Below are 44,344 nucleotides of genomic sequence, written 5' to 3' on the forward strand. Positions count from 1 at the left end.
CCATATAACTTGGCAAAGATTCCTTCATCTTCTGAAACAGCTCATCCTCTTGCATACTTAAATTGAAGCCATCATCATATTCTTTTAATAAAGAATCATATTTTTCAAGATCCTTTTCAATATTACCAATAATCCCCTCTTTATTTGTCCCCTCATTTGGTGACGCTGTAATTAATTCTAGTAAGTTATACTCTAGTGAATTTTGTGTACGAAGCATTCCTTCTAATAAAACTACAGAATGTTGATAATCATCTACTACAACCTCTGTATCATGCTTAATCTTATTAATAGAATTAATTGCTACGTAGCTCATAATTACCATGCTCAATACTGCTAATGAAATAAGCGATAATAATTTATATTTCACTTTTAAATTTTTTAAAAAATACATTTTTTCACCTTTATTCCTTTATATATAGATTTTTAGAATTTTATAGCTTATTATTCACAAAATCGCAATAAAAAGCAATGATAAATATTCCCAATATAAAACTTATATCTCTAAAAAAGAAGTAGCATAATCGCTACTTCTTTTTGCTTTGTTTCTCATATTGTTCAAACGTATGAATTCTTTCGAAAATTGGTGGATGTGTGTATAAGAAAAACTTCACTAACGCAGGCGGATTTACTTGGCTTAAACTCGTTTTTGATAAATATTGAAACGTTTTTACACCAGATTTCCCGTCTTTCGTCATGTCTAAAGCATATTGATCTGCCGCTCGCTCTTCTATACGAGAAACATAGTTTGTTGCTGGCTGTGATGCAAAAGAGAGTACAGAAGAAATTAAGAAAAATAAAGGTAAAATTGAAAAACATGCTGTTTTTGAAATTTGCAGCGTATTCCCCCATTTTCGAATACACATATTTATAATACGACTAATGAGATACATCCCTATAAACGATAGCAATACATAACTCGCAACGCCCCAATATATATGTTTCATAACATAATGCCCCATCTCGTGGGCCATTATAAATAAAATCTCTTTATCTTTTAATTGCTTAAGCGTTGTATCCCACATTACAATACGAAGATTTTTTCCAAGTCCTGTTACGTATGCATTTAACGCATTCGTTTTTTCTGACATATTCACTTCATATACGTGTTCAGATGGAATATCAGCTTTATCTGCAAGTGCTAAAATTTTTGTTTCTAATTCTTTATTTTGTAGCGTCGAGAAGTCATTATAAAGCGGGTCAATAACGACTGGCTGCACAAATGTTAAAAAGATTGTAAATGGAACAGAGAGCGCCCATCCTGCTAGCCACCATCGCTTCGGGAATTTACGAATAAGCCATAACAAAACAGTAACAATGAGTAACATCGTCGCATAATTCACCCAAAAATCGATAACGTGATCTTTTATCCAGCTTTGTGTACTTTGCGTTGAAATGCCGTAATCAACGGACACTTTTCTGCCAATCCATTGCATCGGCAGAGCAAGAACTGTTGTGAGTAGTGATAAATAAAAGAAATAAATCGCAACTTGCAGGACACTTATTTTCGTCGTTTCCTTCGACCATTTCTCAAACTTTCTTGAAACACCGAGCACAAGTACAAATAATAATATAATCCATTCTAGAGGCGTCGCTAAAAAGTAAAGTAAATTTTTCACGCGCGAATAATCTTGGCTTAGCGTAAGCTCTCTTGCATTCATAAACGTTTCTGGATCTGCACTCGTTCCTTTATACATGTCCGGAATCAGTTCATGATTCCATCCAAATAAATACCAATATATAAGCAACGCAAACCCAACGTACAAAAAAAGCGACCACCCAATAACCTTCCTCACGCTATTCCCTCCTCTATGCTGCCTGTCTATTATTATTGTAAGTTCGTACATGCTAAATTAGAACAAGCTTATTACGCGAATTGCTCGAGATCCTTTTATTTACATAAAAAAACTCTTCTACAAATAGAAGAGTTTTACCTACCTTTAGACACTTTCTTCGGTTCATACTCTGGGATAAGAAACGTACTTACAACCCAACATATTAAACAAGCGCCTTTTATATAGCGTATATATTCATAGTCCTGAAAAAATAAAGTCGTTACAATAAGCGTAAAAAATCCAATTAAAACTAGTACGTATCCTATTTGCTTCTTAGATAACATAACGTGTCCCCTTAAGGAAGTACATCCACTAATAAACTAAAATCTTGTAAAGAAAAAGAACTATATTTCATAATACCTTGTACAGCTAAAAGTAAAATAAGACCGGTCACACACATATAATTAATGCTTTCTTCACTCTTTTTTTCAGCAACTACTCCGCCACTTATACATAATATCCCTAACAAATGGAGCGCTAAATACATAAAGAAATAAGCTTCCTCCCAGCGAAGAATAACATTGACTGTCGTTATCAGCACAATACTAAGCAAAATCAAATAAAAAAACTTATTTGATGATATTGTTTCATTCATATAATTTTATACATCCCTTTCAAATTTCGAATTAATGATGTTTCAAAGCTATAAAGTAAATGATTGTTTTCATACTATAAAACAAAAGGAAAGCCACTATTACTTTCTCGAATACTTTATGAACCCACATATACTTCTCTTCATTTCTTCTGAAGATGCGCTTCATCATTTCTTCTACAATTAGACCAAATACTATTAAAACCCCTAACACAATAAGAAGAGAAATAATATTTTCTTTTAAATGAGTACTAGAAAATAAGTACTACTCTGGAAACACAATCGTATCTACTACAGGTTGCACCCAATGACAAACGCTTTTATCACACATATCTGTAATAGACGTAGCATCTATAATGTCTTTCAATATTTTTTCAATCGTCTTCTTCATCTCATTTGCTCCCCACTACGTCTGAAAAACTCTTTTCCTGCTCTACATATATAGCTGGCATTTCTTTACTCCAATATTTGCGGTTAACAAATAAAAAGATGAGTACTAAGTTTAATCCTGTTATAAAAATAATAAGTCCTGGAAAGAACGTCGTATAATTTGAGAAATCTGCAAGACTTATTATCTCTTCTTTATTTACTAGAAAAGAAACGCCGATTACAAATGCATTGTTTAACATGTGAATAGCAATTGGCATAAGTAAACTATTCGTACGAATATATACGATTGATAGTACAACACTAAATACAACTGCGCCTAGGAAATCAACGTGTAACAACGCAAACAACATCGCTACTACAATGATCGCTATACTCGTTCCCCATTTTGCGGCGAAACGTTGCAGTAAAAATCCGCGAAAAACAAATTCACCAATAATTGGTGCGATGAACACGACCATAATAATTTGATATACATATCCCCCTGTGCTATCAATAACCGGTTCACGTAACGCGTTCATAATAAATTCGGGTGTAATCCATGCAAAACTATACATGTACAAAATAAGATATCCATAACTAAACACGGCTAACATAAGTGCAATGTATAAAACTTGCACCAGGTTAAATGTTTCATTTTTATTAATAAATAATGAAAATGAAACACGGTGTTTTCTATACTCAAAAAAAATCCATGTAATCGGAAGGATATAGAATATAAGAATATTTATAAAAGTAGAATTTTGCATATGAAATGTATTTTCTATCAATTCATTACTGACCCTTGCAACTAAAGTTAATAGTGCAAATACAATTAAAAAATACCTAACTCGCATCGTTTGAAACGGATTCACACTCATCTCCTCCCCTATGTTACTTTTATCATATCATTTGATTCTTAATTTTTTGCGAAAGAAAACCTTAAAATTTCCTTAAAAATTCCATAAGTTACCGAAAAATGATATGATATTCGAGGAAATTAGGAGGGATTTTTATGTATGAAGCAAATATTTTGCTCGTTGATGATGAAACAGCAATTTTACAATTACTAACTACCATTCTTGAAAAAGAAGGTTTTTCTCATATTACAACTGCAACATCAGCTGAGATAGCGTTATCTCTCACGCAGCAAAACGATTACGATTTGATTATTTTAGATGTCATGCTTCCTGGACAATCTGGTTTTGATATTTGTCCAATCATTCGCCAAAAAACAGATTGCCCTATCTTCTTCCTCACAGCTAAAACATCTGATGTAGATAAAATATCTGGATTTTCACACGGTGCAGATGATTATATTACGAAGCCATTTAACCCACTTGAAGTAGTAGCTCGTATGAAAGCACAACTCCGAAGACATATGAAACAAGCAGTACCACACGAACAAAAAGCACACTCCAGTTCATTTGGTAGATTTGAAATTGATCGATATTCCGCAGAACTTACAGTAGGTGGACATGTTATCGAATGTTCCGCCCAGCTATTTCAGCTATTACTCTTCTTTTGCGAGAATCCGAACTACGTATTTTCGAAAGAAGAAATATACGAAAAAGTTTGGGGAGCACCTGCCTACAATGGCGATGACAATACCGTTATGGTCCACATTCGAAAACTACGTGAAAAAATTGAACAAGACCCAAGTAAACCAGAATATATAAAAACCGTTCGCGGACTTGGCTATAAGTTCATTACAAAGTAGGGTGAAGATATGAACTTTAATAAACGACTTATTATCCAGTTTATCATGCAACACGTATTTGTTTTAGTTACATTATTGATTGCTGTAGTAGCGGCTTTCACTTATTTATTTTTTCTAGTTACTAGTACTTCATACGAACCGAACATTCCAGATTCTGATAATTTTACGATTTCCAGATATATCTCTTCAGAAGATGGCGATATTTCGTTAAAGGCTGAAGTAAAAGACTTAATTAAAGAGAAAAATGATTGGATTCAAGTTGTAGAGGAAGACGGAAAAGTTCTCTATCACTTTAATACGCCTAGTGACGTGCCAACATCTTATACGGAAACATCATTATTCTCTTATATACAGAATCACATAGAAAGCCCTTATACGTTTACATATTGGGAAATTGAATTAGAAGAAAAGAACGTACTTGTTATTTACGGCGGTACGGTAAAAAGCAATCTATTACTGAAAACGATACAGAAAGAGCACCCTTCTGTATCTACGGATACGTTCACATTAACAGAAGAAGAAAAACAGTTACTTTCTAAAGAAAAAGCAACGCTTCAAATCTTTAATAGTGTCGGCGAAGAAGTATTCTCCTATCCAAATGAAAAGAAAAAAACGTTTTCTGCCATACAAGCTACTCTTAACGCAAAAGAACCGTGGAATCATAAAGAAAACACGTCTAGCTTTTACGATACAAATAGCAATCACCTTCTCGTTATAACTGCAAAAAATGAGCACTACTACCCAGATGATGAAATAGACGATGTATTTGCTAAAAAGTTTCTAATCGGATGCGGGTTAATCCTTCTTATCGTATTTGTTTATTTAGTCATTCTTTCTATTTGGTACGGTAATAAATTTGGAAAACCGTTACTCCATGCGATGCGCTGGCTTAAAAACATCGCTGGTGGAAAGTACGAAGAACCTGTTAGTAAAAAAGGGAAACCTGTCAGGTTCCGGCGATCTGGTAAAGAAAAATGGTCATTCCGCTTATTTAGTGATGTGACAAATTCACTAGAGCACCTTTCTATTACACTCAAAAAAAATGATGCGATGAGGCAAGTACTGCAGCAAACACGTGAAGAATGGATTACCGGTCTCACACATGATTTAAAAACGCCACTAAGTTCTATATATGGCTACGCATTATTACTAGAATCAAAGCAGTACAACTGGACTGATCGCGACATTCAACAATTCGGCAGCGTTATGAAAGAGAAATCTCAATATATGACGACATTAATCGATGACTTAAGCTTAACGTATCAATTAAAAAATAACAGTCTTCCTGCGCAGCACGTAAACATTGAAATGAATCAATTCGTCCAAAAAGTATTATTACAATTCATTAATAATCCGACACTTCAAAATCAAAATATTGAATTCGTACCGAGCTCAAATAAAATTCAATATTTCATTGAAGAAAAATGGTTCCAGCGTATTATCGAAAACTTACTCGTAAACGCTGTAAAACATAATAATGAAACGACAAATGTCAGCGTAAAACTTTCCCAAAACGCTACTTCATTTACACTCTCTATTTCAGATAATGGAAAAGGAATGGATGACAAAACGAAAGAGCTTCTCTTTGAGCGCTATTACAGAGGAACAAATACAGAAGAAAGCAACATCGGAACTGGACTTGGCCTCGCTATTACGAAACAGCTCGTTCATGCTCATAACGGAACGATTTCTATTGATAGCGAACTTGGAAAAGGAACGACGATTGTACTTGTGTTTCCGTTTCGTTCGTAGGAAGGGCGCTATGTGGCGTCTTTTCTTTTGGGGGAGTTCTTCGGTAAATGGAATTATGTTATTCGCCTTTTATTCTTGCTTATTGCGATAGTTCAACGGTACATGAAATTATATCAGCGATTTTCAAGATATATCGATTTGTCGACAAAAACCAACAATACCAGTCTACTTCTCCTACTATACAAAGTAAAAATAAAACTATTAACAAATACATTTCTAAACTGTTATACTATAAATAGAAGTATAAACTAACTAAGTTTTGCATAAAATGAAGTAGACGAGGTGCTTCCAACACCCCGTCACTGCAACTAATTACCGCAAGGTGGAAGGTTGCAACTAAAGCTTATTTGCGCTTAGAAGACTTCCCACGCTTCGCAGGCAGACGGGTGGTCTTCTTTTTGCGCCTTTTTGTCGTTAATTTCTTAAATCCCATAACTATACCTTCTCTAGCTATAGTTTTTGTGATTTCCAACAAAATTTGCAAAAGAAATTCCATACGATTACACCTCCTTTCTCCACAAAATGAAGAAAGGGCATAACCTTCCACCCGCAATATTTAATTGCTACTTTATTTTATCATTTTTAAATGTATTACAGATGAGGCAATACAAATTTAACAATCCACTCGTAAAAATAACCTTTCACAACTCACTATGAAAGGTCATCTCCATATTTTAGCTATTTCCCTACCAATACAAACACATTCTAATTTTTTGAACCTCTTTCCATTTCCCTCTTTATAAAAAAGCGAACCACTCAGTGGCTCGCTTTTCTTTCTATTACTTCTTCTTCACCGGTATCCAAAGTTCAATTTGAGCGAACTCACTTTTATCTGCATGGGAACGCTCATCGTATAGTTCAAACTCATTAACGCCGCAATGTTCATATCCTGAATGCGGGAACCATTCTGAGAACACTGCATTCCACGTTTGGTGAATAGACGATACCATTTCTTCATGAGGAACTTTCGGCGTTGTAAATACAGCATATGTCGCTGCTGGGAAAGTACGCTTCGCAACTTCATTTGGCACATTTTCAAACCCTGTAACTTCCATTCCGATAATATAAGTGAAGTCGCCTGTTTCTAAATTAAAATCAGTACATAATCCAAGCTCTACCCATTGGCTCGTATCCTTACGATTCGGAATCGTTGTTCCAAGATCTTTCTGTAAATATTCTTGCCAAAATGCTGGGATGTCTTGATGGTTTTTCCCTTCTTTACTTGTCGTCTTCAGTTCATAGCCCGCCATTAAAAATTCTGGTTTATTTACAATACGATATTCCATTTGTATGCCTCCTAAATACGGATTTAATTTTCTTTGTTTTACATTCACGCTGCAATACATTGGTGTTTCAATTTCTTGTTTTCGATATTCACTCGGTGTCATTTGAAATATTTTTTTAAAGGCTCTCGTGAACGTTTCGTGAGATTGAAAGCCATGCTCAAATGCGATATCAATAACTTTTTCATCCGTATGAGAAAGTTGATAAGCTGCCCGGGCTAACCTCCTCTTTCGAACATACTCCATTACTGTATCACCTACTAACGCCTGAAATACACGATGAAAATGCGACTCAGAAAAACCTGCAATGCGTGCTAAATTACGCAGCGTCTGTTTTTCCATTACATCTTCCTCAATATAATCAATTGACCTTTGAATTTGTGTTTCATAGCTTTCCATCTCTGTTCACCCGCCTTATATGTATTATGATAAAAGAGAATCCTATCCAATTCTTGACGTTTTTTACTATATTTTTAAAAACAAATGTAACTTTTTTATATGTATTTCGTTGTTATGTATGAAGGGAGGGAAATGTAGTGAAACGCAAACAATCATTAGAAGACATTTACTCCGAACATATGCAAGATTTATCCCACTTTAATGGGCAGTAAGACCCCCACCTCAAAATGCAGCGAAAGCAAAGAATTTAAGTGGGGATCAACTGCCCATAAAAGTCCGATTGGTTCAACTAATAATCAGTGGGGGATGAAGAAAACCCCCACTGATTAAAGTTTCACTTTATTTCGCTATCTTCTCTCCCTAACCGGAGATTCCCACTATGCGGAAGATCTCATTCAAGAAACGTTTTACCGAATGCTCGTCCATATTGACTATTATAAAGGAGAAGAAATTAGGCCTTGGTTATTTACAATTGCCTACAACGCCTTTATCGATTGGTATCGAAAAGAAAACAGATATAAAACAACGACAGTTGAAGAATTCCATTTACCAAATGTGCCAAGTACAGAGCACTCTTATTTTGTAAAACATGAGATTGCTCGTTGGTTAGACAGTTTATCTTCGCTTCCCCTTGAAAGACGAAATGTCCTACTACTACGAGATTACTACGGATTCTCATATAAGGAGATAGCCGAGATGACTGGTCTCTCACTAGCGAAGGTGAAAATTGAATTACACCGAGGACGAAAAGAAACGAAAAGCATAAAGGAGTGATAAGGATGGGTTGTACAGAATTTAAAAAACTATGGAAGAAGTACGAAAATGGAACGCTCACGCATGATGAACAGGAAGAGTTAGAAAGTCATATTGAAACATGTGAAGAGTGTGTCGCTTACTTAAATGAGTTGCTTTCAAAGAGTGAACCAATAAAGAAAAGGTTACCACCACAAAATCTGAAAGTCCCGTTTTGGAAAATAAAATGGAAACAGCGTTGGCAAACCTTTAGTTTTGTCCTTGCTGTTTGTATAGCAATCTATTTTGTTGGTCATTTTGCATCTTCCTTTTACTTCTATTCGAACGAAATGGAAAACTTCCGGAAAGTGGATGAGATTCCAGCACTCGCACTAGAAGCAACAATGCCGAATAGTCGTTCCGCTGGAGGAAATACGAAGGTTAAACCCTTCTTCCTTACAGAAACTGAAATGAATTTATATAAAACAATCGGCAAAAAAGGATTTCCAATTGGTACAGTAACAATGAGTAGTTTCTTATCATCTGTAACTGTCACAAATCAATCTTGGGCAAACAGAGCTTATTCAAAAAAACTTTCCTTTGTTCACCCAAAAATCACGCAAGATGATCAGTTGAAAAACTCATCTAAAAAAGTTTGGGATACACTTGGAAAGATTCATGAGGGAACCGTTGCAGAATTAGCGATATCCTTCGATAAAGTTTACACTTTACAAGAAGTCGAATCGATTCTATATAGCGCATTTGAAGCACAAGAAATGCCGCCAATTCCTGTATGGTACGCTTTAGACACAGGACAAGAAAGAATAAATGAAGAAGATTTTCTCTTGCATAGCGGAGAAATTATCGGATTTCGAGAACATATAAATCTTCCTGATAGTGAAGCAGAGCAACCGAAAACAAAAGAAGATGAAGTAATCGAAATGATGCGTATTCTTTCGATAAATAAAGAAACTGTAAGTAAAACGACTTGGACTCCTGAAAAAGATCTGAACTTAGATAAGCGCTATCAGTATGTAAAAGATAACGGTGTAAAAGTATACGGCATTGTCATTACTGGCCCGTCAAAAGAGTTATTAAAATTACAAAACTCACCGCACGTTCGTTATGCGACTCTTGGGGATATTGAGGTTTGGAATTGGTTTGATTATTAATGAGAAAAAGGAGAGCATCACTTCTGGATGCTCTCCTTTTTAATCCGAAATCACTTTCACATACATCCCTCTCACCGCTTTTTCATAAACGATCTCGCTCATCTGTTTTATGTTTTCTGACACGACAGACGCTGGAACAACTTCCCCTTCACGAAGTAATGGAGGATCAATAAGACGCACTTTATTTTTCTGATACAAATCATAATCGTTTCTATCTTCTTTTACTTTTACATTCGGATGAACTTTTCTTAATAAAGCATGTACTTCTGAATCATTACATTGCTGCAATTTCGAAATAAGCTCATCATCTTCAAGAAGAAAATCATCTGTATGAATAATCGTTTTATGAAGAGCTAACTTTAACGTTTTCGCTAACATATCATTTCCGTAAATATTCATTGGTTTCATAAAGAAATCGATTACTTCTTTGTAATACGTCTTTGTAAACCACTCTGCCATTTCGACACTTTGAAGAACCATTTTCCCATCTACAGCAATGACATCCTCTAAAAAACTGTGAACTTCTTCTAAAGAAATATACCCATATGTATACATATCTCGTAACGTATAATCCACTCTGTCTGCACATAATTCTGGTGCTGATCTTTCCAGTAATGTCCACTTCGAATCATCTAACAAAATGTCTTCATAGTTATAACCATACTTTGAAAGAATCGCTGGAATTTCTGAGTTTTTCACGACGGAACTAAATATCTCTTCATGATAACTTTCACCCTCATTATGAAAAACGTAATCAATCACGTGTGAAAAAGCAGTATGTGATACGTCATGCAGTAAACCTGCAATTTGTTCTTCTACTGAACCACCAAGTTTTTTCACTAATAACATAACGCCAACTGAATGATCAAAGCGTGTTACATTCCATTTCTCGTTCACTAAATAACTTGCGCCGGCTTGATGAATACCTTTCAGCCTTTGCACAGACTTACTTAAAATTAATTCTTCTAACACTTGATCCACTTTAAATTCACCGTATATAACATCTGATATAACCACTTATAATCCCCCTTTATTCCAGCAACGTCTTTTAATCGTACCTTTTTTATAAAATCGACATCAACATAAATATTAAATCCTAATATACTGATACAAAATTATCAGTATTGTATATTATACGTGTCTGTTATTTCTTTTTATTCATTTGTTTTTATTGAGCGCTCCTTATGTGGAGCCTTTTTTTATTTAAAAAAATAGAGAGCAATTCGCTCTCTATTTTATACACCTATTCAAACGTAACTTCCACCTGTACAATCTCTGATCTACTTCCAAGTCGAAGCGGTGGTCCCCAGAATCCGAAACCAGAAGAAACAATCGCGTGGAATGCACCTTTTTGTGCGTATCCCCAGTCTAGTTCGTACATTCTTCTCGTTACAATATGATTCGGCGCCATTTGTCCGCGGTGCGTGTGGCCGGATAGTAGTAAATCGACGCCAGCCTCCGCTGCTTGTTTCAACTCGAATGGTTGGTGATCCATTGCAATTACTGGCATAGATTTATTTACCGTACTCATTAGATTTTCAAAGCTTTGGCGATCTCGCTCTGTTTTATCTCTTCTTCCAACGAGATAAAAATGATCTTCAATTGTAATCACTTCATCTAACAGAATACGAATATCAATCTTATCCATCTCTTGTAAAAATTCAGGAACCGCTCGTCCGTAATATTCGTGGTTTCCTAACACACCATATACGCCTAATGGCGCTTTCATTTGTTTCATAATTGGTCCCATATTTTTTTGAATGAACACACCTGGATGATCATCGATAATATCACCTGGCAGTAAAATAATATCAGGCTCCATCTCATTTACATGACGGACAAGTCTTTTTAAATGCGAAACGCCAGATAATTTACCGAAATGCATATCAGAAGCCATCGCAATGCGTAAGCTTTTACGTCCCTCTACTTTTTTCGGTATGTGCACCTCGTACTTTCTAACTACTGGGCTATATGCGTTGAATACCCCATATGCAAAAATAAAGATAAACGCAAGTAACACGGCCGTTCCTGTCCAAATAATTGCCGCTTCTTTCTCCACTGAAAACTGTAAAAGAAAGACCGTAATATTTGCTAACGGCAACAGCATAAGCGCATATTGTATGACCGCAAACCAAATCGAACCTATCGTTCGTAGAAATGGCAGAAACTTAAACACTTGCACGAGAATGTACGCATATGAAATAAATCCGACTACGAAAGCGTAATATCCCCAAGATTCCCAGCCAAACAGCGCATGAAGCCAAACCCAACCGTTCCAGCCGATGTAAAACATGAGTAGTGTGTATACAATTAACATAGTAAATATATTGAAATAACGAAGATTTTTCACAGTCAGCCTCCTTCTTGATTTCTTCTATTATATCTTGTTATGCACGTTTAACGTAAATATTAAGCACAGCAATCTTCACAATAAAAACCTCTAACTGCTAGATGCAAATCTAACAATTAGAGGTGCAATTCAAAACAAAACTACTTTTACAGATTTTCATTATAGAAACTTATAAAACCACCCTTACTTTATTTTTAATTTACACTTGTGAGAGTTAATACTCACGTGTATATTTATAATAAAGCGAGCAACCACTTGTTTCAATGACCACATTTACGCATTTGGGTGATAATACACACATAACGAAATATATGTATCAATAATGGAGGAACATCATATGGAGAAAATCGATAGAAGAATTATAAAATCACAAAACGCCATTCAATCCGCATTTATTGAAATGTTAATTGAAGATGGCTTTGACGAAATTACAGTAAAAAACATTACAGAAAAAGCAAACATCGGAAGAAAAACTTTCTACCTACACTACCTAGATAAATACAATTTATTAGACAAAATTGTAGACGACCATTTAAACCAATTAAGAGCAATATGCGATATAAAACAAACAAAAGGCTATATAGAAGGAACTGTCATATGGTTTGAATACTTCAAAGAACATAAACCCTTTTTCGCATCGTTATTTAGAAGCAACAGCACATTATCATTTCAAAAGAAGTTCCTAACGTTCATCATGGGTGAACTAGAGAAAAAAGTAAACACAAATACGTCAGTAAATAAAAACATTGATACACACATCGTTTTAAAATTTTTAGGAACAGCTGTCATGGGCATTTTGGAATCTTACGTGTTGGATGAGATTGATAATGATGTTGAGTACGTTGCGATGCAGGTTGGGGAGTTGATGCGGAGGAATATATAAACAATACAGCGGCGATTCCCTTGATAAGGATTCATAAAATTTCATAATCCAAAACTCAACTATGCAATTCTGCATATGCATCCCTTCCGTTTTATTTTCATGTTACGATATAAACGAAATACGACATATATCGACAAAAAAATAAAAGGAAGTGATGGCATGAAACGTTCTAAAACATATTTAAAATGCTTAGCATTATCCGCTGTTTTTGCTAGTAGCGCTTTAACCCTTTCAACACCGGCTGCTTACGCTCAAACGACATCACAAGTTGTAACAGATATCGGGCAAAACGCAAAAACACATACGAGCTATAATACATTTAATAATGATCAAACTGATAATATGACAATGTCTTTAAAGGTAACTTTTATTGATGATCCAAGCGCTGATAAACAGATTGCTGTTATTAATACAACTGGTAGCTTTCTAAAAGCAAATCCTACTATAAGTAGTGCGCCTATTGATAACTACCTAATCCCTGGCGCTAGTGCAACATTACGCTATCCTTCACAGTATGATATTGCATTTAACCTTCAAGATAACAGCGCTCGTTTCTTTAACGTAGCACCTACAAACGCTGTAGAAGAAACGACTGTAACCTCTAGCGTATCTTATCAACTTGGTGGTTCTGTTAAAGCTTCTGCAACACCAAATGGGCCTAGCGCTGAAGCTGGCGCAACTGGTCAAGTAACTTGGTCTGACTCTGTAAGCTATAAACAAACAAGTTATAAAACAAACTTAATTGACCAAACAAATAAAAACGTAAAATGGAACGTATTCTTTAACGGATATAACAACCAAAACTGGGGTATTTACACACGTGATTCCTACCATTCTTTATATGGAAACCAACTGTTCATGTACTCCCGCACATACCTATACGAATCTGATGCAAAAGGTAATTTAATACCGATGGATCAACTTCCAGCACTAACAAATAGCGGTTTCTCACCTGGTATGATTGCTGTTGTTATCTCTGAAAAGAATACAGACCAATCTAACTTACAAGTCGCTTATACAAAACACGCTGACGACTACCAACTTCGTCCAGGCTTCACATTCGGAACTGCAAACTGGGTTGGAAACAACGTAAAAGACGTTGATCAAAAAACATTTAATAAATCATTCACACTAGATTGGAAGAATAAAAAGTTAGTAGAGAAAAAATAAAAAAACCGAACCGCTATTTAGATGGTGGTTCGGTTTTTTATGTGAACAGCAAACTTTTCATTTCTTTTAGGTAAAAATATACAATATTCATTTTTTCGTAACACAATCATCCTTATCCCCCGAATCAATATCTACTGATAAAATATATTATGTTATTGTACTGCTTCCGCGCGGCTTACCGCTTCATCTGGAACCCAGCCCTTATCTGCTCCAACTGAAATATTTTCTTGAATTAAACTATTAACATACTTCGCACCCCAATAATTTTTTTAAGCAGCACATTTTTTAGTAGTTTCATATTTTCATTTGTTTGCTCTTTATAAGTTTTAAAATTAACATCGTATGTATCAGCTGCTTCTATATGAATATACGCAACACAATCCCTTCATTGATAATAATTATCAATGAAGTGTAAAAAATATCATTTCTTGCACAAATACGCCTTTCGCTCATTTTTAAACAGTAAATAATGTGCCGTATGAACTTTCCGTTCTAAATAATCCATAGAATACGAGCTTGATGGATCCACTAAATCACCTATCGCACCTGAAAGATGATCGATTACTTGCTGCAGTATTTCTAAGTTTTTCTTCTCACTTTCAGCGTTCATTTCATCCATAATGTCACAAATAAGGTATTGAACTCTCCGTAAACGTAATTCCTTTTGCTCCACGTATATCTCCTCCTTATTAGTCATATTACGGTTTAAATATATGGTGTTATAGCTTAACCAATTCTAAAAAATACAAAGGCAACCATCTTCATAAAGATGGTTGCCCCTATTTTTATACTTGCATCGCTTTTTCTCTCAAAGCTCTTCTTAACAATTTACCCGTCGTATTCTTCGGCAATTCTGTTAAAAATTCGATACTCATTGGCACTTTATATTTTGCTAAATGTAACGTGCAATAATACATAAGTTCCTCTTCTGTTACGTTAGCTTGTTTCAAAACGACGTATGCTCGTACTGCTTCTCCTAAGTTTTCATCAGGAACGCCAATTACGACAACTTCTGCTACAGATTCGTGTGTATATAATACTTCCTCTACTTCACGAGGGTATACGTTATAACCGCCAACTAAGACGATATCTTTTTTACGATCAACGATATAGAAGTAACCTTCTTCATCCATTTTCGCTAAGTCACCTGTATACAGCCAACCATCTTTCAATGTCGCTGCTGTATCTTCTGGCGCGTTATAGTATCCTTTCATAACGTTAGGTCCGCGAACAATTAATTCACCGACTGCACCGACAGGTACTTCTTCCCCAAGTTCGTTCACAATTTTATTTTCTACATGCCAAATATTTGTACCGATTGACCCAGGTTTACGCGGACGATCTAGCGGGTTAAAACAAGTAACTGGTGATGCTTCTGATAAACCGTATCCTTCTGAAACGATTACGTCAAAACGTTTTTCAAAGTTTTGCAGAAGAGCAACTGGCATTGACGCACCACCTGAAATACAAAGACGAAGCGTCTTCACATCTTCTGCGCTTGCTTCTTCGAATAAATATAAATAATTGTACATCGTCGGTACACCAGCAAAAATCGTTGGCTCGTACGTGCGACAAATACGGAATACTTCTTTCGGACTAAATTTCGGTAACATTAAAATAGTTGCTCCGTTCACAATCGGTGCATTTACCGCCACTGTTAAGCAAAATACATGGAACATTGGCAAAGCCGCAACGACGCGATCATCAGCAGTATATTGTAAATACGACGCCACATCGCTCGCATTACTATATAAGTTTTTATGTGTTAACATCGCACCTTTCGGTTTTCCAGTTGTACCTGAAGTGTATAGAATAACCGCTACATCTTCTTCATCTAATTCTGGGCCTTCAAAAGTTAAATCTCCAGCCCCTATCATTCTCGTAAACGTTTTCATTTTTTCGGTTTCTGTATAGTTAAAATCTGATGAGGTTTCGCATATGATGATGTTTTCAAGTGAAGGAAGTCTTGTTGTAAGAGATTGTATAACAGGTAGAAGGACGTCGAGTACGATGATTGTTTTTACATCTCCATTTTGTAAAATATAATGCATTTCGTCTGCTGTATAAATTGGATTAACTGGAATAACAGTTGCTCCAGCTTTCATTGTTCCGTATAAACCGACCAAAAAATGTGGTGAATTTCCAACAACTAATGCGACATTGTCCCCTTTTCCAATGCCCATCGCTGCTAAATTGCTAGAAAACCTTGTGACCATTTTGTTTAATTGGTCATACGAGACCGACTGATCCATAAATATATAAGCCGGTTTATCCCCCTTCTTTTTCGCCGTTTCAGCCAAAGATTGAACGAGATTCACACAAACCCCACCTTTATAAAATTTAGAATATTTAAAAATTCTAAATTAATTATATTAAAAGAAAATTAAAGTAGCAAGTGATATTCCATTAACTGCATATACAAGGATCACCTCCTGTTGATTCACTTTAGAAAAATAAGGGAATTCTATTCGCCTACACATTATGAAACTAAGGCTAAAATCATTTCAGGATAATATGCACTCATCTTTTCACTAAGTTTTTCTAGTTCCTTTTTATTCAAGCTCGTATGCTCCCCATACAAGTTGATTGCATCCGCTCCGTTTTCATGAAAAAACAATGTTACATATAATGTCGGTAACCCGGTATTGGCCTCATCTATTGACAAGACAAGATCTGGCGTTTTATTCATCGTACTAAAAGCTTCATTTCTTTTCCATTTCTTATTTTGAAACATAGTTTGTATATCAGCTATCTTTCGTTTATTATCCGTATGCGTAAAATATATAACATTATCCTTCCCTGGCTTTCCAATCGATAAAAGTGTGCGACTTGAGGAAGTTTCATCGTTACAAGCTGTCATTCCGATGACGAAGCTGAGCAATAATACAACGTACATTACCCTTCTCATTTCAATTCGCCTCCTTTTGAATATATATATTCCTTTATAAGGGGCAAATGTCCTGTGATTTTATGGTGAATGAAATTATATCAGCGATTTTTAAAATATATCGACTTACCGATAAAACGTGACAATCTACGCAAAAAAGAGGCTGCCCGTTACGGCAGCCTCCCTTATTTTTAGAAGAATAAATGTAAGAAATCTTCTGTTGTTATATTACCGAAGTAGCGTACGATATCTACGCCTTCTAAAGCTGCAGTGAATGCATCTTTATCAAATTGTACGCCTGTTAGACGCTCTTCAATGTCATGGACATCTAGTGAACCGAAGAAGTCACCGTAAATTTTACATTCTGTTACTGTTCCTTTTTTCACTTCAAGACGAACGTCAACTTGTCCAACTGGGAAGCGGTGTGAATGTTGTAAGTTGAACTTCGGAGATTTTCCGTAGTTCCAGTCCCAATTTTGGTAACGTTCTTCAGAAAGTTTATGGATCTCTTTCCAATCATTTTCTGTTAATTCGTACGTCGGAATTTCTGTTTCCCCTTCGAAAATTGTTTCTAGAAGAAGTTGTCTAAACTCTTCTGTCGTCATTTTTTCGTTTAAGAACTCTGTAATGTTCGCAACGCGGCTACGGATTGATTTGATTCCTTTTGATTGGATCTTATCCATTTTTACTTTTAACGCTGATACGACGTGATCGATTTCAGAGTCAAATAGTAACGTACCGTGACTGAACATACGACCTTTCGTTGAGAACTGCGCGTTACCTGAAATTTTTCTGCCTTCAGCTAAAATGTCGTTACGACCACTTAGTTCTGCATTTACGCCTAATTTACCAAGCGCTTTCGTTACAGGTTCTGTAAATTTTTTGAAGTTGCTGAAACTGTCTCCATCATCTTTCGTAATAAAGCTGAAGTTTAAGTTTCCTAAATCATGATATACTGCACCTCCGCCTGATAGACGACGAACGACATGAATTCCTTGTTCTTTTACGTAATCTGCATTAATTTCTTCTACTGTGTTTTGGTTTTTACCAATGATAATGGAAGGTTCGTTAATGTAGAACAGTAAATATGTTTCGTTAATATCTAAATTCTTCACACAATATTCTTCAATTGCTAAGTTTATTCTAGGATCTGTAATCCCTTTATTATCAATAAATAACATCGTATCACCTCATGAGTTCCATACGTAGCCACTATGCGCTAGCGTAATATGGCCACTGAAAATTTGTTTTGCTTCTGTTACTAAATCAGATGTGTTGCCTGTATGTGGTAAGTGCGTTAATAAAAGTTCTTTTACATTCGCATCTTTCGCAATACTTGCTACTTCTGTACTATTCATATGTCCTGCTTTTGCAGCTTCTTGATGTGCATACATATTACACTCACAAATGAAAAGATCAGCATCTTTTGTGAATGGAATAAATTCAGGGATATAACTGGAATCAGCGCTATATACTACAGCGTCACTACCAGCTGTAATACGCATCGCAAAACATGTAACAGGATGAACAGTTTTTAAGAATGAAATCGAGAACGGTCCAACTTGAAGTGTTTCTTCTGGATTGTAGGCGATTCCTTTCGTATGCGGTTCATGCGTTAAAGAATGGAAGCCATTCTCGTCAAACGTATGACCGTATATTGGTAATTCCGGTAGTTGTCCCTTTGTCGCACTCGTAATTAATCTCGCATATTGCAATACCCCAATGTCTGCAACATGATCGTGATGATAGTGTGACAGTACAACTGCATCTATATCAGATGGTGTTATATATTTTTGAATCTGTGCTAGTACACCACTACCACAGTCTACAAGTAAACGAAAACCATCGTGTTCAAACAAATACCCCGACGTTGCTTCTCCCGCTTCTGGAAAGCCGCCCCAAAAGCCGACAACAGTCATTTTCATATGTATCCATCCTTTCTAAAACCGAGTAGGAATGCATGTTTCACTTACATTCTACATTGTTAACTATAATCCATTTCCTAAACTTTTTCATTAATTTTCAACTTTGTTATAAAACAGTTGTTGACTTTTGTTTTTTGTACTAATACAATGGTAGTAAGAAATGGAAATGGAGGGATTGACATGATCGATCAACCAATGGAGTTTTTCAGAAATTTACCGACGAAAACTTGTGCACATTGCGGGAAAGAAATTGATGAGCAGCACGAAGCATACCATAACAAATGTGATGACTGCGTTCACGAAGAATAGTAGTTTATGAACATAAAAAACCTAGCAGACATAGTCTACTAGGCTAATAACATCGTATCCTTCTTCATCGTCGAACCTTTCACCAAGAGCTCCAGTTCAAACTCATACAATTCTTTTTTTCGATAATTTTTCGTATGGATTTTATCCATCATCAGGTCGACAACTTTTCGGGCCATCTCATCGATTGGCTGTTCAATTGTCGTAATACCTGGCTCTGTAATCTGTGATAAAATTTGATTATCAAAACCGATAACAGCGAGATCATCTGGAATGCTCCAGTCATGGCGTTTCGCCTCTGAAATAATTCCAGCTGCTACCTCATCGCCTCCTGCCAAAATCGCGGTAGGATTTTTTTTGTCCTTTAATACTTCATGGAATATTCTCTTTCCATCATCCCAAGAGAAAGCGTTTTCAAGAAAATCGATCGCTTCTACTTGGCGGCTCTTCTCAGTTATTGCACGTAAAAAGCCCATTTTTCGCTGCTGGCTAACCACTTTGGTTTCGTTACCACGGCAAAAAATAAGATTACGATATCCTTGTTCTAACACATGCTTAGCAGCTATGTATGCTCCTTGCGCATGATCAAACTTCACTGTTGGAACATTTGCTTCCTCAATATATTCATTACATAACACGATTGGACCGTGCTGTAAGTATGGCTCTACATCTTCCCAAGGATTTTCTAGTGAACATAGAATAATTCCATCTACTTGTTTCGTAGATAATAATTGTAAATACTCCATCTCTTTTTCCGGTAAATATCTTGTTTGACAAATAATCAGTTTATATTTATGTTCAGAAGCAGCAATCTCGATTGCTTCAATAAATCTACTGAAGAAAGGATTTGTAATCCTTGGAACTAGCACCGCAATTGTTTCCGTCTTTTGTTTACGAAGCCTTCTCGCCGCAGAATTAGGCACGAAACCTAAATGCTTCATTGCTAATTGAACCCTTTTTTTCTTCTCATCTGAAACATATGGATGATTATTAATCACCCTAGAAACCGTTGTCCTTGATAACCCCGCTAATTTCGCCACGTCCTCTATAGTCGACACGAAATCCTCCCCCTTTGCATGAAAACGTTTTCTTAAACTGATTATATAGTATATTATTGGAAACTGCAATATGGGTTGTTATGATTTTACTATATTAATATTATACATAGGGAAAAGTATGTTAATAGGAGGAGAGTTTATACTGCTTTTAGAAGTTTACAGTAGGCGTATTTATAAAAGATACAGGGGGATATTTCATGAACCGGACGGATCGTTTATTAGCTATATTAATTGAATTACAAAGAAGACAAACTGTTACAGCACAAAGCTTAGCTGAAAAATTTGAGACAAGTATAAGAACGATTTACAGAGATATGGATGCACTTAGTGAATCTGGCGTCCCACTTTTCGCCATGCCTGGCCAAGGTTATTCATTAATGGATGGCTATTTCTTACCACCCATTCAGCTTACGTCTGAAGAGGCTGTTACTCTTTTATTAGGCGGTGATTATATCGAGAAAACTTTCACTTCTTCTTTTTCTGTACATGCAAAATCGGCAAAAGAGAAACTTGAGGTTGTCCTCCCTACTGATCAAAAAAAGAAAGCCCAGGAATTACGGGGAACTTTTCGTTTCCTTTCTCCTATATTTTCGCATCAGCAACCCGAGCGAGAAAATTTAGAAAAACAACTTTTTTTACTGCAAGAATCTATTCAGAAAGAGCAAGTGATCTCTTTTTCGTACCTTAAGCCACGTGAAACTATGAAGATAAAACGAACTGTTCATCCTTATGGCTTAGTCAACATTTCAGGAATTTGGTATATCGTTGCCCATTGTTTACTACGAAAACAAATACGTAATTTCCGCTTAGATCGAATCGAGGAATTACAGCGAGAACAAGAATTCTTTACAAAACCTGAAGACTTTTCTTTGCAGGAATATCAGCCTGAAAGCAACCGTACTGTGATGATTCATTTATTATTCCCAGCCCATATTGCACATAAAATTATTGAATCACGATACTTCTTTATAGATTCATACGAGCATAGAGAAAATGATTTTCACGTCTTTTTGAAATCAAGAAACATAGACGAAGTATTTCAATGGGTATTAAGCTGGGGAAGCCAAGTGCAAGTACTTGAACCAAACGTTCTATCTGAGAAAATCCGTGATGAAGCAAAGAAAATGTTAAAACTTTAATTGTTGCATTTCACTACTGACATAATGTTGTCAGCATTAGCTCTTTATAGTAGGTAGTAACAAATACATTTTCATAAAAAGGAGTTAGTGATATGAAGAAATTTGAAGAGTTAGCAACGTACTACATAGAGGAATTAGAAAAGTACTCTATAGAACAATTTAGGATGAAGCCTTCTAATGAGGAATGGTCTCTCGGTCAAATGTATAATCACTTAATTTCAGCTACACGCATGCAGTTAGATGCAATCGTGAAATGCAGAACTGAAGTGCCTTCTGTAACTAACAAGAAAACGGATATGGGAGAAAAGGTATATATGATGGGAGCTTTCCCAGACATAAAAATCAAATTACCAGATCATCCTGGATATACGCCTGAAAACCCAGCTAATAAAGAAGACGTACAGAAACAGCTTCTAGAATTAATTACAATTGTAAAAAAAATAGAGCCAACACTTCCTTCTATTCCAAATGATTGTAAGGTACAGCACCCTGGGCTTGGTTACTTACATGCAGCAGAATGGTTCCAGCTTATTTCTATGCATTTTGCACATCATCTTCGTCAGAAAGAGCGACTGGAACTTAAAGTTTACTAAATGTAAACATTTCCACTAAAAAGAGACTGCCAATATGCAATAATACATATCGAGAGTCTCTTTAGTTTTGATACAATATCTTTAAATCTATATAAAAGGAATGTGTAAAATGAATCCAATCTTAACAGCTGCAAAACAACTATTACATAAAGAAGAAAAAATTTTATCAACTTTAAATTGTTCACTTACTGGCTACATTATTACACATAATGTCCCGTATCCTGGTATGCTACTGGCTACTAATAGAAGGCTCCTCTTTTATAAACAATCTAAAAATACATTAATTGCCGAATTCGAGTATAAAAAAATTGAATCCATAGAAACGAAGCGAAGAATCTTTGATAAAAAAATAATATTTTACTATGAAGATGAATATATAACGCTTGGATACATTACAAGTTCAAATATTGAAGAGTTCATAGACTTACTACAAAGAAATTGCAAGACTAGTACAAGCTCATAATCAGCAGGGATTCCCCCTGCTGATTCATTATTTTAACTCCTCCCACTTCGTCCAAACTTCTCTCCCGTTTATATGGTACATATTATCCTCTCGATCCATAAACCCGTGCACAATAAACTCACGTCTAATCGTACAAAAATCATCGTGATATTGTTTTATAAATGTATTCATTTGTTTTTCCGTATATTGATTTTCAGCATTTAATTTGCTAATTAAATGCTCCAACAATACTAGTTTTTTCTTCTTTTGACCTGGAATCGATTTTAGGCGGTCCTCTTTATCGAAAAAGTTACGAATCGTCGTATCACGAAATTTCATTTCACTTTCAGTCATTTTGTTGTCCTCCATCGGTTTTTATGCCATAAAATTTATCGTTTGTCTTTACTATGCTTCTTCATTCTTTTACTTATAACATCTATAAGGTAATACCCGCTAATTAGCACATAGTAAACTAAAAGTATTCCTAGTGCATCTTTCATATTTATATATTTTTCTTTATGAAACAAGATAGGTGAAAGGGCGTAAACAAGAAAGATGATTAGCGGATTTAAGATAAAATAATAAGTAAGATTTCCTTTCATCATATCAACTCCTCTATTATAGTTTTTCTCTGTAAATTGTTGTAAATCCTTTTCTCTCGTCTCTATAGCTTTTAAAAAGGTTTATATATAAACTACAGAAAAGATACCCTACATTAAAATAAAAAAGCACCGAAAAGGTGCTTTTTTCTATGCTTCAATCGATTGGTTTTCCGCAATATTTCTAAATTGTCGTTTGTGCATCCAAGTTAAGGATGCGATTGTTCCAAGTGATAATACCACGATGAAAATCATGAGTATTCCTACGTTTTGCCACATGAAGTTAAAGTCTCCACTTGATACGACTGCTTTCAATCCTGATACAGAGTATGTCATCGGTAACCAAGCATTGAATGGTTGTAAAAACTTCGGAATCAATTCTAATGGGAATGTCCCAGCACTTGTTGTAAGCTGAATGATTAATGTGATGATGGCGATGAAACGCCCTGCATCACCGAATGCTGTTACTAAACATTGAATTAATGCGATAAACGCTAAACTTGTAACGATGCTAAAGAGTATGAAATACGGAATACTTTGTACTTCTACACCTAATCCGAATAGTAATATAATATCTGCTACAATCGCTTGGATAATACCAACTGATAGTAGTACACCGAACTTACTAATAAACCAACTAAATCCAGATTTCGGAACGCCCACTGTATCACGTAATGGATATACGATAGATAATAGTAGTGCCCCAACAAATAAACCGAGTGATAAGAAATACGGTGTAAATCCAGTTCCGTAGTTAGGAACTTCCGCCATTTTCTCCGTCTTCACTTTTACAGGACTTGCAAACATATCATACGTTTTATCCGTTCCTTTCACTTCACCAGTTTTCTCTGCCCCTTCGCCAAGTTTCTCAGCAAGTTCACCGGAACCATCATTTACTTTTACGAGGCCATCCGTTACTTTTCCTGATCCGTCTGCTAGTTTATTTACGCCGTCGATTAGCTGGGTTGAGCCGGTTGACATTTTATTTAGGCCACCATTTAGAGTACCTAAGCCAGTTGTTACTTGACCAGATCCATCTGCTAATTGATTTACGCCACCTGCCATTTGGTTTGCTCCTACAGATAATGTTCCTAATCCGCCTGTTACTTGACCAGATCCATCTGCTAATTTGGATACTCCTACCGATACTGTGCCTAAACCACCTGTTACTTGGCTTGATCCATCTGCTAATTTGGATACTCCTACCGATACTGTGCCTAAACCGTCTGTTACTTGACCAGACCCATCTGCTAATTTGGATACTCCTACCGATACTGTACCTAAACCGCCTGTTACTTGGCTTGAGCCGTCCGCTAATTGATTTATTCCACCTGCCATTTGGTTTGCTCTTTCAGATAATATTCCTAAACCGCCTGTTACTTGACCAGATCCATCTGCTAATTGATTTATTCCACCTGCCATTTGATTTGCTTCTGCAGATAATTGATCTAATCCAGCTGTCACTTTTCCAGAGCCGCTTTGTAATTGCGTTATGCCATCAATTAATTGAACTGATCCATCTTTTAATTTATCGGCACCTATTTTTGCATTATCTAACCCCTCACCAAATCCATGAAACTTACTAACAAATTCATTTTGTGCGTTCGTTAGTTTCTCAATACCACCTGCTAGAGTTTTTCCCTCTTCTGGATTTGGTAATTTGTTTTGTAGTCCATTTGTTGTTTGATGTATTTCGCCTTTTAATTGTTTTACTTCTTCATTTAATTTATTTGTTCCACCTGCTACTCCAGCAGCTTTTTGCTGAACTGTCGCTGTACTTTTTACAGCACTTGTTATGAATGGTTGTAACTGCTCTTGATATTCTTTCGGTAAACTTTCAATTTGCTTTTGTAAATTCGCTACCTCTTGCGCTGCATTTTTGGCATCTCCTGCTGTTGATTGCGTAAGTTCATTTAACTGATTTATATTTTCTCCGGCTCCATCTATTTTCTGATTTACCTTACTTAATATAGTAGGAACTTTCGACTGCATTTCCTCTAAGCCTGCAGCAGACTTTTGTACGTTACTATTTAAATCTTGCAATCCCTTTTGGATTTCTTGAGACCCTTTTTCTAATTGACTTTGTCCTTCAGCAAGTTTTCCCATACCATTTGATAGATCAGTTGTTCCTGCTTTTAATTCACCGGATTTACTTACTAATTGGTTCAAGCCACCGGTCACTTTCTCAGATCCATCACGTAATTCGCCAATTCCTTTTTGCATTTCACCCGTTTTGCTATTTAGCGTATTTAAACCGTCTGTTACTTTGCCTGATCCATCTACTAATTTCCCGATACCTGTTTGCATCTCACCTGTTTTACTATTTAACATGTTTAAACCGTTCGTTACTTTCCCGGAACCGTCTACTAATTTCCCGATACCTGCATTGCTATTTAATGCATGTAAACCATCTGTTACTTTGCCTGATCCATCTACTAGTTTCCCAATACCTGTATTGCTATTTAATACATGTAAACCATCTGTTACTTTGTCTGATCCATCTACTAATTTTCCGATACCTGCATTGCTATTTAATACATGTAAACCATCTGTTACTTTGCCTGATCCGTCTACCAATTTCCCGATACCTATCTGCATTTCACCTGTTTTGCTATTTAGCGTATTTAAACCATTTGTTACTTTGCCAGACCCATCTACTAATTTATTAGATCCATCTGCTAATTTCTGAACTCCATCCTTCATCTCTCCAGACTTCCCTTGAAGTGTATGAAGGCCATCCGTCACTTTACTTGAACCATCATGCAGCTCACTTGATCCGTCATGTAGTTTGTTTGCTCCTTCCGCTCCATCTGCTAATCCTTTTGAGACGTCTTGAATGGAATCAAACATTTTCTCTGCATATGTTTTCGTTAACGTACTTGATACTTCACCTTTAATTTTTTCAATGGCTGTTCCGCCAATTTGTGAAGATAAGAAGTTTAAGCTTTCGTTTGGAATGTATTCTAAGTTTAATGGTTTCGGATCATCTTTTAATAACGTTGTAGCGTTACTTGAGAAGTCATTTGGAATGCGTACTAACATGTAATACTTTCTACCTTCCATTCCTTTTTTCGCTTCTTTTTCACTTACAAATTCCCATTTGAAACTTGTATTATCTTTTAAGTTATCAACGAGCCCTTTTCCAACCTCAATTGGTTTCCCATCAAATACTGCACCTCTATCTAAATTGACTACCGCCACTGGCAAATCATCTAACTGTTTATACGGATCCCAAAAGGCCCATAAAAACATACCTGCATATAAAATTGGCACGAATAAAACCGCGATAATTGGAATTAATATTTTTTTACTTTTTATAATTTCAGTAAACTCTTTACGAAGTAACTGATTCCATTTCATCATTTCTCCCCCTTTTCTAAATGACCGAATTGTTCATTCGGTCATTTTCTCCCAAATAAAAAGGCTATACCTATTCATACATATGCCTTATCCCCGAATTTATACTATGCAACTGTTCCTTACTATGAAGTAAATATTTCTATTATCCCCCCTAAAATAAATATATGACCATTCTGTTCAAGTGGTCACTTTTTTATAATAATAAAAGGATTATCTTAGTTTGACAATCCTTTTAATAAATAAAGTTCAAATAATTCTGCAATTTTTTCTTTTTCTAGCGGTTCATGATTTTTTTCCCAATCAAAAATAAGCGATACGTATAAGCGAAGCATAATAAATGCTGTAATTTCTGGATCACATTTGCTAATTTCACCTTTTTCAATCGCAATCTTTAAATACGATTGAATGACAGAAACGATTTCCACATCTACTTGTTGCATCACTTCTTGTACTTCTTTCGTTCCCATATCACGCTCTTCTTGAATTAATTTAATCATGAGCTGATGTTCTTTTCTGAATTCTAATATGCTATATAATGCTCTATGTACATTTTCAAAAAATGAAACATCCGAACGAATTGCATTTTCTGCAACTTGCTTCATTTCTGTAATTAAATTAGAAATAATTTCGCCAAATAGCTCTTCTTTATTTTTGAAAAAAGTATAAATCGTTCCTTTTCCTACATTCGCTAACTTCGCTACTTGATCCATCGTTGTTGCTTTATAACCGAACGCTGAAAAAGACTTTGTTGCAGCTTCAATAATAGAACGTTTTCGATCTATTGCCACATCGTCACCTCCAAAAATGACCAATTGGATAATATAGTCAATCAGTACATCTTTGATATTACCACACGCTTACATTGTATACAAGTTCTCTTTTTTATTATTTCCAGTATAAAAAAATTCCAGTCAGTGTATATCATACTGTCCATAGTTTATCAGAAGAAAAGAGAAAAGGAAAAGGTGTTCTTAAGATATACAATTAAACCTTACTTAACAACAACAAATTTCCCTTTTTTCAAATAATCAAATAAAAAAACAAGAAAATCTTTACATTTAATAGTAATATAGAAAATAGACAAGTTTATCAAAATAGTGGAGGCTTTTTCAGTCATGATGCGTGCGCTTCGTTTAAATATAAAGCAAGCTTTTTGTAGTCGTATTTCTTTAATTATGATGTTTAGTGGATTCGTTCTTATTTGTATTTATCACTATTACTATGTCATTCGTTATTTAGGAGACGCAGCGAGTGGACCTATTTCAACAGATATAAAATGGATCGGATTTCGCGACAATGAAATGGATGTTTATTTATTATTAATGCCAGTTATTGCGAGTTTCCCCTTTAGTACAAGTTACAATTCGGATAAGTCAGATGGTTTTAAACCTTTTGTGAGTAAGGGGATTTCTTTATTTCCTTATTCAGTAATGAAATATATCGTTACGTTTTTTTGTGGAGGATTTCTTTATACATTTCCATTCATCTTATCGTTATTATTTTGCAAATTAACCATTCCAGACGGAACACCTACGATTGGTTCAGGCATCATAAATGCTGATGGAATGTTCGCAAACCTATATTTCGATGCGCCTCTCACTTATATTACTGTATATATCGGAATTAATTTTTTATTTGCAGGTTTAATGGCCCTTTTAGGACTTGCTGCATCTGTATGGTCACAAAAGGACTATATGGCAATTCTCTTTCCATTTGCAGTTGCCTCCATTCCTTACGTCCTGCTAAATACAATATTTCCTTCAATAGGCGGAGCACCTATTCATTTATACGATCCGAAACAACCATTGCAAGGCATGTCACCGTATATTTTAACGATGCAATGTACTTTCTTCCTTCTCGTTAGCTTATTTATGTATATACAAGGAGTAAAGCGGGATAGAAAAAAATATAGAAGAAGACTGCAAAAAAGAGATCGGTGTAGAAAAGCGCTTCAAGCAATTTCAGACTAAGTGATTGTACGAATAAGAGCGTAATTCCCTAAGTTAGCTTAGAGAATTACGCTCTTATTCTCATTTACATTTATCAATCTTATATTTTCGATACTCATATAATCATCTCCCCTTTACGGCGTACCTGCCAATCCCCATAAAATAACGATCGCCGCAAAATAAATCGCTTTAATACCTACAACTGAACATAATAAAATAATTGCATATGTACTTAATTCTCTTCTTGCACCTATTAGAGTAAAAATGACTGCCAAACTAAACGTTACATAGGACAATGCTGTATGTATTAAGTTATATGTAATATCCAAATTTTGAGTAAGTCCTGTTACCTCAGCTACAAATTGAAACATGACGATCGTACCAAAAAAAATTGCAAGCTGATTCATTAGCTTTCCATTTATTTGCGCTGGCATCGTTGCCCTCCTCATAAAGACTAAATATTCAATTAATTTTATCACCAGATTACAAAAAAGGAATCACCTCTTTATACCATTCTATGACGCTACAAAAACAAAAAAGAACGCTTAGTTACCTAAGCGTTCCCCTAATTTAAGAAGCTTTCTTCAAATCAATTTGAGCAAGTACTGGGTCGTGGTCACTTACACGTCCATGTTCTTTCATAATGTTTGAGTTTAAGTGTACTGGGTCTACAATTGTGTGTGGTGCGATGTTGTTTGTTACTAAAATATGATCTAACACTTGTGCATTTCCTTCATGAATGTACGTGTAGCGGTTCTCTTTCGGCACTGTGTTTAACATATTTTTTAAGTTTGTTCCTTCAAGTGCTTTTAGTGGTTTAGCGAACTCAAAATCGTTCATATCCCCTAACACAACAACTGGTGCATTCGTGTTCTTTTTCTGAATTCCTTGTGCGAAGTGATTTACTTCTTGCGCTAACTGAATTCGTTTTTCTTCACTCTTTAATACGAGCGGCTGCACTTTTCCAAATGGCGTTGCATCTCCTATTTTTGAGTTTAAGTGATTTGCAACGACAACAACGTTTTGTCCTTGGAACGTAAATTCTGCTGCAAGCGGTTTACGTGTACTTTCAAATAATGAACTTTCGTCTCCAATGCGAACGACATTTTTATCAAGTAACTTCGGTACTGCTGCTAATTTCACGCGTGATGGGTTGTAGAAGAAACCGACGCGAATATTAGCTCCTGGTGCTCCCCCGTCTAGATTATTGTCCGGAGCAATTTCTACATACTCATACTTCGGTCCACGAATTTCTAAAACCGCATCAATGATACGTTTTGCGCTTAACGAAGCATCTGTTGTACCGTCATTAATCGTTCCGTTATTATCTTGCATTTCCTCTACACCGATAATATCTGGCATTTTTAAGTTGTATTTAATAGAATACGCTAACGCTTTTACCTTTTCATCTGTTGTTTCTTTTTTATTCGCCGAGAAGTTTTCAATGTTATATGTAGCAACTGTTAACTTATCAAGACGAGGCTGAATATTCGCCCCTACTTGCTTAAATCCACCGTCCACTACAGATGGTAATTCCGTTATTGGCGCAATGCGGAACGAACCGTAATCATATCCTACTACCCCTGTTATATCTCCAGTGAAAGTATCTCCTACTTTTGCTACATAATCGCGAGGTACTTTTACAGAAAGACGCTCTGGGTTTAATTGATTTTCATCTAATAAAGGTGTGCCATATTTAGTTACGACTTTATTTCCGCCATTTTCTACTGTTACATATAAATTTCCGTTTTTCTGAGGTGCAATAATTTTTGGCGTTGGCATCGTAACGCGCATACCTTCTATACTTTCATAAAAATCGATTGCATCTTCATTTGGATCAAATAAACCGAATGCATCATTATCGATAATTTGATCAGGGATTTTCACACCGTTTTCTCCAAGTACAATCGGTGCTGGTAAAGGTTGATCTTTTGCGATTACAGCAACGCGGCTCGCTTTAATTTCCGTCGTCGTTAAATCTGTGTCAAACCTTTCTGCATATCCAGGTCCAACATATTCTTCTACTTCTCCATCAACTTGAATAAGATCTCCTACCGCTACATTTGCATCTTTTTTGTATACGTACATACCTTCTGAAGTAGCTGGATCATTATCCGGCTGATTATCTTCTATATAAAAACCATTTTTATCAAGTGCTGTTACAACACCTTCCACATTGTATACTTTCTTCCCTTTGTAAGGAGAAATATGTGATTTCCCTTGAATATCATGAATACGAACTGGTTCATTATTTACGATAATAAATGAAAATGCTGAAATCGCTGAAGAAGTAAGCCCTTCTTTCTCTGCAATTGCTTTAATCACACTATTTTCATTCACTACAATTTGTCCGTTATAACGAACACTCTTATTTGTAGGGTTAGAGCCATCTAACGTATAGTAGATTGTTGCTCCTTCTGTATTCGTTGTTAATGTTACCGCTGTGCCCTTCGCAACTTCTCCGCTACCAGGCGAAGCTACTACATCGCTAACACGGTTTTGTCCTTCCCCTTGAAACTTATGAGCCGTTACCGATTTTAAACCTGGGCTACTAAAATATAATTCAAGCGTCCCTGTTAAACTAACTTTCTTCCCGATATTTTCAGGATGATCTTTCACGTTTACTGCCGCTCTCACATCACCTTTCGGCAACTGAACAGGCATGATTTTGTCTGGATTCGTTTCATTTGGCGAATCGGCAATTGCTACGTTTGTATCATCAAACTTAGCCGGATCTTTCGTGTATTTAGAAGGACTTTGCGTATATCCAACGATATACCCTTCCACTATCCCCTTCGTTTTCCCTTGCTGTTTAAATACTTGAATTGCTTTTTCTACTGACATAGAAGTCGTTTCTTCTGCTTGTACTAAAGTTCCAGTAAATGAAAGCAATAGTATGAATGATAAAAAGACACTTAACAATTTCTTCACAGCCATTTTCCTCTCCCTATTTCATATTTTCTCAGCATTTCTATCATATCAAATGATTCGTTATATAGAATGATATTTCGACAAGTTTTACAAAAAATTTATTTAATTTACAAGCTTTCAAACTATAATACAAAATAATAATTTTACACCTTCTACGAATGCGCTCTATAATGTTAGAGAGAGAAAACAGAAAATATCGAAAGTTCATTGGCATGTAAAATGGATTCATTTGAATAGGAGTGATTGGATGGAAGTACAAACAGAAACATACCGCGCAGCTATGAATGGAACATTAGAACGTCATTTTTCAGATATGATTGCCGTTATACCTACTAGAATTACAATTGAGCAGTTAAAACAGCGGCTAGAAACTATCTCTACTAAAGTTGATGAATTAAAAATTGTTTTTAGTGATGAGACAAGCCTTATTGTTGAGTTACATATGAATGAAACAATCATACCGTATGAGCTGCATATTGATGAGGCGAATGACCCAGAAGAATATAAAATGTACAATAGACAAGATGCTACAATCGTAGATCTTCATTTTGAAGATGCTGCTTATGGCACTGAAATTTTCGCTCGTACGCTATTTGTAGGCGATGTGCTGGACTGCTTTTTCCAGCAGTTACAGTTTTTATGGAACCTCGCTCCAGATTTGTTATTTGTAATCGATTCAAGTGCAGCAATGAAAGTAATATCTAGAAGCTATATTGAATATCACGTTGAAAATGAATTATTACCTGACATTCCTGACTTGTATGTTATTCATTCTGTTTATGAAGACGATAAAGAAGGTGAGCCTACGCAATATTGGTTTCATACACATGGCCTTTTAAGAGCAGGCGTAACAGAAATAGAATTAATTATTCCAAATCGCATTTCGTCCTACTACGGCATTGGTGATCTCTTTCAAACATTTGCTAATAATGCCGTTGAGAATGGACAAGTCCCTATGAATGAGCCTATCGTGATCGCGCATAGTCAGCAAGGTTCTATCCATACAGTAGCTGTTCCGTGGGAAAAGGGATTATCTTATATTGGGCATAAAACGAGTATGGATCAATTGTCTTCAATCGAGGATGAAGAAGTGAAACTACAACCAATAGATGCACAAAACGTATTCTTAGGCGGGATGGATGACCGAGATGAATACCATCAATCTCCGTCCGTTCTCTTATTCCAATTTAATACTTCAGAAGAATATATTGAAAGTTTTTTCAAAGAACACGAGGAAGCTACAGGGCTCATGTTCTATAAAACAAATAGTGAAACCGATCGTATGGCTTACAATGCGAAGAATACTTTCGGGTATTTCAGCAATATTTTTCACATTGAACAATCAAATGAAGATTTTCGTTTCCTTGCTAAGTTTGGTGTCTCCTACGAAGAAGGAAAAAGTGAACATATGTGGTTTGAAATGCAAAACATTACGGAAGATTTCATTCAAGGAATACTCATTAATGAACCATATTTTATAGAAAATATGAGTGAGGGAAATAGTTATCAGTTAGAGTTTGAAAACTTAACAGAATGGGTTATTTATGCGGGAGATGCCGTTATAAAGCCAAATAACTTATATATGTTTATTGGTGAATAAGTAACAAAACGCCTTCAATGTGATTGAAGGCGTTTCTTATATTTTATTGTGCGAGTAATTCCGTCTCCATTACTTTCTCCAAATGAGATAGTACACGCTTTGCGGCTTTCTCACCTTGATCAATACAGTCCGGAAGACCAGAACCAGCGTAAGAACTACCTGCCAAGTATATACCTGGCAACTCTTTTTCCATAAATGTTGTGAGTTTCTTCATTCGCTCGTTATGGCCTACTGTATATTGGGGCATCGCTTCTTTCCAGCGACTTACGACTGTAAACTCAGGATCCTCTGTAATATCCATCGTCTTTCGTAAGTCTTCTAGTACGAGCTGAACGAGTTCCTCTTCTGTTTGTTCTACAACTGCTTCATCACCAGCACGACCGACGTAACAACGAAGAAGCGTTTTTCCTTCTGGCGTTGTATGTGGCCATTTTTTATGTGTCCACGTACATGCTGTAATTGTGTAGTCGCTATTTCGAGATACGACAAACCCTGTGCCGTCAATATCGCGCTGAATGGCTGATTGCGGGAAAGCCATTGCCACATTTGCAACTGATGTAGACGGAATGTTGCGGAAGAAACGAAACTGCTTGTACTGTGCAAACATAGATGGCAATACTTTATGTGAGCTTGCCACTACGACCGCGTCCGCTTCTATTTCTTTTCCGTTACTAAGAGTAATCGTGTAAGCATCACCAAGTTTTGCAACTTTTTCAATGCGAGTTCCCTTTATTATCGTACCTTCATGTATCTTCGCTTCGAGAGATTCTACTATAGATTCTAAACCTGTTTTCACTGTTTGGAAGATTCCCTTTTTCGGTTCAGATTTCTCTTTTTTCGGAGCAAGCGTACGCATACCGAGTGAAATACTGCGATGTTTCTGCTCAATTTGATACATTTGCGGGAATGTTGACATTAAGCTCATTTCATCGATATCCCCTGCATAAATACCCGATAGTAATGGTTCTATTAAATTTTCAACCACTTCGTTGCCGAGGCGATGTCTGAAAAAATGCCCGAGTGATTGGTCAGATACTGGCTTTGACCTGGGCATTAACAGATCAAAACCAGCTCTTAGTTTACCAATTGGGGAGAACAGCCTGGAAAATAGAAACGGCGTAATTTGCGTTGGAATTCCCATCATCGATCCGCTCGGCATTTTATGTAACCGATTGTTTACGAGGATAAATGATTGACCGGCCTTATTATTTACAAGTTCATCATCAAGACCTAATTCTCGCGCCAGTCTAGAGGCACTTTCTTTTCGTGCTAAGAAAGAATCCGGTCCGCGTTCAATTGTAAATCCATCTTTTCGAACGGTTTGAATTTTCCCGCCAAGTTTACCCGATGCTTCTATAAGTAATGTATCGATCGGCAAGTTCTTGTCATGAATATCTTTTTGCAAGTTATACATTGTTGTTAATCCTGTGATGCCACCGCCGATGATTACAACTTTTTTCCTCAAACATGCTCCCCCTTTCTTTTTACAATACAGATTCTTTTTTCTTTAATACAACATCTGTTAAGCAATCAATAAATGCGTCCGATGCATTTGGCATTTCTGGACGATAATATTTCGCGCCAATTTCATCTGTCACAACTTTACACTCAAAGTCATTGTCATATAAAACTTCTAAATGTTCCGCAACAAATCCAACTGGTGCGTATACGAATGAACTGTATCCATACTTTTCGTTTAGTTCTCTCGTTAAATCTTGTACATCTGGACCAATCCAAGGATCTGGCGTGTTTCCTGCACTTTGCCAACCTACTGCATAGTTGGCTACTTCAGCACCTCTTGCAATATAGTCAGCTGTTTCATTTAATTGATCTGGATATGGATCGCCAAGTGCGATAATTTTTTCTGGTAAGCTATGTGCAGATACGATTAATACTGCTTTTTCACGCTCTGCTTCTGACATACCGTTATATATACCTTTCACTGCATCAACCCAGTACTGGATGAATTTCGGTTCTTTATACCAGCTATCAATGCCGTGAATTGTTAAGTTTCCAAGTTTCTCTGCTTCTTCTTGTGCTCGTCCTACATACGATTTCACGCTAAATGTAGAATAGTGCGGCGCAAGAACAAGTGCGATTGCATCTTGTATACCGTCGTTATGCATATCTTTCACTGCATCTTCAATGAACGGTTCGATATGTTTTAAGCCAAGATACATATGGTACTCTACTTCATCTTGTACTTCATTTAAACGCTGTTCTAACTTTTTAGCTTGCTCTAATGTAATAGTAGCTAAAGGAGAAATACCACCAATTGCACGGTAACGCTCTGTTAAATCTTCTAGCATTTCAGGACTTGGCTTTCTTCCTCTACGAATATGTGTATAGTAACGTTCAATATCTTCTTCTTTATATGGCGTTCCGTATGCCATTACAAGCAAACCAATTTTCTTTTTCATACAGCAATGCTCCTTTACTTCGCTAACTGCCCTTTAGAGTATTCATGAATAAATGTAGTTAAACGTTTTAATGTATCTGGATTTACTTCTGGGAATACACCGTGTCCTAAGTTAAAGATATAACCAGGCTGTTTCATCCCTTGATCTAAAATACCTTTTACATGTTCTTCAATAACAGACCATGGTGCAAGTAAGAATGAAGGGTCCATATTTCCTTGTACCGCCTTATGAACGCCGCGTGCGCGCGCCTCTTCGATCGGTAAGCGCCAATCTAAGCCTACTACATCAAGCGGTAAGTCGTGCCATTCATTTACTAAGTGTGCAGCTCCTACGCCGTGCATAATCATCGGTACACCCATCGGGCGAACTTCTGCAAAAATACGCTCCATTGCTGGTTTAATAAATACGCGGTAATCTGCTACATTTACTGTTCCAACCCAAGAATCGAAAATTTGAACCGCTTTTGCTCCTGCGTTAATTTGCGCTTTTAAATATGTAATAACCATATCTGCTAGCTTATCCATTAATGCGAACCAAGCTTTCGGCTCTGCATACATGAACGCTTTCGTATTATGGTAATTACGAGATGGACCGCCTTCAATCATATAGCTCGCTAATGTAAATGGAGCCCCTGAAAAACCGATTAACGGTACGTCTAACATTTCTGTCGTTAATAAACGAATCGTATCTAATATGTACGGCACGTCATCTTCTGGATTGATTTCCCCTAGCTTTTCTACGTCTTGTAAAGAACGGATTGGATTATCAATAACTGGGCCAATACCTGATTTAATTTCTACATCCACACCAATTGCAGGTAGTGGTGACATAATATCTTTATACAGAATTGCTGCGTCTACGTTATATTGATCAACTGGTAACTTTGTAACGTAAGCACATAACTCTGGATTGTGTGTAATTTCAAATAAAGAATACTTTTCTTTTATCTTTCTATATTCCGGCTGCGAACGACCTGCTTGACGCATATACCATGCTGGTACATAATCAGTACGTTCCCCCCTACATGCTTTTAAAAATGTCTCATTTATAGTTCTTACCAAGACCCTTGCTCCCTTCCTTGCCAATGCTTTTGCTCTAAATACGTTCTATTCCGATATTTATCTTTTTTTACTATACAGCTTGTAAAAACAAAATGCATAACATTATGTACGTTGTTCATGAAATTGACACAAACATTCGTAAAACCGCTTACTATTTTCACAACATTCTTATTATAGCACAGAGAAAAACTATGGTTTAGCTACTTTTGACTTTTCTCCTTCACGTTTCGTTTGTGTGTTATATGGTACAACGTAAAAACTCGGTTTTGAAAAGATGTTAACGAACTTTTCCTCATATTCTCCGGTACCATTTACAGTGCCTACATGCGTATGAACTCCGTTTTCCACTCTATAAATACGATACATAATTCTTTCATCTGGAAGTGGTGTCCAGCTTAATTTTGCTTTAAATAAACCGAAAGGGCTAAACGCTAATTTCATTTTCACATCTTCAATCTTGCGCAAACGAATCGGAGCACCGATTGTTTCCACACCTTCTGGTTTCATAAACTGCTCTTTCTGTTCTACATTTGCCTTCGTTAAAATTTTCTTAAACAATTTCGTTGCTGACGCACTTTCTCCTTGCAACTGATGCTCTTTATCCGTACGGTCATAACCAATCCAAACAGCACCTACTAAATTTGGTGTATAGCCGACGAACCACATATCTCTAGCTCCATTATCGTCATTTGGTAAGGAAGTTGTACCTGTTTTCCCAGCTAATGCACCGCTATATATGCCTGCTTTCGCTGTCCCTTCCTTTACAACCCCTTCTAACATTTTCGTCATATACCACGCCGTTTGTTTCGAGAATATTTTCGTTTCTACTTTTGGCGATTCTCCAATAACTGCACCGTGTCTATTTAACACTTTATCAATAACGTGCGGCTCAATAATAGTGCCATTTGCTAAAAACGCACGATACATTTTTACAAGATCAAATGGTGAAACACCATTTTTCAATCCGCCAAGCGCTGTACTTAACCCTGCGTCTGCAATATGAACATTTCCTTTCTCTAAATATTGCTTTCCTTCTTCTACCCCTAACTCATTTAATAAAGAAACTGCCGGCACATTTGCTGACTCTAAAATCGCATCGTACATCGTCATTTCTTTCGAATACGAATGGTTATAATTTCGAGGTTCATAGCCTTCAAATGAATTTCTTTCATTCGTCAATAAAGAATACGGATTATACTTTTTCGTTTCGAGTGCTGGTGCATAGACGATAAGTGGTTTTAGCACAGAACCCGGCTGTCTTTTTGCGAAAATACGATTAAAGCCTCTCGGGACGTACTTTCTTCCGCCAATCGCCGCTTTAATTCCGCCCGTACGATTATCCATTAATAAAAAAGCACCTTGTGCCCCCTCTTCTTTCCCAGGGAAATTCCTTGCATCTTGAAACTGGTTATACGCTACCTTTTGAATCTTTTCATCCATCGATACGACAAACGTATATCCTCCGCGCAGTACTTCTTGATGAGACAATCCGTATAAACGAGCTGCTTCATCTATAACCATATCAATATACGGCATATATGCGAGTTCATTCTCATCTAAGTTTTTGTAAAGAGCAATGGTCTTTCCTTGATAACGTACGCTATCTTCGGCAGTCAAATAGCCTTGTTTATGCATAAGTGACAATACGAGATCACGGCGCTCCTTACTCTTCTCTGGAGAGAAATAAGGTGAATATCCATTTGGTGACTTCGGAAGACCTGCAAGCATCGCTCCTTCTTCTACTGTTAAATCTTCTACATTTTTATTAAAATACAACTTTGCTGCTGCTTGAATACCGTAAGCCCCATGCCCAAAATAAATATGATTCATATACATTTCAAGAATTTGTTGCTTCGTATATTTTTGCTCTAATTGAAGGGAAATTGCGACTTCCTTCAATTTACGCGTAACTGTTTTTTCACGAGTTAAAAAAACGTTTTTAGCGAGTTGCTGTGTAATGGTACTACCGCCTTCGACCTTCTCTCCAGCTAATGTATCTTTATAAAGAGCACGGAATATAGACGGATAATCAATTCCTTGATGCTCATAAAAACGAGAATCTTCCACCGCAATAAACGCCTGCTGGACATGCTTTGGAATTTGCTCGACTGGTACGAGATCTCTATTTTCTACGTATAATTTCGTAATCTCTTTCCCTTTCTGGTCAACGATACGTGATGAAGAGTGGAAAACGAGCTGCTTTTCATCCATCATATAGCCACCAGCTAACACAATAAGTTTATAAAGTACAATCGCTAATACTAGCGTTGCGAATCCACCTAATAAAGTCCACTTTACTTTCGTCATACATCGGCCTTCTTTCCAAATGATGGTACATTTATTATTTGAAAAAGAAGTATCTTTATGTATATAATCTTCGAAGTTTTTTAAGAGAGTTGATATAATGGAAACAAACCATTAAGGGGGCATTAAAATGAAGGCTATTATTTCATACGAAACACCTCTAGAACAAGCACATTTCACTGCAAAAAATAATGAAAAAGATATGTTTTATAAAGAAAATACAGAAGAATCAGTAGAATCAGCACTTATGTATGACGTACTAGATGCTGTTGGCGAATTTAAAGGACAACCTGGCTATATCGTTTGTAACAACATTTCTGTAACTGACGAAGGTCGCCCAGTATTTGAAAACCGATTTAAAAACCGAGCAGGCCTTATTGAAAACGAACCCGGCTTCCAAGCAATCCGTGTTCTACGCCCATTAAGTAACGATACATATGTCATCTTAACGATGTGGGAAACGGAACAAAACTTTAAAGATTGGACAGAATCACGTTCATTCGAAAACGCTCATAAAAAACGCCCTGCACAAGCAGAAGGACAAGCTCAGGCTCAGGCGCATCCACATGCGGAACAGCAGAAAAGTATTTTCTCTCGTCCGTCATTTGTGACTACTTTTGATGTGTTAGTTTAGGGGAGTTTTGTACTGTGGTTTCTCCAAGGCTACGGTACATGAAATTATATCGGCGGTTTTTCGAATATATCGGCGCAACTCGAAATATATCAGCGATTTTTGAGATATATCGACTTATCGACAAATCACGACACAAAAAAGGAGACACCCTCACGCACCGGTGTTTCCTTTTTCTTTATACCAATTATATATACGAAGCGCGTCTTCTTTTTGCATATGCTTCACTTTATATTTATGTCCCGCTACTGATACTACAGCTGTGCATAGCTCGTCTTTCTTTTGAAAATATGATTGATTGTATCCTACCGCTTGAACATGCCTTCTTCGCGTGATCCCCGTATATTTCGCAAGACCACGGTATACCATGACTAACTGATTGTCTCGTATCATATATCCGCCACTTCTATACCGAGCGTATGCAAGTAACGTAAATATGATAAATAGTGGTATTAAAGTGAACAACGCCATATTTTGTTTAAAATATATACTCGTACCGATGATCGGCAGTGCGAGCACAGCACTTGTAATCCAGCCCATTATTACGTAACGACGTAATGCAGCCTTCGGTAAATGAATGATTTCCTCTTCCATTTCATACGGTAACTGCAAATATGTAAGTAACTGCTGGACATCTTTCTTTTTCATAAAAGGATGTAACATAACTTCATTTCCAGCTGCTTCTATACTTTGAATGACTTCCACTTCGACAGAGCAATAACCGAAAGGCTCGCGGAGAATTCCTTCTTTCACCGTAATTGCTTGAATGCGATGTAATTTTAAAACAAACTCTTTCTTATCAAATAACCCTTGCACGATGCGAACTTCATTTCCGTTTCGCTCTATTTTAAAGTTCGCATATTTTAACGCATAGCCAGCTGTCGAAACGACCCACGAAACCGCCATTAAAATCGCGGCCATAACGATTAATTCATATACACCGTTATCCATCACATACGCTTCCACTTTATTTATGAGCCATTCTGGAAGAAATTGATTAAACTCTGTGTAAATAAGAAGTAATCCTAAAAACACTAATCCGAATCTACCAGACGTAATGGAAGCTGCTAAAATCTCTTTCATCGTTAACTGATAAATCGTCTTACTTTCTTCTGCCATGGGTACTTCTTCACTCGCAGCGCTTCTTTTTTTATTTAATAAAGCAATCAGTTCCTTCGCTTCATCTTCTTTAATACCAGCTAACATCACTTCCGGCTCACTACCGCCGCCTGCTACTTCTATATTTAATTTCGTCAGTCCGAGCACTTGATAAATGATATTAGAAGACGTACTAATATTTTGCACACGTTCTTTATTTAAGTAACTTTCCTTCTTAACGAACACACCGTACTTTATATGTAAAATATTATTTTCAACCCAATACACTTTGAAATACCATTTTATAGCTGAGAAAATTGCCATAATGAATAATACAAATAAAAGAACAAGATGTAAGAGATACCAAGGTTTCACTTGACCATCTGATCGAAATAAAACAAGAAAAATAAAAGGCAATAAACCCGCAATTCGAATACCTAATAAAATCGTGATCGGATGTTGCCTCTTATACATCCTCATCACTCACTTTCGCAAGTTCTCCAATTTGTCTTTTCAGCTGCTCTGCTTCTTCCTTCGTTAAGCCTGGAATACTATGAGAAGTTGCGGCTGTTGAAATATGTAATTCTGCTAAATTATACTTTCTCATAATTGGGCCTTGTTCAATCGTTACGTGCTGCACACGCATCATCGGAATAAGTACGCGTTTTACAACGAACATTCCCTTTTGAATCTCAATCTCTTCTTCATTTAATCTGTAACTATAATAACGTTGACGTAAATTTGGAAACACAAAATAATCAAGCGGGATAAATGTAATAGCTCCTGTTACTAGCAAGCCAAACAACCAGCCCCACCAGTTAAAATTGATCATAAAAAAGAAATACGCAATTACGACTGCTAGTATAACTGCTGCCCCAATTAAAGCGTGGATTCGCCACACTTTCAGCATATTAGAATGAATCTCCCTTTCTAACGGTTGCATCTCATCACTCCAATTATATGAATGTATTAATTATATATTAGTCGGTATATACATATTTGTAAAATTATCCCGCGTTAACGGGCAGTAAAACTCCCCAAAAATTTCAGCTGGAGCAAAGAAGTTAGGTGGACGATCAACTGCCCGTTAACGTCCGATTGGTTCAACTAATAATCAGTGGGGATGAATCCCCCACTGATTAAAGTTTCACTTTATAGTTTTCTACATCGTATCCATTACTTCTTTAAAATTCCCTTCATTAATCGAATACACTTGAAACTGAATGTAGTCTATTTCATTCGTATTCGGACGGGCATATGGCAAAATAGTAAATTTAGAAGCTGATCTTCCTAACATATCTACAATCATTAGAGAAACGTCAATATACTCGAAGTCTACGCGGAATACTACCACTTCTCCCGTAAATTCATAATCTTTAATCGCATCATAAGACTTATTCGCACTAATTAACATTACTTTTAATAGTTGGTTCAAATTTTCTGGTTTAAAATTAATCATATACGCAGCTCCTTTTTTTAATAAAACACTATGAAAACAGTGTAATCTTATACTTTCATAGCTTTACACATCAATTATATAAAAAATAAAGCTAGTTTTTTATATATTTTTTGATATAATTACATACGGGAAACGGGAAGAATTTTGTCTTCCCTTGTGTTTTTATTTGCATCTAGTACTTTTGCTAGATGCCTTTTTTTATGCTAAAAAAGGTACCCCCATATACTTTGAGGATACCTTTTCCATCAATTTAGTGCACTTCAACGATTGTACCATCTTCGAATACTTTGAATACGCCAGTAAATCCTGGTCCACCTGCACCTTCTATTTTATATGTCGTATGCACTCTTATTTGATAATATTTCTTTCCATTCTCTACTTGCGTATTCTCTAGCGTGTAATCATAATCTTCTTTATATTCATTTTTGATATATTCTTTTGCCTTCTCAAAAGTAAATGCATTTTGATTCTTTCCTGTTTCTACTTTTTGGTTCTTTTCTGCTTCTACCTTTTGATTCTTGTCAGTCTCAGTGTTTTGGTTCTTTTCTGTTACTACCTTCTGGGTTTTTTCTGTCTCAGTTTTTTGGTTCTTTTCTGTTGCTACCTTTTGATTTTTTTCTGCCTCAGTTTTTTGAGTCTTTTCTGTTGCTACTTTTTGATTCGTTACTGCATTTGTTTTTTGTGCCTTCGCTGCTGCTTCACTCTTTGCAGTTTTTTCTTCTTCATTCATTTTAGTAACTAATCCTACCGCTTTTTTATTATATTCTTCAAGATTTTTGTTACCTTTTGTTTCTGCAACTAGCTTATTTAAGATCTCTTTCGCTTCTGCATAATTTTTCTTATTTATTAACTCTTCACTTTTCGTCAATTGCTCACTATACTTCTTTTTTTGCTCTAAGATAGCTAGTAATGCTGTGCGTTCTTCCTTTGCTTGTTTTACAAGCGTAGCATTTCCATTCTTCATGTTCTCTACTTTTTCAAATGACTTGATTGATTCTTCTATCTTTGTTTCTTCTTTTAATTTCACTGCTTCAATCATTACTTTCGTTTGTTCTACAAGCATCTTTGCATCTGAATCGTCTTTTTTCTCATCTAGCGCTTTTTCAAATGATGATAAGGCATTTTTATATTCTTTATTCGTTAACGCGGTCTTCCCTTCATCCATTGCTTTGTCGAAATTCCCATTACTACATCCAGCTAACATTAAAAACGTAAGTCCCATTACCATTAATAACTTTTTCATTTTTTCTCCTCCTATATATCCCTAAAACAATAACAGCATATGTATAAAAGTCTGTGTAGTAATTAGACTGAAAGTAAAGATGTACTTTGTGTGTGGGAAAGGAAGTACATTTCATTTACTATCATTACTTAAAACTCCTAAATAGTTGGTTTTCTTCTTTTAAGACAGAAAGGAATTTTAATAATGTGCGTAAAGCTCTCACCAGGCTCTTTACTACACACACTCTTATACACATAGAAAAACTATTTTTAGGTTGCTATTTTTTCAGCTTTACTTTTTCTCTTTTTGTAACATACAGATAAACAAAAGAAAACAAACCGTAACATAAGTTACCGTTTGTAACTCCGCTGTAACACAAATGTAACATATGAGTTTTGAATATACAATAGTTTTTTTACATTATTTTCCCCTATCTACATTTTAAGGTGTTAATACAGTGCTAAAACGAGTTTCATCTCCCACCTGCTATTGGACTATCACTCTTTGAATACTTTAGGAAAAAGCCCTCTTTCTTAAAGTACTCAAATTAATTACATAGATAACTCTTTTTTCTCCTAAACATTACGAAGGCCTTTAACCTTTTATTTTCACATTAAATATATATAGCTATTTTTTGATATAACCATATCAAGAAAATAGGACGAACTTTTTCTTCCTTTTTGTTTCTATTTGCATCGAGTTCTTTTGCTAAATGTTTTTTATGCCAAATAAAAAAGGTATCCTCCAATACTTTGAGGATACCTTTTCATTTTTATTATCTCTGCTGTTTTCTACCTAATACGAGCAATCCAAAACTCATCATGATAAGAAGTGCTCCCATATATGGTTCCACAGGCATTTTCTGTCCTGTTTTCGGTAATTCTTTTTCAGGCTTCTCTGGATTCATTGTTCCAGGTTTCTCTGAATCCGTTGTTCCTGGTTTCTCTAAATCCGTTGTTCCTGGTTTCTCTGAATCCATTGTTCCTGGTTTCTCTGGATCCGTTGTTTTTCTGGATTCGTTGTTTCTGTTTTTTCTGGATCCGTCGTTTCTGGTTTCTCTGGATCCGTTGTTTCTGGTTTTTCTGGATTCGTTGTTTCTGGTTTTTCTG

Annotated in this window: 42 protein-coding genes and 3 pseudogenes; 13 read left to right on the forward strand and 32 right to left on the reverse strand. The window is 36.1% G+C overall.

Features of this window, described 5'->3' with window-relative positions; translation table 11 throughout:
- The 6 genes and pseudogenes from DT250_RS28640 to DT250_RS28665 form a co-directional block, all read right to left on the reverse strand.
- On the reverse strand, positions 1-391 hold a 391-nt coding region (locus DT250_RS28640; protein ID WP_179952873.1), incomplete at its 3' end, for an MCP four helix bundle domain-containing protein.
- Between the two features lie 133 nt (positions 392-524).
- Positions 525-1,793 carry a M48 family metallopeptidase gene (locus DT250_RS28645; protein ID WP_149214148.1) on the reverse strand — a complete coding sequence of 423 codons (1,269 nt, stop codon included), beginning with the start codon at positions 1,791-1,793 and terminating at the stop codon, positions 525-527.
- A gap of 134 nt (positions 1,794-1,927) precedes the next feature.
- The gene (locus DT250_RS28650; RefSeq protein WP_149214149.1) at positions 1,928-2,116 is read right to left on the reverse strand and encodes a hypothetical protein; all 189 of its coding nucleotides are present in this window, start codon (positions 2,114-2,116) and stop codon (positions 1,928-1,930) included.
- Between the two features lie 11 nt (positions 2,117-2,127).
- Positions 2,128-2,427: a hypothetical protein gene (locus DT250_RS28655; protein WP_088121603.1), complete on the reverse strand. Its 300-nt coding sequence runs from the start codon at positions 2,425-2,427 to the stop codon at positions 2,128-2,130.
- 31 nt (positions 2,428-2,458) lie between these two features.
- A pseudogene (locus tag DT250_RS28660) lies at positions 2,459-2,815 on the reverse strand (hypothetical protein).
- 1 nt (position 2,816) lies between these two features.
- Positions 2,817-3,665, reverse strand: a complete 849-nt coding sequence (locus DT250_RS28665) for a CPBP family intramembrane glutamic endopeptidase (protein ID WP_179952874.1) — start codon at positions 3,663-3,665, stop codon at positions 2,817-2,819.
- Between the two features lie 140 nt (positions 3,666-3,805).
- On the opposite strand from DT250_RS28665, the gene DT250_RS28670 reads away from it, so the two are divergent.
- Entirely contained in the window at positions 3,806-4,510 is a 705-nt protein-coding gene (locus DT250_RS28670) for a response regulator transcription factor (RefSeq protein WP_149214151.1), read from the forward strand.
- Between the two features lie 9 nt (positions 4,511-4,519).
- Positions 4,520-6,262, forward strand: coding sequence for a sensor histidine kinase (locus DT250_RS28675; protein WP_149214152.1), 1,743 nt, complete (start codon positions 4,520-4,522; stop codon positions 6,260-6,262).
- Positions 6,263-6,605: 343 nt separating this feature from the next.
- On the opposite strand, the gene DT250_RS31905 is transcribed toward DT250_RS28675, so the two are convergent.
- Together DT250_RS31905 and DT250_RS28680 are read right to left on the reverse strand one after the other, a co-directional pair.
- The gene (locus tag DT250_RS31905) at positions 6,606-6,758 is read right to left on the reverse strand and encodes a hypothetical protein (protein WP_046956985.1); all 153 of its coding nucleotides are present in this window, start codon (positions 6,756-6,758) and stop codon (positions 6,606-6,608) included.
- Between the two features lie 283 nt (positions 6,759-7,041).
- A complete protein-coding gene (locus DT250_RS28680; RefSeq protein ID WP_088082742.1) occupies positions 7,042-7,944 on the reverse strand; it encodes an AraC family transcriptional regulator in 903 nt (300 codons plus the stop codon).
- 339 nt (positions 7,945-8,283) lie between these two features.
- Between DT250_RS28680 and DT250_RS28690 the strand changes: the two are divergent.
- Together DT250_RS28690 and DT250_RS28695 are read left to right on the forward strand one after the other, a co-directional pair.
- Positions 8,284-8,718 (forward strand): annotated as a pseudogene (locus tag DT250_RS28690) (RNA polymerase sigma factor); the annotation flags it as partial.
- A 5-nt stretch (positions 8,719-8,723) separates the two neighbouring features.
- Entirely contained in the window at positions 8,724-9,848 is a 1,125-nt protein-coding gene (locus tag DT250_RS28695; protein WP_149214153.1) for an anti-sigma factor, read from the forward strand.
- 39 nt (positions 9,849-9,887) lie between these two features.
- Here DT250_RS28695 and DT250_RS28700 read toward each other — a convergent pair whose 3' ends face one another.
- Both DT250_RS28700 and DT250_RS28705 read right to left on the reverse strand, forming a co-directional pair.
- A complete protein-coding gene (locus DT250_RS28700) occupies positions 9,888-10,865 on the reverse strand; it encodes an HD domain-containing protein (RefSeq protein WP_149214154.1) in 978 nt (325 codons plus the stop codon).
- Positions 10,866-11,091: 226 nt separating this feature from the next.
- Positions 11,092-12,198, reverse strand: coding sequence for a metallophosphoesterase (locus DT250_RS28705; RefSeq protein ID WP_149214155.1), 1,107 nt, complete (start codon positions 12,196-12,198; stop codon positions 11,092-11,094).
- 337 nt (positions 12,199-12,535) lie between these two features.
- Here DT250_RS28705 and DT250_RS28710 point away from each other — a divergent pair, with 337 nt between their 5' ends.
- Together DT250_RS28710 and cytK2 are read left to right on the forward strand one after the other, a co-directional pair.
- On the forward strand, positions 12,536-13,081 hold the full coding sequence (locus DT250_RS28710; protein ID WP_149214156.1) for a TetR/AcrR family transcriptional regulator: 546 nt from the start codon (positions 12,536-12,538) through the stop codon (positions 13,079-13,081).
- Positions 13,082-13,240: 159 nt separating this feature from the next.
- A complete protein-coding gene (cytK2, locus tag DT250_RS28715; protein WP_149214203.1) occupies positions 13,241-14,251 on the forward strand; it encodes a beta-channel forming cytolysin CytK2 in 1,011 nt (336 codons plus the stop codon).
- 152 nt (positions 14,252-14,403) lie between these two features.
- Here cytK2 and DT250_RS32755 read toward each other — a convergent pair whose 3' ends face one another.
- The 6 genes from DT250_RS32755 to DT250_RS28745 all read right to left on the reverse strand — a co-directional run bounded on the left by DT250_RS32755 (position 14,404) and on the right by DT250_RS28745 (position 19,063).
- Positions 14,404-14,484 (reverse strand): hypothetical protein, encoded by an 81-nt coding sequence (locus DT250_RS32755; RefSeq protein WP_370513134.1) that lies wholly within the window; start codon positions 14,482-14,484, stop codon positions 14,404-14,406.
- A gap of 188 nt (positions 14,485-14,672) precedes the next feature.
- Complete coding sequence (locus DT250_RS28725; protein WP_149214157.1) at positions 14,673-14,924, reverse strand: hypothetical protein; 252 nt, start codon at positions 14,922-14,924, stop codon at positions 14,673-14,675.
- Positions 14,925-15,036: 112 nt separating this feature from the next.
- The gene (locus DT250_RS28730; protein ID WP_149214158.1) at positions 15,037-16,569 is read right to left on the reverse strand and encodes a fatty acid--CoA ligase family protein; all 1,533 of its coding nucleotides are present in this window, start codon (positions 16,567-16,569) and stop codon (positions 15,037-15,039) included.
- Between the two features lie 161 nt (positions 16,570-16,730).
- Positions 16,731-17,159 (reverse strand): hypothetical protein, encoded by a 429-nt coding sequence (locus tag DT250_RS28735; RefSeq protein WP_087984688.1) that lies wholly within the window; start codon positions 17,157-17,159, stop codon positions 16,731-16,733.
- 170 nt (positions 17,160-17,329) lie between these two features.
- A complete protein-coding gene (locus DT250_RS28740; RefSeq protein WP_063261987.1) occupies positions 17,330-18,319 on the reverse strand; it encodes a lipoate--protein ligase in 990 nt (329 codons plus the stop codon).
- A 9-nt stretch (positions 18,320-18,328) separates the two neighbouring features.
- Positions 18,329-19,063 carry an MBL fold metallo-hydrolase gene (locus tag DT250_RS28745; RefSeq protein WP_149214159.1) on the reverse strand — a complete coding sequence of 245 codons (735 nt, stop codon included), beginning with the start codon at positions 19,061-19,063 and terminating at the stop codon, positions 18,329-18,331.
- Between the two features lie 180 nt (positions 19,064-19,243).
- On the opposite strand from DT250_RS28745, the gene yhfH reads away from it, so the two are divergent.
- Positions 19,244-19,372, forward strand: coding sequence for a protein YhfH (gene yhfH, locus DT250_RS28750; protein WP_000567010.1), 129 nt, complete (start codon positions 19,244-19,246; stop codon positions 19,370-19,372).
- Positions 19,373-19,410: 38 nt separating this feature from the next.
- Here the strand turns inward: yhfH and DT250_RS28755 are convergent, their stop codons facing one another.
- Positions 19,411-20,427 carry a LacI family DNA-binding transcriptional regulator gene (locus DT250_RS28755; protein WP_088062396.1) on the reverse strand — a complete coding sequence of 339 codons (1,017 nt, stop codon included), beginning with the start codon at positions 20,425-20,427 and terminating at the stop codon, positions 19,411-19,413.
- 197 nt (positions 20,428-20,624) lie between these two features.
- Here DT250_RS28755 and DT250_RS28760 point away from each other — a divergent pair, with 197 nt between their 5' ends.
- The 3 genes from DT250_RS28760 (at position 20,625) to DT250_RS28770 (ending at position 22,622) form a co-directional block, all read left to right on the forward strand.
- Positions 20,625-21,566 carry a helix-turn-helix transcriptional regulator gene (locus DT250_RS28760; protein ID WP_149214160.1) on the forward strand — a complete coding sequence of 314 codons (942 nt, stop codon included), beginning with the start codon at positions 20,625-20,627 and terminating at the stop codon, positions 21,564-21,566.
- 92 nt (positions 21,567-21,658) lie between these two features.
- On the forward strand, positions 21,659-22,159 hold the full coding sequence (locus DT250_RS28765; protein WP_098189617.1) for a DinB family protein: 501 nt from the start codon (positions 21,659-21,661) through the stop codon (positions 22,157-22,159).
- A 109-nt stretch (positions 22,160-22,268) separates the two neighbouring features.
- Positions 22,269-22,622, forward strand: coding sequence for a PH domain-containing protein (locus DT250_RS28770; protein WP_149214161.1), 354 nt, complete (start codon positions 22,269-22,271; stop codon positions 22,620-22,622).
- Positions 22,623-22,649: 27 nt separating this feature from the next.
- Here DT250_RS28770 and DT250_RS28775 read toward each other — a convergent pair whose 3' ends face one another.
- The 4 genes from DT250_RS28775 to DT250_RS28790 form a co-directional block, all read right to left on the reverse strand.
- A complete protein-coding gene (locus DT250_RS28775; RefSeq protein ID WP_140160462.1) occupies positions 22,650-22,955 on the reverse strand; it encodes a DUF2087 domain-containing protein in 306 nt (101 codons plus the stop codon).
- A 35-nt stretch (positions 22,956-22,990) separates the two neighbouring features.
- Entirely contained in the window at positions 22,991-23,206 is a 216-nt protein-coding gene (locus DT250_RS32450) for a hypothetical protein (protein ID WP_080377779.1), read from the reverse strand.
- A 144-nt stretch (positions 23,207-23,350) separates the two neighbouring features.
- A complete protein-coding gene (locus tag DT250_RS28785) occupies positions 23,351-26,560 on the reverse strand; it encodes a YhgE/Pip family protein (RefSeq protein ID WP_149214162.1) in 3,210 nt (1,069 codons plus the stop codon).
- 215 nt (positions 26,561-26,775) lie between these two features.
- A complete protein-coding gene (locus tag DT250_RS28790; protein WP_000963378.1) occupies positions 26,776-27,348 on the reverse strand; it encodes a TetR/AcrR family transcriptional regulator in 573 nt (190 codons plus the stop codon).
- A gap of 327 nt (positions 27,349-27,675) precedes the next feature.
- Between DT250_RS28790 and DT250_RS28795 the strand changes: the two genes are divergently transcribed.
- A complete protein-coding gene (locus tag DT250_RS28795; protein ID WP_149214163.1) occupies positions 27,676-28,530 on the forward strand; it encodes a hypothetical protein in 855 nt (284 codons plus the stop codon).
- A gap of 113 nt (positions 28,531-28,643) precedes the next feature.
- Here DT250_RS28795 and DT250_RS28800 read toward each other — a convergent pair whose 3' ends face one another.
- Positions 28,644-28,943, reverse strand: a complete 300-nt coding sequence (locus DT250_RS28800; RefSeq protein WP_149214164.1) for a hypothetical protein — start codon at positions 28,941-28,943, stop codon at positions 28,644-28,646.
- A 136-nt stretch (positions 28,944-29,079) separates the two neighbouring features.
- Entirely contained in the window at positions 29,080-31,446 is a 2,367-nt protein-coding gene (locus DT250_RS28805; RefSeq protein ID WP_149214165.1) for a DUF6359 domain-containing protein, read from the reverse strand.
- 241 nt (positions 31,447-31,687) lie between these two features.
- Here DT250_RS28805 and DT250_RS28810 point away from each other — a divergent pair, with 241 nt between their 5' ends.
- Positions 31,688-33,040, forward strand: a complete 1,353-nt coding sequence (locus DT250_RS28810; protein WP_149214166.1) for a DUF4026 domain-containing protein — start codon at positions 31,688-31,690, stop codon at positions 33,038-33,040.
- A 43-nt stretch (positions 33,041-33,083) separates the two neighbouring features.
- Here DT250_RS28810 and hemY read toward each other — a convergent pair whose 3' ends face one another.
- From hemY to DT250_RS28830, 4 genes are all read right to left on the reverse strand, one after another.
- Positions 33,084-34,505: a protoporphyrinogen oxidase gene (gene hemY, locus DT250_RS28815; protein ID WP_149214167.1), complete on the reverse strand. Its 1,422-nt coding sequence runs from the start codon at positions 34,503-34,505 to the stop codon at positions 33,084-33,086.
- A gap of 19 nt (positions 34,506-34,524) precedes the next feature.
- Positions 34,525-35,460, reverse strand: a complete 936-nt coding sequence (gene hemH, locus DT250_RS28820) for a ferrochelatase (protein WP_060489228.1) — start codon at positions 35,458-35,460, stop codon at positions 34,525-34,527.
- 14 nt (positions 35,461-35,474) lie between these two features.
- Positions 35,475-36,521: a uroporphyrinogen decarboxylase gene (gene hemE, locus DT250_RS28825; RefSeq protein ID WP_000252609.1), complete on the reverse strand. Its 1,047-nt coding sequence runs from the start codon at positions 36,519-36,521 to the stop codon at positions 35,475-35,477.
- 189 nt (positions 36,522-36,710) lie between these two features.
- Positions 36,711-38,828, reverse strand: a complete 2,118-nt coding sequence (locus DT250_RS28830; RefSeq protein ID WP_149214168.1) for a transglycosylase domain-containing protein — start codon at positions 38,826-38,828, stop codon at positions 36,711-36,713.
- A gap of 127 nt (positions 38,829-38,955) precedes the next feature.
- Here DT250_RS28830 and hmoB point away from each other — a divergent pair, with 127 nt between their 5' ends.
- Complete coding sequence (hmoB, locus tag DT250_RS28835) at positions 38,956-39,459, forward strand: heme-degrading monooxygenase HmoB (RefSeq protein WP_149214169.1); 504 nt, start codon at positions 38,956-38,958, stop codon at positions 39,457-39,459.
- A gap of 150 nt (positions 39,460-39,609) precedes the next feature.
- Here the strand turns inward: hmoB and DT250_RS28840 are convergent, their stop codons facing one another.
- From DT250_RS28840 to DT250_RS28860, 5 genes and pseudogenes are all read right to left on the reverse strand, one after another.
- The gene (locus DT250_RS28840; protein ID WP_149214204.1) at positions 39,610-41,028 is read right to left on the reverse strand and encodes a PH domain-containing protein; all 1,419 of its coding nucleotides are present in this window, start codon (positions 41,026-41,028) and stop codon (positions 39,610-39,612) included.
- Positions 41,021-41,497, reverse strand: coding sequence for a PH domain-containing protein (locus DT250_RS28845; protein ID WP_001182715.1), 477 nt, complete (start codon positions 41,495-41,497; stop codon positions 41,021-41,023). The genes DT250_RS28840 and DT250_RS28845 overlap by 8 nt, the downstream gene beginning before the upstream one ends.
- A gap of 219 nt (positions 41,498-41,716) precedes the next feature.
- On the reverse strand, positions 41,717-42,013 hold the full coding sequence (locus DT250_RS28850) for a protoporphyrinogen oxidase (protein ID WP_149214170.1): 297 nt from the start codon (positions 42,011-42,013) through the stop codon (positions 41,717-41,719).
- Positions 42,014-42,263: 250 nt separating this feature from the next.
- Positions 42,264-43,256, reverse strand: a complete 993-nt coding sequence (locus DT250_RS28855; protein ID WP_149214171.1) for a hypothetical protein — start codon at positions 43,254-43,256, stop codon at positions 42,264-42,266.
- 754 nt (positions 43,257-44,010) lie between these two features.
- A pseudogene (locus DT250_RS28860) lies at positions 44,011-44,344 on the reverse strand (LPXTG cell wall anchor domain-containing protein); the annotation flags it as partial.

This window comes from Bacillus sp. AR2-1, assembly GCF_008368755.1.
Taxonomy (GTDB): domain Bacteria; phylum Bacillota; class Bacilli; order Bacillales; family Bacillaceae_G; genus Bacillus_A; species Bacillus_A wiedmannii.

What these genes read in the sequence shown, in the direction of transcription:
- DT250_RS28695 (WP_149214153.1), top strand. Translation starts at nt 8,724, where the DNA reads ATGGGTTGTACAGAATTTAAAAAACTATGGAAGAAGTACGAAAATGGA.
- DT250_RS28805 (WP_149214165.1), bottom strand. Translation starts at nt 31,446, where the DNA reads ATGGCTGTGAAGAAATTGTTAAGTGTCTTTTTATCATTCATACTATTG.
- hemH (WP_060489228.1), bottom strand. Translation starts at nt 35,460, where the DNA reads ATGAAAAAGAAAATTGGTTTGCTTGTAATGGCATACGGAACGCCATAT.
- DT250_RS28760 (WP_149214160.1), top strand. Translation starts at nt 20,625, where the DNA reads ATGAACCGGACGGATCGTTTATTAGCTATATTAATTGAATTACAAAGA.
- DT250_RS28800 (WP_149214164.1), bottom strand. Translation starts at nt 28,943, where the DNA reads ATGCCAGCGCAAATAAATGGAAAGCTAATGAATCAGCTTGCAATTTTT.
- DT250_RS28655 (WP_088121603.1), bottom strand. Translation starts at nt 2,427, where the DNA reads ATGAATGAAACAATATCATCAAATAAGTTTTTTTATTTGATTTTGCTT.
- DT250_RS28765 (WP_098189617.1), top strand. Translation starts at nt 21,659, where the DNA reads ATGAAGAAATTTGAAGAGTTAGCAACGTACTACATAGAGGAATTAGAA.
- DT250_RS28670 (WP_149214151.1), top strand. Translation starts at nt 3,806, where the DNA reads ATGTATGAAGCAAATATTTTGCTCGTTGATGATGAAACAGCAATTTTA.
- DT250_RS28850 (WP_149214170.1), bottom strand. Translation starts at nt 42,013, where the DNA reads ATGATTAATTTTAAACCAGAAAATTTGAACCAACTATTAAAAGTAATG.
- DT250_RS32450 (WP_080377779.1), bottom strand. Translation starts at nt 23,206, where the DNA reads ATGATGAAAGGAAATCTTACTTATTATTTTATCTTAAATCCGCTAATC.
- hmoB (WP_149214169.1), top strand. Translation starts at nt 38,956, where the DNA reads ATGAAGGCTATTATTTCATACGAAACACCTCTAGAACAAGCACATTTC.
- DT250_RS28735 (WP_087984688.1), bottom strand. Translation starts at nt 17,159, where the DNA reads ATGAGAAGGGTAATGTACGTTGTATTATTGCTCAGCTTCGTCATCGGA.
- yhfH (WP_000567010.1), top strand. Translation starts at nt 19,244, where the DNA reads ATGATCGATCAACCAATGGAGTTTTTCAGAAATTTACCGACGAAAACT.
- DT250_RS28785 (WP_149214162.1), bottom strand. Translation starts at nt 26,560, where the DNA reads ATGAAATGGAATCAGTTACTTCGTAAAGAGTTTACTGAAATTATAAAA.
- DT250_RS31905 (WP_046956985.1), bottom strand. Translation starts at nt 6,758, where the DNA reads ATGGAATTTCTTTTGCAAATTTTGTTGGAAATCACAAAAACTATAGCT.
- DT250_RS28830 (WP_149214168.1), bottom strand. Translation starts at nt 38,828, where the DNA reads ATGACGAAAGTAAAGTGGACTTTATTAGGTGGATTCGCAACGCTAGTA.
- DT250_RS28855 (WP_149214171.1), bottom strand. Translation starts at nt 43,256, where the DNA reads ATGAAAAAGTTATTAATGGTAATGGGACTTACGTTTTTAATGTTAGCT.
- DT250_RS28680 (WP_088082742.1), bottom strand. Translation starts at nt 7,944, where the DNA reads ATGGAAAGCTATGAAACACAAATTCAAAGGTCAATTGATTATATTGAG.
- DT250_RS28810 (WP_149214166.1), top strand. Translation starts at nt 31,688, where the DNA reads ATGGAAGTACAAACAGAAACATACCGCGCAGCTATGAATGGAACATTA.
- DT250_RS28740 (WP_063261987.1), bottom strand. Translation starts at nt 18,319, where the DNA reads ATGTTATTTATTGATAATAAAGGGATTACAGATCCTAGAATAAACTTA.
- DT250_RS28840 (WP_149214204.1), bottom strand. Translation starts at nt 41,028, where the DNA reads ATGTATAAGAGGCAACATCCGATCACGATTTTATTAGGTATTCGAATT.
- DT250_RS28795 (WP_149214163.1), top strand. Translation starts at nt 27,676, where the DNA reads ATGATGCGTGCGCTTCGTTTAAATATAAAGCAAGCTTTTTGTAGTCGT.
- DT250_RS28775 (WP_140160462.1), bottom strand. Translation starts at nt 22,955, where the DNA reads ATGACTGAAAGTGAAATGAAATTTCGTGATACGACGATTCGTAACTTT.
- DT250_RS28845 (WP_001182715.1), bottom strand. Translation starts at nt 41,497, where the DNA reads ATGCAACCGTTAGAAAGGGAGATTCATTCTAATATGCTGAAAGTGTGG.
- DT250_RS28710 (WP_149214156.1), top strand. Translation starts at nt 12,536, where the DNA reads ATGGAGAAAATCGATAGAAGAATTATAAAATCACAAAACGCCATTCAA.
- DT250_RS28745 (WP_149214159.1), bottom strand. Translation starts at nt 19,063, where the DNA reads ATGAAAATGACTGTTGTCGGCTTTTGGGGCGGCTTTCCAGAAGCGGGA.
- DT250_RS28770 (WP_149214161.1), top strand. Translation starts at nt 22,269, where the DNA reads ATGAATCCAATCTTAACAGCTGCAAAACAACTATTACATAAAGAAGAA.
- DT250_RS28675 (WP_149214152.1), top strand. Translation starts at nt 4,520, where the DNA reads ATGAACTTTAATAAACGACTTATTATCCAGTTTATCATGCAACACGTA.
- cytK2 (WP_149214203.1), top strand. Translation starts at nt 13,241, where the DNA reads ATGAAACGTTCTAAAACATATTTAAAATGCTTAGCATTATCCGCTGTT.
- DT250_RS28650 (WP_149214149.1), bottom strand. Translation starts at nt 2,116, where the DNA reads ATGTTATCTAAGAAGCAAATAGGATACGTACTAGTTTTAATTGGATTT.